The sequence below is a fragment of the Chryseobacterium sp. FH2 genome, from assembly GCF_001045455.1.
Lineage (GTDB): Bacteria > Bacteroidota > Bacteroidia > Flavobacteriales > Weeksellaceae > Chryseobacterium.
On record NZ_LFNE01000015.1, the window covers coordinates 1 to 57,671 of the forward strand.

A 57,671-nucleotide genomic window follows, 5' to 3' on the forward strand; every position below is an offset into this window, starting at 1 on the left:
TGCAAATGATGATGAACACACCCATTCTGAAATATTTTGTTTCCGATAACTACCATCTCCAAAGTCCCAAAACTTTGATAAACGGAGAAGGGGAAATCAAGATTGAAGCGAAGGAAACCAATGTAGCAGGAACTCAAAAACTTTTGATGCACTCAGAAGAAATTGTAACAGTAAATTCCAAAGGGACAGTAAATGCAAAAGGACAGGAAGGGACTAATCACACCAATATTGCAGAGACATTTACTCCGACAGATATTTTACTTGATGCTACCTGCATCGTACAGTTTAGACCCAAAAGTAATTGGAAAGGCGAATTTGGCTTCGATTGGTTTAGAATTGGGGACACTGGTCTTGATGGAGATACAAAGTACGATACGTTAATTGGTCAATATTACACAAAAGCAATTTCCGAGCCCACAACAACCAGGAATAATAATGTCAATTTGTGGACAACATTTTTCCAATTAGACCCACAGCCAACCGCTTTTTCAGCATACAATAAATTAGAAACTTTAAAAAATTTATATGGTAATTATCTGTATTCCTTAGAAAACGATTCTTCTGGAAATCCAGTAAGAAAAAGATATTATAGACCTTTTATTACTTTGTTTCCAAGAACTCCGGACCCGTCAAACTCTAGAAAATTTATAGAAAAAGGAGAAGCAGAACTTGAATTATATTTAGAATTTCAGAAAATAGATGGCAAAGAAATAAAACCAGACCAGGTTATTTTTGAAGTAGATGGGGCAATTGCAAATAATTCTCATCCCATCATTCGTGTTGATAAACATACAATTCCAAAAGGAGATTTAAAAAAGAAAATTGAAATAACACTAACTTGTAATGCAACTTTTAATGCAGATAAAGATATTAATGTCGTATCCATTATGCTGGATGAAAAAGGTAATGAGAAAAGCAGACAATCTGCTGGGGTTCTTAGGATTATCGCACCAACAAAACAATTACAAAAAAATATAGTAATTGTAAGAGTACGTACAAGTGCTGGAAATGGAAGATATTCTGGAATAAGGGAATTTAATAGAAATGTAAAACAAGCATTGATTGTTCCAAATATTGTAGAAAAAGTAACGAATTCAAAAGGTTCGTTAGAGGATATTGTTTTAGATGTGCGAAAATCTGCGGACAATTATAATTCTATTGATTTTAACACAGAATTTGGAGTTACAGGAAAAAATCTTGTAAATGAAGATGGTAATACTATAAATCTACAAAATTATTTAAAAGCTGAACTTGAAAGGAAGTATCCTAATCAATTTACCAATCATTTTAAATTATTTTTTTTAGATAATTTGAATGATTATGTGAAAACTAATCTTCCTGATGGAGGATATTCAGAAGCAAGTACATTAGGTTATTCTAACAGAAACACGGATTTTGGAATTATGTTTGGCAATCACGACGATTCAACTATTGGCCACGAATGTCTCCACGGCTTAGGACTTCCACATTCTTTTTATGGTACTGATTATATCTATAAAGCTCTAAAAACTGATAATGTAATGGATTATTCACATTTAACAATTGATAAAGTTACCGGTCTGCCAAGTACAAAATTAGATAGAGTTTCAACTTGGTATTGGCAGTGGAAAAAAGTAAACTCAAATATTACCTAAATATGAAAACACTTTTAATAAATATTATCGCCATACTACTATTTAATAGTTGTAATGCACAAACAAAACAAAAACAATATTATAAATTAAATGCTATGTTTGAAACTTTTGATTTTGAAAAATTTGAAAATGAAAATAACAAATTCAGAAAAGATGAATATTCTGACCAATATATATTTAGAGACAAAGGAATAGTGACTATTATGAAACCGGAAGATATTTCAATTTTACCACCGAACTCATTTTTTACAACATATAAAGAGTTTTATAGTAATGGGAATATTAAAAGTAAAGGAAAATATTTTGGAGATTGTAAATTTTATCGATTTTCTAATAAAATAGGAAATTGGTACTATTTTGATGAAAAAGGAAAATTATTACAGCAAGTAGATGAAGATAAAAAGTTTGGAAAATTCAGCTACAATGAGGTATTAAAATTTTTAGAAACACAAAAATATATTAATCTTAATACAGGAGAAGGAAGAGATAAGATAGAAGTGAAGTATTATTATTCTGATAAATCAACAAAAAAATTATGGTATATTGTAATTAGTATAGGTGAAGCATATCAAATACCAGGAGAAGGCTATCGTGTAGAGCAAAAAGGTAAATGGTATGCTTTAGATGGAAACACAGGTGAGACAATTAAAGAAAAACAATTATTAAATTATAGAGAAATAATACCAGACTTTGAGCAACAATTCCCTTGGTTAATAGAATCAACAGCAGTGTATAAAACCCACGAAGGCAAAGACTATACCCAATCAGAATGGCAAGCCTATGAAGAAGAGGAATATGAAGCCTACTGCAAAAGAACAGGGAGACCTTATACGCCTAAAAGCCAAGAACCAACAGCAGAGAACCAAGGAGACAAAAGTCCTTTCCTTGCAGAAGACTGGGAAAAAGGCGATGATAAAACACCCAGGAAAAAAGGATTTTGGGATAATCTGTTTGGGTAAATAGAATTACTATGAAACATTTTATAATAATTGCTTTTATAATAATTGGGTATTGGAGTTGCACAGTCCAAAGACAAAAGAGCTATGCGACCAATACTAACCCTATAAAAGATTCTATTATGTTTGAAAAATTTAATTTTGAGTTAGATAAGACAGATTATGTGGGATACGAATATGCAGAAGATTCTTATAATAGTTATGGTGCAAATGGCTTTTATAAGCTAAAAAATGGAGGAGTTTTTAACCCTGATGAGGGAGTTGATTATTACAGCTACTACGTAGTTCCTCCTCTGCCAAGTTATTTTTCTTTTTTTTACAGATATTTTAGATTGATAAGGTAACGATACAACCTCATACAACAATCAGCAGAATAAGTAGTTGGTATTGGCAATGGAAAATTGTAAACCCCAATATAAATTAAAGTTATGTGGAATAGATTTTTAGTAATAATAATATTTAGCCTTTTGCAAAATTGCAGAACAGGTATAATAACAGAAGAATTAAAAAAAGATAAGATTATGTTTGAAACATTTGATTACGGAAAATTTGAAATAGAAAATGGAAAATATAAAGACCCTAACCGTTCATCGGATATTTATGTATTTGGTAGAGGTAGAGAAGTAATGGCATCTTGGACGGATATTTATGAGATTCCTCCGTTTCCTTATTTTTACTGGTCATATAAAGAATTTTATGAACAACCTAATCAACCTAACACAATCAAGGAAAAGGGAAAATATTTTGGTGATGTACGCTTGGGTTCGTTTGGAAGAATTGAAATTGGACATTGGTACTATTTTGACGAAAAAGGAAAATTAATAAAAGAAGTAGATGAGGATAAGAAGTTCGGAAAATTCAGCTATAACGAAGTCTTAAAATTTCTGGACAGTAAAAAAGATATTAATCTCAATACCGGAGAAGGCAGAGATAAGTTTGAGGTTCAATATTACTATTCCGATAAATCAACTAAAAAACTTTGGAAAATTTTTGTAAAAATTGGTGAACCTCAAGATGGTCCTCCGCCTCCTGGATATAAATATGAAAAAGGAGAAACTATAAGTTATTCTTATCAAAAAGGCAAATACTACTATTTAGATGGCGATACAGGAGAACAAATTAAAACTACAGATAAACGTTTATTAGATTATAAAGAAATTATACCCAATTTTGAAGAAAAATTTCCAAAACTAATAGAATCTGCACAAATCTACAAAACCCACGAAGGCAAAGCCTACACCCAAGCAGAATGGCAAGCCTACGAAGAAAAAGAATACGAAGCTTACTGCAAAAGAACAGGGAGACCTTATACGCCTAAAAGCCAAGAACCAACAGCAGAGAACCAAGGAGACAAAAGTCCTTTCCTTGCAGAAGACTGGGAAAAAGGCGATGATAAAACACCCAGGAAAAAAGGATTTTGGGATAATTTGTTTGGGTAAATAGAATTATTATGAAAAAAACAATGTTCATCATATTTTTGTCATTTATAGCATTTGGTTGTAAAGGGCAAGAGCCTAATAAAAAGTCAGATACACTAATCAGAAAATCTAAAGAAATGTACTATATACCTAATATAAATTCCAATTTTGAAACATTTGATTTCAAAAGAACAAGAGAAGAAACCTTAAAGATACCTTCACAAGCTGCTGCTTTGCAGGATTCTGAGGCAAAAGAAAAGGGATATTACTATGAAGGAAAATTAGATGAGAACAGGTCTATCTATAGAAGTTTTTTTGAGATAATGGGGGAAAATAAAAAATTTATAATAAAACCCGGAGAATATGATCCTTTGGAAATTATATATTACAATAATTCCCCTTTCATGATACAAAAAACTTTTTATCCTAATGGCAATATCAAAGAAAAGGGGTTAAAAATCGTCAAAGGTAATGTCTATAAAGGAACTTGGTATTATTTTGATGAAAATGGAAAACTGACACATACCATAGATAATGATAAGCTATTTGGTTTTTCTTGGGAAGATGTAGAAAAATTTATGGAAGAACAGAAAATCCCAATGTTATTAGGAAATGCAAATCATAGTGGAAATTCAATTAACCGATGGTCTCCTTTAATTTATCCCCAATCGTCAGAAAAAGATTCTACACAAAAAGCAGGTAGAAAACTATGGAGAATAACATGGAGAGGAGATTCTTTTAATCAATATTTCGAAATAGTTTTAGATGGTGACACTGGAAAAATGTTAACAAGAAAAAAATATTGGGTAAAAGAAGAGCCGGGGGACAATGTGCCAGAACCAATAATAGAAGATTTTACTGCAGTTTATAAAACTCAAAGGCAAAAATTACACAAAATCAGAATGGCAAGCCTACGAAGAAAAAGAATACGAAGCCTACTGCAAAAGAACAGGGAGACCTTATACGCCTAAAAGCCAAGAACCAACAGCAGAGAACCAAGGAGACAAAAGTCCTTTCCTTGCAGAAGACTGGGAAAAAGGCGATGATAAAACATCTAGAAAGAAAAAAGGATTTTGGGATAATCTGTTTGGGTAATCAATTTACAGCTGTATGAAAAACTTTATTCTTTTTTGCCTTTATAATAAGTTTAGCAAGTTACTGCAATGCCCAGCAACGAAAACGTTTTGAAAAAACAAACAAAACAACGGCTAAAAACTAAAAAAATGAAAAGACCCGGCATTAATAATAAATTTGAAACTTTGAATTTGAGGATTATAAGAACGGAATGAAAATTACGAAAAATCCAGATATTGTAAAAAGGGGAAATAAGAAATGTTTATAAATACAGGAAATAAACAGAAAATGAGATGATTGAAAGTAATTGAAATTGAAGGAACTAAAGAGTATTTACTAAGAATAGAACGTATAAAAATTTTATATATATGCGGGAAAAACGGATATATTCAAGATAAAGGACTATTATCTAAGGCTACTCAAATTGCTTTAGACGAAAAATACCAATTTGAGGAAAGCGGCAAACTCATCAAAAACATAGTCCACAATAAAGGTTGGGATTTCAGCTATGAAGATGTAATAGCATTTGTAAAAGAAAAATATAAGGATAAAACATTCACATCGTTGTGAATTGCTTTCATTTTTAAGTATCTTTGAGATATAACACAACAATTCTTGTAATCATGGCAAATTGGTGTAAGTTGTGAATTGCTTTCATTTTTAAGTATCTTTGAGATATTACACAACTAATCATTTTAATCAGATTGGCGAAACCCTGTTGTGAATTGCTTTCAATTTTAAGTATCTTTGAGATATTATACAACTTGACGAGAAAACAGGGAATGCGGAATTTAGTTGTGAATTGCTTTCAATTTTAAGTATCTTTGAGATATTACACAACTCTTACGGAATAATTATACGGACAAAATTAGTTGTGAATTGCTTTCAATTTTAAGTATCTTTGAGATATTAAAAAAAAGATATTATACAACCGATTTTCAAAAGTGGCTTAAAGAACACTAGTTGTGAATTGCTTTCAATTTTAAGTATCTTTGAGATATTATACAACCAACCAGGGCGGGGGAAACCCCGCTTTTAAGTTGTGAATTGCTTTCAATTTTAAGTATCTTTGAGATATTATACAACCTATCAGTATAATGATAAAGAGGGGGATTAGTTGTGAATTGCTTTCAATTTTAAGTATCTTTGAGATATTATACAACTAATTATTAATTTAAGTAGTACAATCCAAAGTTGTGAATTGCTTTCAATTTTAAGTATCTTTGAGATATTATACAACTACCGGGATGGTAACTGCCTCATGTAATCTGTTGTGAATTGCTTTCAATTTTAAGTATCTTTGAGATATTATACAACAAACTTTGATGATTGAAAATGTAATTCTGGTTGTGAATTGCTTTCAATTTTAAGTATCTTTGAGATATTATACAACAAAGTGATTACTTTTGCATCGGATGCCATAGTTGTGAATTGCTTTCAATTTTAAGTATCTTTGAGATATTATACAACCCTCATCAGTATCCTCCTCATCCTCTGCCTGTTGTGAATTGCTTTCAATTTTAAGTATCTTTGAGATATTATACAACCTCAAAAATTAATCCACTGAAATTCAGTGGATTTTGTATTTATTTAGGATTTAAAATTTAGAATAATTCAAGCTGTTGGAAGGTCGGTGGTGGTTCTTCTTTGTTCCTGGCAAAGAAAATCTCAATATCGCCGAATTGTTTATCGGTAATGCACATTATCGCCACTTTACCTGCTTTTGGAAGCATAAATTTCACTCTTTTGATATGTACCTCGGCATTTTCACGACTAGGGCAATGGCGAACGTACATCGAAAACTGAAACAAGGTAAAGCCATCATCCAGCAGAGCCTTACGAAAGCGATTGGCATCTTTCATATTGGCTTTGGTTTCTGTCGGTAAGTCGTATAATACTAAAACCCACATAATTCGATAAGCGTTTAACCTTTCGGCATTCATTTTTTATTATATTATGTACGCTGTAAAAAGTACAATGACCAATCATTCATTTCAATTCAGGATATGAGATGAGTCGCTTCTCTCCTGTATAACATTTATAAAGCGAAGTTGCAGTCGTTTTTACCGCTACCAACAATGGTCTTGTCTTATCATCTATCATCACATCTTTAGTTGCTATTTGCAGGATGTGGGCTTTAAATTCTTTAGTCAGTTCTTCGGATTCAGGATTTTTGGTCAGCCAATCCATTACCAACAAATCGACGAATGGGCGGTAAGGTTCCATCAAATCATCGGCAAGACAGTAAGGATTGTACTTATTTTTATGGAAAATTCCCAGAACAGGCAACAAACCCGTTTCTACAATCGCCCTTGCAACAATACTTCTGAGTACTGAATATCCAAAGTTGAAAAATTGATTAGGCGAATCTCCAAAACGCTGTCTGAGAAAATCCAAACTAATGAGATACTTCCAGTAATGTTGCGCTGCGATGCCTTCCATATTGGTAATATCACCACTTTTGACGTTATTTTGATAGTCAATCATTGGTTCGTAATAGTTGCCCAATCTTCTCAAAACCTCTTTTTGGTTTTCAATTTTACATTCGATGGTTTGTTTCCAGAGTTGTTTTTTGAGAGGTTCGCTGGCTTCTAATTGGTCTTTTATCCGGTCGGAATGTTCGGTGTGACCGTGAAGCGGCAGCATAATTCCGTGTGGCAAATGATGTGTATCGCAACTAACGACCACCACATTCTTCCCCATCATTTTCTGAATGAGCTGATGCGAAATAGTAATCTGAAAATGGTCCAGCATCAGCAATCCCAAATCTTCCACCGGAACTTTGCCTTTCATCTCGTTGGAAGAAGGTTCCATAATGTACATCTGCTCGTCTTTGAGCTTGAGATAGGCGGGATTGCCGATGTAGATGGAGCGGGTTATCATATGCTTATGCTTTTGAGATATTTCCTAACCTATTCACTTTCAACTTCAAACAAACTGATTTTACTTGAATCCCATCAACTGTGTTTTGATTTTTAGACTGTGGACTACCCAGACCTAGCTCATTTTGAATAGATAATTTAATTTCAGTTTTTTCTTGCTCCTTATTTGACATATTGAAAAGCAAACTTGCAATATTTGCAGGTACAAAATTCATAGTTGTTCCACTCCCATCTGTAAATTTATAGATTCTGCTAAATTGCTCTTTCTTTAAATTATTAAAATCAATTAACTTAGGGTTTTCTTTTTCTTCATCTGTCGGAACATAAACTAAATCACTTGGGTTAAGAACAAAAATCAATTTGAACTCTGAATCTTCAGGATGTGTTGCGGGACAAGGCTCAAATCCTTGTTTTAAACTTTCAACAGATTCTCGTAAAGTAGGGATATAAAATTTCCGTTCTGTATTTTTCTGGTAAAAACCACAAAAAGAGTTACTTCCAGCGGCTGTGACAACAAATTTTGTACTTTTTTGTCCTTCTTCCGATACAGAAAACTTTGTTCCCATTGCATCACTTGTTCTTACTTTATAAATAGGACAATGAACCTTACCATTATTTAACTCTACAATGTTTTTGTTTAATTCTTTAACACCATCGGAAGAGAATGCATTTTCAACATCAAATTTTGTTTTACCATCAACAACTTCTTTGTAATTATTAAGATGGTTTTCTAAAATCTTCTGTATTCCTGTATCTGTAATTGAATGAATGGCTTTAATAATTTTATCTGACGGCACAGAAGCAAAAGTTTCTAAATTATTCCCAAATCTTGTTGCCACAAACTTCTCATAAACAGAAACCTTGGGATGTTTACTCTTCAATAATCCTATGATTTCTTTTAGAGATTTACCATCAATATTTTTTAAACCTTCTATCTCTTTTATCAATTCATCATCGACCAAATCATATTTTTCAATTAATGCTTTTTCCAAACCAATTGTAGTAATCTTATCTTGTAACTTGACTTTACCGTAAAATGTATCTTCGTGGAGCCTCTTCCTTACATTATAATTTACAACTTCTTTTAAACCATCTTGCTTGATAATATTAAGTTTTCCATCTTCAGATTTCAAATATTTATTCCAACGCTGACGAATAACACGATTCTTTTGTTTGAAACTTGCTATTGTGTTTTCTAGCGCATTTTGAGCAATATCTTTGAATACTTTGCTTTTAATATCTTTAAACTGATATTCAAATTCATCAATACCATCTTTTGTTTTTATCTGTGCAGGTGGCAGGAAATACCATTCTTTTTCATCATTAAAACCTCTTCTTGAATTCGTCAATTGAAATTTAATTCCTTTTCTTGTATTTAATTTCTCTTCGCTACTTTCTTGTGATGAAATATTGTTTAGGTAGTTAACGTGATTTTCCGTAGTCAAAGCAATTATTAATGCATCCAAAGCGTGATGACGATGGTCTATTCTTTTAGAATCGAAATTTTTATTCGTTTCCTCGGGAACAGTATTGATAAAGACTTTATGTCCATTAATTTCTCTGTAATCTCCGAATAAATTAGTATTAGTTAATTTATTCAATCGTTTAAATCTCGGAGAAATAATTTCATTCCAAGCATCATTCAGTTGCCAATGTCTTTTTAAGGTTGTAGTAATTGTTCCGTTTGTAGCCAAAACATTTTTTGAACGGAATGTATCTTCACCTTTTTCACGAACAATATTGCTCAACAGTTTCATCGCCATTTTAGAGATATATTGACTGTTGTTTAATTGGCTATTTGTAAATTCTTCCGGTATTTCCTTACTTAATAATATTTCTCTTTTTCTACCTGAGAAATTATTATTGACCAAATCTTCGTAATCTTTTATTCCAATTATTTCAATCTCTGAATCGTGTGCAGAACAAAAAACTTTTTTAGATTTTGCATTAGATATAAATCCATAACCTGTAGAAGCTTTTTTTTCTTTATTGATTTCCGTTTCACATATTACTTTATTGTAAAGCGCATTTAGTGTGATACGTTCCTGTGGAAAAATATGTTCAATCTCATATTTTTTTCGGTCAAATAAGTCAGACAATTTAATGAATCTCCCTGAATAAGGGGATTGATACCGTTGGTCCAACCAAAGTTTATATCGTTCAAAATCACTTCTGCTGACTTTAGAAAGCTCTTTTGTAGTTATTTCTTTGATTTCCTTTTTAGTTATTTTTCCATTGGAAAGCTGATATTCGGTATTGTCTTTATCATATTCGATAGACGACAGAAGACTTTCTTCTAATATTCTAAGTTTTTCTTGTTGAAATGGCGATTTTTCTTGTAATGAAGAATTGTTTTGTTTTAACTCACGCAAAAGTTCCACAATTCGTTCATTAGCTTTTCTATTTTCTTTGTTTTGTTTATCGTCCCTTTCTTTTTGTTTATTATTTTTTTTCATCTCCCGACCTAATTCTATATGAATTCTATCGAATAGCTTATTATAAATAATTTTCTCTTCTTCATCTTTTCCTATTTCCTCACCGTAATATTTCCAAATATCTTTAACAACGTGCAAGGTTTCAACCAATATCTTTTCAACTGTTGGGTTATTCAATGAATGTTGTTTGAATTCATTTTTTAAGTAATTTTCAATATCGTAGGGCGATTGCCAAAACTGCACCTCTCCAACTTCAGAATAGCGACCATAAACCAGATAACACGCACTCGAAACCCAGAGACCTTGAAAGTCTTTTATCTCTCCATTGATTTCTTCTTTATCTAGAACTTTTTGCTTTACTTCGTGATTTGTTTTTGAAAGAATGTTCTCAATATCTTTTGAATTCCAATATTTTCCAAGTCTTAAAAATGGCAACATTTTCTTGATTGCCTTTTCGGAATAGGTACCGTAATCATTAGTATACCCTCCGAAAGAGCTAAAATTCTTTACCAAATCTTCGTGAAACTCTTTTGACAAGCCCGATTTGTCTAATAATCGACTGATGATATTAGTTAAGCCTTTAGTAAATTCATCTTTTTTCTTTACAGAATAAAAGAAATGCCAAAGGCTGTATTCGTTTTCAGGCGTTAAAAACGTTCTGTAATCGAAACCTTTAATTCGTTTTGTTCTTAAAATAAAATTGTATCTCGTTGGATTGCAAGGTTCTTTTTCAGATGCGAAATTCCATTTGTAATTTTCAGTATTTATATCTAAATCCTTGTACTTTTTATTTAGAAATCCGAGAATGTCTTTTTCTGTAACACTTTCTCTCTCATTCAAAAAGGCATATAATTCTTCTTTTAATTCGTTAGTCAATAATTGAGAAGTAATATCAAGATTAATTTTAATTTCTTCATTAATAACCTCCTCTTTCTTAATTATTTTCAGCCTTTTAATAAATTGCCATAACCTGAATTCCTGATAAAGCGGATTAGCTTTATGAATAGCTTTTAATGGATTTTTATATTTTTTACCCGTTTTTTCGTCTGTCCGCTCAAAGTTTTCCTTTTCGTAAATACAATTAGCTATCAAGGATTTTTTTGATTTCAAATCCCTCTGATACAAAAGAATATCTTCTTTTATCAAATGATTAAAATCTAATTCTTTGATTGTCTTTTGATGGTTAGGATTGTTAGGATATAAAAGCTGAATTGCCTGCTCATACAAATCTCTATTTTTTAATTCGGGATGAAATTTTTCTTGGTTTTTATAGATTACATCCAACTCCTCACGATAATAATCTCTTTCTATTACAGTTATTAAATCAGCTTTTATCTTTTGTTTTGGATTTTGTAGAAGATTATAATATACAAAAGAAGCAACTCCTTTTGTATTATTTTTTGTATTGAAAGAAGTTAAAGAAGTCTCTGTTTTTAATTTCATTAAAGTCCAATCCTCTTCTTTTGGAATATTAATATTTCTACCCTTATCTGCACCTTTTGGTATTCTAATTCCGTTTTCATCATATTTAGTTTTAATGATGAAATCTCGATTAGTGTCCTTCCATTTTGGAGTAAATTTACTCTGTTGCTCTTTTATCCAGCCTGTTTCCAGTTCTACTTCAAAAATGAAATTTTCTTTTATTTTTCGTCCAGTGTTTCTAACATCCGTTATTAGAAATTCGCGAACTTCATTAATAATGTATTCTGTTTTCTTTGAATCAATTGTGCCTTCGTCATCATATTTGGAGACAATTTCAACCTCTTTTAAGTCTCCGATTTCTGTAATCGGAATTTTCGTTTCTTCTTTATATTTAAAAAGTTCAATCGCTTCATTATTGTTATCAACTAAAACAATTAGGTAAGCTTCTTCATTCTCAATCTTTGTAATACTTTGTACCTTTCCAACAAAATTATCAGTTAATTCTCCTTCTTTTTGCATTTTTTCATCCTGTCCAATTACTTTTTCATAACCTCTTTTTTGGTTAAAGCTTAAAGTAATCCAAGCCAATTGCTCTTTGGTAAGTTCAAAATCTTTATCTGTTACTGCTTTGTGCCTTAAATAATATAACGTCCAATCATAAGGAATTTTAGTTTCGTTGCCATTTTTTCTTTGATAAAACATTTCAGGATATTTTTTCTTAAAATCATTTTCCATCTGATAATAAGCATCTTTAAAAAGGAATTGAAACTTTCTGTTATCATCTTTATAATACGCTAATTTCTCTTCAGCACCTTTTTTAAACTTTCCGCTACGTTTACCTTTTTCATTTTCAAATTCAATGGAGAGTTTATAGTGTTGCGGGAGAGAATTCAATAAATTTAAGACACAATGAAGTCTATCTCTTCTCAATAAATATCTTTCATTGAGTTTTCTTGGAGAACGTAGTGTGGTTCTTTTAGCTGCTCCACTTTCTATTTTGGCACCACTTTCAAATTTTGCAATTTCAGCAGCATCCATTGTTAGAATTCGTGAGCCTAGCCCTTTTATTTTCACAATTTTATTTTCGTGGTCTATTTCTATCAACGCCCACCCAATCGAATTGGTTCCCAAGTCTAATCCAAGTATATTTTTCGCCATAGCTAAATAGTTTATTTGAAATTCCTAAAATTAAACAGAAAAAAATTCATATAAATACGGAAATCCGTAAACTGATTAAATAATTAATTTCTACATTTGTATCCGAAAGCAATTCACAATAAGGATTATTCCGTTGTGAAAACATTTAGAGCCTCGACTATCTTCGGGGCATTTATTTTAAATTCAATATTATTTTTGTTTAATATTTTACAACAGTATACCAAACCCTTCATTACCAAGCAAATATCACATAGTTACTACAAGGAGCATATTGCAAAAATTTTAAATATCATACTACCTTTAAAGCTTTTAATTTTCACATTATTGAAGCAAAAAAACGGCAGATAACATTAATGTTATCTGCCGTTTTTAAATAAAGGAAAGTTTTAACCTTCCTTTAAATTATGCTACGCGTACGTTAACAGCGTTAACGCCTTTTGTACCGTTTTGTAAATCGAATGTTACCACATCGTTTTCGCGGATATTATCTACTAAACCTGAAGTATGTACGAAAACATCTTGACCACCATTTGAAGGTGTAATAAAACCAAATCCTTTGGCATCGTTAAAGAATTTTACTGTTCCTTGTTGCATTGTAATGTATTAAAAAATTATTGTATTTATAAACTTTTATTAGGCGGTTGCCATTACTGCATTGATATATTATTTATCAAAACATTAATAAACCTTTTTGAGCGCAAGAAATGATGTTGGTATTTTTTAGAGCCTTGAAAATATTCAGGTTAAAGTACTGCATCTGATATTGAGCACAAAAATTAGCGGCTGAAAAAGCGAAGACTGAGAAGAAAGAGTAAAAACTCAAAAGTTTCAGAAGAAGCGTCGGCAGGAGCCTTATTATTTTACAAATATACATATAATTTATTGAAAACAAGCATTTTTTGATTTTTTATTTGTTTTTTTTATCAAAACGCAACATACTTTCATCGAGTTTAATATTTAAATTGGTCTTTATCTGTAAAAATTTGACACCCTTGTATTATTTTATTGGTAAGATTTATTAACAAAAAGTCATCCCCTGCAAAAATGACTTTTTGTATATCTGCTTTAAACCAAAACTTAATATCGTGAAATCACAACCCAAGCTGAGCCGGTACTTTGTACTACAATCGCTCTCCCCCAATCACTATTATTCAAATTATAAGTTGTAAAATTACCGCCATTAATTCTGAAAGTCCCGTTAATAGTGACATTCCCGGCCGTATCATTTACTAAGTTATAAATCTTTCCTTGATTGGTTGCAGCAGCCACAGGAAGTGATACATTCCCGGTAACAAGAATTGTATAATCATCCGCAGTTACAGTTCCTGTATTTAATGTTCTGATTTTTTGATTAATTGAAGAAGCGTCTTTCCATGATAAGGTAGCGGTACCTCCCTGACCATTAGTCACTAAAACCTGATTGGCTGAGCCATTATTTCTAGGGAAAACATATGTACCTTCAAGAGCGTTGGATGAATTAACGAAAGAAAACTGTACTCCTTTCGATTTTTCGATAGTTACTGTAGAAGCTTCTCCACTTGTTTTAAAATGGCCTAAAGCCAATTCACTGGTATTTGCAGAATTGGCACTCCCAAAAATTGAAGAACTCACGGTTTGATCCTGGTTATTGGCAACCATTCCGAAAGATCCACCATTTGTATTGGTAAAAGCAGCAATACTCCCGCTTCCGTTGGCTCCTGTAGTTTGGAAATTCGCCATTCCCTGAGACAGAGATAGAACAGAGCTTTCTGTTGCAGAGGCAAGATCCGTATTGTTCGCTACATACATAATATTAAAAGGGGCTCCAGCATTAAAATTAGTGTCAATACCGTAATAATTTCCTCCGCTTTCATATTGAGTTTTGAAATCGCCCATGACCTCTAATTGTTTTGCACTTGCCAACATTGTCGGATTTGTTCCAATAGCTACTTTTCCTTCCTGATAAATGTTCTCTGTATTCTGTGTAGCAGGATCATTCGTTCCCTGAATTTTCCAAGGTTCCGTAGAATTTCCGGAATTGATTTTCACCCACTTATTCAAATCTCCATTAAAATAATAATATCCTATTTCATTTACATCAGCAGTTTGCCCACTTAAGGTGCCCAAAGCAGTTACATAAACCAAAGCTCCGGTTTGGAAAGCTGTGTAGGTCTTAGCATTTAATTGATCTCCGGTAATTTTCGGTGCGATAATCCCATCAAATTTTGAAGTATCCATAGGGTTTCCTACCACTTCAAAGGTAGCCCTAGGAAGGTCAGTATTTACCCCAACCTGAGCAAAAGTAAAAGAGCCTGCCAATAATAAGGCAGGAAATAGTTTTCTTGTCATGTATATATTTGTTTGTTTTTCAGCAAATATATAGTTTATCTCAAAATTTCATCAATTTTTATAAACTTAAATAAAAAATTACTAAAAAAAGACAGCTTTACAAGCTGTCTCTGCAATGTTATGTAAGTTTATTGATTATTTTAGATCAAATCTGTCTGCGTTCATTACTTTCACCCAAGCGGAAACGAAATCATTTACAAATTTCTTCTGAGCATCAGAACTTGCATACACCTCAGCAATCGCCCTCAATTCAGAATTTGAACCAAAAACAAGATCTGCACGTGTTGCCGTCCATTTTTTCTCACCTGTTTTACGGTCAGTGCCTTCATACAATTCATCATCTCCTGAAGCAGCTTTCCATTGAGTACTCATATCCAAAAGATTTACAAAGAAATCATTGGTAAGAACCCCAGGTCTTTGTGTAAAAATTCCGTGTTCTGAACCATCAAAGTTTGTGTTTAAAGCTCTCATTCCTCCAATCAAAACGGTTAATTCCGGAGCTGTAAGATTTAATAATTGCGCCTTATCAATCAATAAAGACTCAGTAGAAACAGAGAATTTTTTCTTTAAATAATTTCTAAAACCGTCAGCAGCAGGCTCAAGATAGCTCATTGATTCCACATCTGTCTGCTCTTGAGAAGCATCCATCCTTCCCGGAGCAAAAGGAACAATAATATGATGACCTGCATCTTTAGCCGCTTTTTCCACTCCTGCACCTCCCGCAAGAATGATTAAATCTGCCAATGAAACTTTTTTACCTCCGGTTTGAGTTTCATTGAATTCTTTTTGGATATTTTCTAAAATTCCCAGCACTTTTTGAAGCTGTGCAGGATTATTTACCGCCCAATATCTTTGAGGTGCCAATCTAATCCTCGAGCCATTTGCCCCACCGCGCTTGTCGCTTCCTCTAAATGTAGAAGCCGAAGCCCAGGCTGTTGAAACCAATTCAGAAACACTTAATCCTGAATTTAAAATTTGTGATTTAAGAGATTCAATATCAGAATTTGTAATTAATTCATGATCTACTTCAGGAATAGGATCTTGCCAAATCAGCTCTTCCTGAGGAACATCAGGACCTAAATAACGAGCCTTTGGTCCCATATCCCTATGTGTCAGCTTATACCAGGCTCTGGCAAATGCATCAGCAAAAGCTTCCGGATTTTCAAAAAATCTTCTTGAAATTTTTTCATATATAGGATCAAACCTTAGCGACAAATCTGTTGTAAGCATTGTCGGTCTGTGCTTTTTATTAGAATCAAATGCATCAGGAATGATTTCTGCTCCGTTTTTAGCAATCCATTGATGAGCTCCTGCGGGGCTTTTCGTTAGTTCCCATTCGTTTTCGAAAAGGTTTTTAAAGAAATAATTGCTCCATTGTGTTGGTGTTTCCGTCCACGTCACTTCCAATCCGCTTGAAATGGCGTCAGCTCCTTTACCCGATTTATAAGAACTGTTCCAGCCGAACCCCTGAGCTTCAATTCCCGCTGCTTCCGGCTCTTTTCCAACATGATCTGCAGGACCAGCACCGTGAGTTTTACCAAAAGTATGACCTCCGGCAATCAAAGCTACCGTTTCTTCATCATTCATCGCCATTCTTCCAAATGTATCTCTGATATCTTTTGCTGCTGCAATAGGATCCGGATTTCCGTCCGGACCTTCGGGATTTACATAAATAAGCCCCATTTGCACTGCTGCCAAAGGTTTTTCAAGATCTCTTGAATGGATATCTCCGTCTGCATCATCATCCGTAGGAAGTACACCACGTCCTTCAACGACTCCTTCTGAGCCATGAGCATAACGTAAATCTCCTCCTAGCCACGTTTTTTCCGAACCCCAATATACATCCATATCTGGTTCCCAGACATCTTCACGGCCTCCCGCAAAGCCAAATGTTTTGAATCCCATAGATTCCAGGGCAATATTTCCTGTAAGAATAAGTAAATCCGCCCAAGAGATTTTATTACCATATTTTTGTTTGATTGGCCACAATAATCTTCTGGCTTTATCAAGGCTTACATTATCCGGCCAGCTATTTAAAGGTGCAAAACGCTGCTGTCCTGCCCCGGCTCCCCCTCTGCCATCACCTATACGATAGGTCCCCGCACTGTGCCAGGCCATACGAATAAAGAGAGGACCATAATGCCCAAAATCTGCCGGCCACCAGTCTTGAGAATCTGTCATTAAGGCATGAAGATCTTTTTTTACAGCTTCCAAATCCAAGCTTTTAAAAGCTTCTGCATAATCAAAATCTTTATCCATAGGATTTGAAAGTGAAGAATGCTGACGAAGAATATCAACTCTTAGCTGATCGGGCCACCAGTCTAAGTTTTTTGTACCACCGCCGGCAACGCTTTGTTTTTTCATAGTTCCGTTGTGGAACGGACATTTACTTATGTCATTTAAATCATTTTCCATTATCGTTTAATTTTTTATGTTGATTACAGTTAAATTCATTGTTAAGAACAAGGCAAACTTACAACAGTTAAAATATAAATACAATCTATCAAAAATATTTTTACAATAGTTAAAAACTATAACACATTTATATATACTAATTTCCTGACAGCACAACAGCAAAATGCATTATTATGCAATTAAATTAATAAAATTTTATATTATTTTAAACAAATAAGAAGATCTGGAATGCATATTTAGAATAATTCAATTCAATGGTAATACTTCCTTAATTTTTAAAGTTTTTATTTACCAAAAATTTAATTAACTTTATCTGTTTAGAAAACTTGAATTTCAGGATATGAAAAAAGTATTAATTGTGCTCCTGGTAGCCTTTATCATCATACAGTTTTTTCCGATTGATAAAACAAATCCGACTCCGACTCCGGGTATGGATTTTTTGAGAATAAAAAAAACACCACCCGATATTGCAAAAATCATCAACACATCTTGCTATGACTGCCATTCAAACGAGACGAAATATCCTTGGTATTCAAGTATAGCGCCTTCATCATGGTTCCTGAAAAATCATATTGATGAAGGAAGAAAACATTTAAATTTTTCTACCTTTGCCGTGTATGAGCCTAAAAGACAAGCTCATAAACTGGAAGAATGTATTGAAATGATTGAAAAAAAGGAAATGCCTTTAGAATCATATTACTTGGGACATCAGGACGCAAAATTAACTGATGAACAGAGAAAAATTTTAATTCAATATTTTAAAAAAGTAAAAGAGGATACAGAAAGAGCAATGGTATTTTAAATCTAAAAATCATGCAGGAAAACTGGCAAAATAAATATATTGTATTTTTCGACGGAGATTGTGGAGTCTGCAATTTTTGGGTACAATGGATTTTAGAAAGGGATAAACATGATAAATTTATGTTTGCTTCCTTGCAATCTGATTTTGGCCAAAAATTTTTATCGGAAAGAGGTTTGAAAACAACAGAATTCAATACCATGTATCTTTGGAGTCCCAACAGATATTATCTGATAAAATCACGTGCGGTTTTACAAATTGCCAATTTATTAGGTGGAATTTATAAGCTTTCGGGTATTGGTAAAATTCTGCCCGCCGCTCTAAGTGACCAATTTTATGACCTGATTTCCAGAAACAGAATGAAACTGGCAAATCAGAAATGTTATTTGCCGACACCTCATCAGAGGGCGAAGTTTATTGAGGTTTAAGTGTAAATCAATAGATATTTCGGCTTTGCTCAGCATGATATCTACCTTCTTCTTGATATTTAAATACAAAGACTGCTTCAAAATTGAAACAGTCTTTTTTATATCTCTATTACATTTTTATTGATTCAATGACCAAACCGAATAAGAATTTGGAGCACATTGGATTTTAACCCATTTATCACTCTGTGTTGTTGGGTACCAACTTGAACTTCCTGTAAAGTCTTTAATTTGCTGATTTGCCCAGTTTGTCTGAATCCATCTTTCCTGCCAGCTTGAAGAACTATTGATATAAACAACTAATCCGGGATTTCCGTTGTAGCCGTTTCTCCTTGCAATGTATTCGTCATTATCTGTATATAATATTGAGGTGTTTCCCGTAGCTTTGTTATTATGAATCCAAATCAGATTGTTTAGCCTTTCTTTATTCAGCCATTCTTCATAATCACGGTAAAAAATTGTAGGATATCCTTCATGTGTTAAAATATATGCATACGCCAACATTTTATTATAAATAATATCCGTATCATGATTTGCCACAAAAGTTACTGCTTTATAAGGATTTCTTTTCCACATCATGTCATCATTTAAAGCGTTTAAATTTCCATTGTCAAAAGCTTCATCCATTTTATAATATGCCGCAAAATCAAACACAGAGCTGTTTGCATTGTTTGCCCACCATTCCAAAGTATTTACATTCGAATCCCATAATTCTCCGACAGAAAATCCGCCAACGCTGGAATTCCAGGCATTCACTACCCAAGGTCCGAAACCTTTCACATAGTCAAATCTCCAACCGTCAAATTTCATTACATTTTTATAATATTTTGCAACAGAATCATCTCTTCCCCAAAGCCAATCCTGAACGTAAGGATTCGCATGGCACAAATCGGGAAAACCTCCAAAAGCACCCTCATCATTATTTCCGTAAGCATTTTTATAAAAATCATTGTAATTTCTTGGAAATTTTCCTGAGGCCACCCCTGAGAAGTTCGTCCATGTATTTGTTCCTGTGTAAGGATTTGCTTCAGATTGCCCGCCACTATTATGATTAATTACAATATCAGCATAAACCTGCATATTTTCCGTATGAGCCTGCGTAATCAGGGCTTCAAGTTCTGTTCTTGAACCAAAACGTGTTTCTATGCTCCCATTTTGGTTGTAATTTCCAAAATCGTAATAATCTGTCGGATCATATCCCATTGAGTATGCTCCGTTTTGAGCCTTTGAAGCAGGAGGTAGCCAGATTGCTCCGATTCCGGCATTTGACCAGTCAGTGACTTTAGTTTTTACGGTATTCCACCAGTTTCCGCCATCGGGAACATCCCAATAAAAACCCTGCATCAAAACTCCGCCTCCCGGACCTGATACAAATTTTCCTGCTGCAGCTCCGTCTCCTGTACTGAAAGGACGCCCGTCATGTTTTGTAACATTCACAATTTTATCGTGAACTTCATTTTTCTCGAGGGTTTCATTAATCATCTCATCATTATTCTGACAAGAGCTGACAAAGCCTAAAGCCAGAAGAGAAAGTAAGAAATGTGTTTTTTTCATATAGAAAGTTTTAATTATTAAACTATCAACCAAATTACAATTTTATTGATATAAATCACATTTGCCAGGAAAAAAAATTGCTATTCAATAATAACATTTAAAAATCATTATTTAAATTTTCATTAAAAAATCATAAACTTTTAAGATTTTCGGTACAATTTTTCCATTAATCCATATATTTGCAGACTATGGAATACAATACCCAAAAACCCCAGCTTCATATACCGGAATACGGTAGAATTATACAACAGTTGGTTGAACGTTGCAAAGAGACTTCTGACAGAAATGAAAGAAACGAAATGGCAATGGCAATCATCGATTTTATGGGTCAAAGAAACCCCCAGCTTCGTGATGAAGAAAATTACAAACATAAACTTTGGGATCATTTATTCATTTTAGCTAATTATGATTTAGATGTAGATTCTCCATACCCGTTTCCTACCAGAGAACAGCTGGCTGAGAAACCAAAGACTATGGAATATCCTAAACTTCAGGGTGAATTTAAATTTTACGGAAAAAGTATTCTTCAGTTAATCGAAAAAGCAATAGAGCTAGAAACAGGTGACGAAAAAGAAGCCTTAATCGAAGTGATTGCTAACAATATGAAGAAATCTTATAACGTATATAATAAAGAACATGTAACAGATGATGTAATTTTCCGCCATCTGAAAGAGCTTTCCGAAAACAGACTGGATCTTACCGGAATAGATACTCTTGAAAAGAGTAAAATCTATTACACCAGCAATAACAGCCGGAATAATAACAATAACAACAGGGGTAATAATAATAAAAACCAGTCTAACAGCAATAATAATAACAATAATAAAAGAAGGCACACCAATAATAATTATAAGAACAGAAAATAATGAGCGGAACATTTCAAATAAGAGGAGGAAAAAGATTGCATGGTGAAATCACTCCACAAGGAGCAAAGAATGAAGCTCTACAGATTCTTTGTGCTGTTTTATTAACAGATGATGAGGTAAAAATTAAAAATATTCCGGATATTCACGATGTAAACAGGCTGATTGAAATTTTAGGCGACTTCGGTGTGAAGGTTACAAAAAACGGGCAGGGAGATTATACGTTTAAATCTGATAAAGTTAATTTTGATTATATAAAGTCTAACGAATTCAAAAAAGACGGAGCAAAACTCAGAGGTTCCATCATGCTGATGGGTCCTATGTTAGCAAGATATGGCGAAGCTTATATGCCTACTCCGGGAGGTGACAAAATCGGAAGAAGAAGATTAGACACTCATTTTCAGGGACTTGTAGAACTTGGTGCAGAATTTCATTATGATGAAGAAGAGTTTTTTTATTCATTAAAAGCTAAAGAACTTAATGGTAAATTTATTTTACTTGAAGAAGCTTCTGTAACAGGAACTGCAAACATTGTAATGGCTGCTGCCTTAGCTAAAGGAAAAACCAGAATTTATAATGCTGCTTGCGAACCATATCTACAGCAACTTTGTAAGATGCTGAACAGAATGGGAGCAAACATTTCGGGGATAGGATCGAATCTTTTAACCATAGAGGGTGTAGATTACCTTCACGGAACTGAGCACACGATGCTTCCGGACATGGTAGAAATCGGCTCTTGGATTGGTCTGGCGGCGATGACAAAATCTGAAATCACCATCAAAAATGTAAACTGGAGCCAACTGGGAGTAATTCCCAATACATTTCGAAAATTAGGAATTCAGCTTGAACAAAGCAACGATGATATTTTCATTCCGGCTCAGGAAAATTATAAAATTCAGAAATTCATTGACGGATCTATTCTTACCATTTCAGATGCACCCTGGCCAGGATTCACACCTGATTTATTATCAATTATTTTAGTGGTGGCAACCCAGGCGAAGGGAAGTTTATTAATTCACCAGAAAATGTTTGAATCAAGATTATTCTTCGTTGATAAATTAATCGACATGGGCGCTCAGATCATTTTATGCGATCCGCACAGAGCAACGGTAATCGGATTGAATCAGGAAACTCCATTGAGAGGAACCACAATGACCTCTCCGGATATCAGAGCAGGAAATGCACTTCTTATTGCAGCACTTTCCGCAGAAGGAAAATCAATCATCCACAATATTGAGCAAATCGACAGAGGTTATGAAAATATTGACGGAAGACTGAAAGCAATCGGAGCAGATATTGAAAGAATTTAATAAAAAATTGAAAGTTAGGAGCTAAATACTAAAAATTAGTTTTTAAATCTTACTATAGAACAAAAGCGTTCAGTTTTCACTGAACGCTTTTTTGGAAATTAAAACTATATGAATCTATCTCAAGAATATTTTCTGCAGACGTACTCCACAGTTGTACTCAAAAGTTTATTATTAATCAGATAATATTCAAGCTGCTGAAAATCATCTGAATTTACATTAATATATAATTGTACCGAACCAAAACTATTTCCATTCACATATTCCACGTTAGCTGACAACACTCTATGACATATCCCGAATCTGTTATAAATAGTATTCATCAAATGTTCGAACTTCATCTTCCCATTCAATTCTATTTCCAATATTAATTCTTTCTTTGGCAGGTTTAATTTGTTTTGTAAAACCTGCAGATTTGGATTAGGTGTAGTCATACTAAACATTTTTTGGTTAACATTATTGATTCAAGCTTTATTGAGCCTCAAATCTTTAGCAAAAATATAAAAAAATATTAGTCTACCAAATTAGTAGACTAATATTTTTTTATTTTAACATTTAAATTTTTACTTTCCTGCAGATTTTAATAAAATTGTACTCAATCCCAATAAAAAAGCAGACCTTAGTCCGCTTCTGCCAATATAGATATATCTTTTTATTTTAATTCTTTTGTTCTTTCCAGTTTATCAGAACCAGCCAATCCGTTTGGATTACAACCCAGCTCCCCTTCCGGAACTTTGAGGTTTCTTTTTTGATAAAATTCTTCCCAGAAAGCATTCGTTTTTCCTGTTTTAGGATCTTTAAATGTCATAGGCTCCAATTTAAAAATATGATCTTTTCTAAAAGCCCTTTCGATAAAATCTGAGCAGTAATAAGAATTTTCATCTAAAATATAATTGAAATTATAAGGCTTACCCAACATCAACTTTGCTTCTTCAATAGCAGAAGGAATTGTTTTCTGATATTCAGGTCTTAAACGATAAACTACAACATTTTGCCCATCTTCGGCTTGATCTTTCAAAAAATCGTTTAAGGTTTGCCTTTGAGAACCACCTTTCGGAGCCGCATGAAGAACAAAAAACGCCCTTCCGTCTTTTTCTAAAATTCCGATATGATCAAATGAAGCATTTCCTTGTTTTTGAGTAACATTATTAATCGCTCCTGACAATCCGGTTTCTTTTGCAGTGACAAAAAGCAGATCTCCATTTCTTAAATCTGAACCAATATTAGATTTACATCCGGAAAGAAAAAAATAAATACCAATTAATATAAATACCTTAAAATTATTTTTTAAAATTCGACTCATAACATTCAATCCAATTTTCAACAGTCATTTTTTTGCTCAACTCGGCGATTAATTCAAAAGGGATATCATCCAGTTTTCTGAAACGGATACAGGACTTTCCCATATCCAGTTTTCTTTTAGAATACTTTGGAAATTGGGATACAAACCAATCTAGCAAATCAGGCTTAGCATACATTCCCATATGATAAAATGCAATAAAGTTTTTCTGAGAAGCCAATGCCATAAAAGGAAGCGGTGACCCCGGCGTACAATGATACCCGGCAGGATAAGCCTCTAACGGAAACGCCCATCCAACCATTCCGTAGCTGTTGGTTTCCTGAAAACCTTTCGGCAAATGGTCATTAATAAGATCAAAAAGCTTTTTAAAAACAGTCTGTCTGTCTTCAGGAATCTTTGAAATATAATCTTCTATTGAGGTCGCTTGAATCTGCATTTTCTATCAAATTTAAAATGTTTAAAATAACAAAATTTATCAATACTTTGATTTAAAAAATTTAATTCAAAAATAAAAAAGCAGCTGCGTATTACACACAACTGCCTGGGTAGAATTATATAAATCCGAAAATTACTTTTTAATAGCCTTCAGGGTAGTTGCAGAACCATCCTTAAACTGAACGGTTACTAAATACAATCCGGCATTAAGATTACTTAAATCAAGCTCTTTTGTAGGATTACTAATAGTTTTTACAACTCTTCCTGAAATATCATTTACGACAACAGATTTTGCGTCTTTTACATCAGAAAGATATAATACATCTTTAAACGGATTCGGGTTGACAGATATATTTTTCTTGTTTGCCATCACTTCCGAAGTGCTTAGCGAAACAGGTTCTACAACAAAATTATCAACAAAGAACTCATAATCCGGAACATCATCAACTGTTCCGTCAGTTGCATATAAAGCAAAAACAGTATTCGCGGCATTATACCCCGTCAGATCATAAGAAAAACTATTAGCTGAGTTCGAAGGTAAAGCTGTTGTTGCATCCCAAGTCTGCAGGATTGTCCATGTTGAGCCTCCGTCATTAGAAACCAAGAACTGAACTCTGTCATCTGATCCCATAGATGATGCCGGCCCAGTAGAATTATACGCAGTAACACCATAATCAAATTTCACTCTATATCCGCCAGCCGAAAGATCAAAAACATTCGTTTTCAGCCATCCTGTTCTATTTGTTGTATAAAGGTTAATCTTCATAGCTCCCGAAGTGCCACTATTTAAGAACCCGTCTGACACCCAATATGCTGTAGTTCCTGTAGGACCTGTTGCTGGTGTACCTCCGGAAAGAGCATTTGCCCAGCAGTTCCCCGGAACAGTGGCAAAATCATTTAAATAAGGAGGAACCACCGAAGCGCACAATGTTTTAAACGTACCTGAGAATGACCATGCACTTTGTCCTGTAGTGGTTGCACATTTTGTTCTTACCCAATAATAATAGGTGGTAGAAGGAGACAAATTAGGAATCGTAGTAGAAGTTCCCGTAATATTTGTAAGTATAGCAGCTGTACTGCCTGTAGGAGCTGTATTTGTGGTACTGTAATAAATTTCATAGCCCGAAGACTGAGTATACGCAGGAACCGTCCATGAAACCTGGGCTGAGCTGGAAGTAAGCGCTCCAACAGGCTGCAAGGTAGGCGCAGAGCAATCAGTATAAATATCCGCAGAAAAAGCAAAAATATTTGAAATACCTACACTTGTTCCTACTTTAGTTATGGTGATACTTTGAATTGGCTTTGCCTGATTCGCGGTATCAATACTTAATAAAGCCTGATAAAATCTAGGGTTCGTTGTATTGGGTTCCAAAACATCATTTGTTCTATTGATTCTACCAATTCCCTGAATAGCGTAATTTGAACCTCCGTACCAATCTGAAAGCCCTTGATTTGAAAATGTTTGAGTAGTTCCATCAGTAAAATTTACAGTAATATCTACATTAGAAGTTCCACTTCCACTTGTAGAAAGCATGTATAATTTAGTTACAGGCGTAGGCGTTACCAAAACAAGAGTTCCGGACTGCCCGTTTGCCGCCAATCTTAAAGAGTTATCCGAACTAAGATTGGCTAATTTAAAGCTCAATCCCGGGGTACTCGTCACCACTGTATTGATGATTCCATCTGCGGGGACACCGTAAGTAAGAGGTGTACTTGAAGGCGTCAACTGAAAATCTTTAGCCACGAAAGCAAAGGAAACCCCATCTACATCAATATTTGTACTTAACGCTGATGAGCCAATACCATTCGCTATAACATCGGCATTATAGCCAGACTGAATTGCTAATTGTTGATAATTTTGCGCTGAAAAAAGAGCAGCTGTAAAAAGAGCTGTAAAATTAACAACTCCAAAAAATTGATTTATTTTCATATTACTTATTATTGTTGCTGTAAATTTATAAAAAAAGTAATACAAATCAATTTATTTTAATTATTTAATACTAATATTTATTTAAATTTAAATTATAAATTAAGCAAATAGACAAAACCAAATAACAATTTAAGTATAAATAAACATAAATTAATAAAATATAAACCAACAAACCCTCATAAAACAATCATATCAATAAATCAAAACTAAAGTTTTTACATTTTATTATTGAGAAATTAAATCCTATTTTTGCCATACAAATTTTTGAACAATGCCGAATATTTCAAACAGAGCACAACACATGCCGCCTTCGCCGGTAAGAAAACTGGTTCCTTTCGCTATCAAAGCAAAACAAAAAGGGACAAAAGTATATCACCTGAATATCGGGCAACCAGATATTGAAACTCCGGAAACGGCACTAAATGCTTTAAAAAACATTGATTTAAAAGTATTAGAATATGCACTTTCTGAAGGAAACATAGATTACAGAAAAGCGCTTACAGATTATTACCATTCATTAGATTTCACAGATCTTACGCCTGATAATTTCATTGTAACAAATGGTGGTTCAGAGGCCTTAAATTTTGCCATTTCTACCTTATGTGACGATGGTGACGAGGTTATTATTCCAGAACCCTATTATGCAAATTACAACGGATTTACAAGTACCTTTAATGTAAATGTCGTGGCGGTCCCATCAACAATTGAGACCGGGTTTGCACTTCCTCCTATTGAAGATTTTGAGAAAAAAATCACAGCTAAAACAAGAGCAATTATTATTTGTAATCCGGGAAATCCTACAGGATACCTTTATACTCGCGAAGAACTTCAGAAATTAGCGGAAATTGCTTTAAAATATGATATCGTTGTTATTTCAGACGAGGTTTACAGAGAATATGTGTATGACGGAAAACAGCAGATTTCAATGTTGGCTTTTCCTGAATTGGCGGAAAACTGTATCATTATTGATTCAGAATCAAAGCGTTATTCAATGTGTGGGGTAAGAATCGGATGTATGATTACACGCTCTAAAAAGATTCACGATGCCGCAATGCTTTTTGCACAGGCAAGATTAAGTCCTGTACTTTTAGGACAGATTGCAGCAACAGCAGCTCACCAGAATGACGGACCATACATCAGAGCTGTAAGAGAAGAATATACTCACAGAAGAAATATTTTGGTAGATTTACTAAATGGAATCCCTGGAGTGATTTGTCCAAAACCTAAAGGAGCTTTTTATTGTGTAGCTGAACTTCCCGTAGATGATACTGAGAAATTTGCACAATGGCTCTTGGAAGAGTATACCGATAAAAATGAAACCATCATGGTTGCACCCGCAGGAGGTTTCTACAGCGATCCGGAATTGGGTAAAAAACAGGTAAGAATTGCTTATGTTCTTAAAGAAGAAGATTTAAAAAGAAGCGTTGAGATCCTGAAAAACGCTTTAAAGCAATATAAATTACAATTCAATCTTTAATTTAAAATATAAAATGCCAGCAATAAAAAATACAGGTTTGAAAATACTTTTTCTGACAGTTTTATTGCCGGCATTTTTTTCTTGTGACAAAAAACAGGAAAAACCAATTGTAAACTCTAATGAAATTACACTTATCAAGTTATCAAATGTAGGCGGGCAGCTTGGAAGCTACAGAAATATAAAAGTCTCGAAAGACTCTATCAGTATCGAGCAGGGAATTCTGTCCCGCAACACTCATAAAAAATGGAGTTCTGCGATTACTCATGAAACCTGGAACCAGCTGAGTTCTTCAATTGACGTTAAAACTTTAGATAAAATCAAAAGTTCGGAAAGCAAACAGGCCGAAGACGGAATAGATGAAACTTTCCAGATTAAAACGCCCAAACAATCCCATGTTTTTGTAAATTCTTATAATGACACGATTCATTACAAGCAATTTGAAAAATTTAAATCTCAACTAGAGAAAATTCTCCCAAAAGAATACAGATAAAACCAATGCAAGAAAATTTTTCACTAAAACCTTACAACACTTTTGGTGTAGAAGCTAAAGCTAAATATTTCGTAGAAGTAAACAATATTGACGAATTAAAAGAGGCTCTCAACTTCTCAAAAGCTCAATCACTTCCACTACTTTTTCTAGGTGGCGGAAGCAATATCTTATTGGCAAAAGATTTTGACGGACTTGCCATTAAGTTAAGCTTGAAAGGTATTTCTGAGAAAATTGTTGGTGAAAATGAAGTTTTAGTAACTGCAAAAGCGGGTGAAAACTGGCATCAGTTTGTTTTATATTGTTTGGAGAAAAATTATGGTGGGCTGGAAAACCTGTCTTTAATTCCCGGAAATGTTGGAACCTCGCCGATGCAGAATATAGGAGCTTACGGAACGGAAATAAAAGACATTTTTGTAGACTGCAACGTTTTAAATCTTGAAACTTTAGAAATTGAAATTTTTGATTTAGAGAAATGCAAGTTTGGATACAGAGATTCTATTTTTAAAAAGGAAGGAAAAGGGAGATATGTGATTTTAGAAGTCACTTTTAAGCTTACAAAAGAAAATCATCACATTAAAACAGAATATGGAGCTATCAAATCTGAACTGGCAAATTCAGGTATTGAAAACCCCACCATTCAGGATATTTCTAAAGCTGTAATCAATATCAGACAAAGCAAGCTTCCTGATCCAAAAGAAATCGGAAATGCAGGAAGTTTCTTTAAAAACCCTACCATTCCTCTACAACAATATGAGGATTTAAAACAGAAATTTGAAAACATTCAGGGCTATCCCAATGGGGATTTTGTGAAAGTTCCCGCTGGCTGGCTTATTGAGCAATCCGGCTGGAAAGGTAAACAAATCGGAAATGTGGCATCACACAAATTTCAGGCTTTAGTAATCATCAATGCAACCGGAAATGCAACCGGAAAAGAAATTTTCGATTTCTCCACCGAGATTATCAATTCTGTAAAAGAAAAATACGGTATAGAGCTGGAAAGAGAAGTGAATATTATATAATTTTTAAGAATTATTATGTAAAATTTTCACAAATTATTTCCTGACTTTTATCAATTATTTTGATTTATTCTAAATAAAGTTATATTTTTACCGTGCTTTATTTAGAACAAAGAAGAATGATCAAATATTTATCAATTGCTATTCTATTACTGGGCGGAACACAGCTTGCTTACGCTCAGGAAGACCAATCGCAATTGAACATTACTATTCAGGACGAAAACAACAAGGCACTGAAAGGTGCAGCCATCATTGTAGATAATTCTACTTTAACTACTGATAATAATGGTAATGTTACCATTTCTTTACCTCCGGGAACCGGTAAACATCATATAAGAATCGCTCACCCGAATTATCAGGAAAAAGAAATCAATCTTTCTTCATCTCAAAAAAACATCACATTTCAGCTTCAACCCATTGATAAGCTTGAAGAAGTCATAATATTCTCTAAAGAAAGCAAAGGTCTAACAACCAAATCTGTAATCGACAGACAGGCAATGCAACATTTACAGCCGTCTAGTTTTTCAGATTTAATGGAACTAATTCCCGGTGGATTAGCAAAAGCACCTGTTTTAAATTCTACTAACAGAGCTTTTCTTCGTGAAAATCCAAACGATTTTACAGAAAATAAATATAAAACCTCATCATTGGGAGTTCAGTTTATGATTGATGACAATATCATTAACTCAAATGCTGATATGCAAATTTCTGTAGATAGAGACCAATTTTTAGGTGCTGTTAAAAATAGAGAAACAGCTTATTCAGGAGTTGATATGCGAACAATTTCTACAAACGATATTGAAAAAGTAGAAATTATCCGAGGAATTCCTTCTGCTTCTTATGGAGATTTGACTTCAGGTTTGATCAAAATTGAGCGTAAAATCGGGCAAACTCCTTTACAGGCAAGATTTAAAGCTGATGGTTTCAGCAAACAATACTATGTAGGAAAAGGTTTTAAAATAAATGACAAATGGCAATTAAGTGCCAGCATAGATTTCCTGGATTCAAAAGCTACACCGACCGATGATTTTGAAAATTATCAGCGTGTCACTGCTTCACTTCGTTCAAAGAAAATTTCAACACTTTGGTCAAAAACCTTAGAATGGAAATCAAATATTGACTTTTCTACCAATATCGACAAGAAAAAAAACGATCCTGATAATGGAAATCCTGATACAGACAGATATGAGTCTAATAACAAAAAAATAAGTTTTGCCAACAACTTTATTTATCATTTAGATAAAAACTCTTTCTTTAATCAGGTTACTTTAAATACATCAGTCCGTGCAGGATTCGAAAAGATCGAACAGACAAAATTAATTCAGTTGTCAGGCCCGCGTTCTTTCTCTTTGGCTTATGAACAAGGAGAAAATGTAGGATTTTTTCCACAGCTTCGTTATGTAACCGATTTTTCAACACAAGGAAAGCCTTTAGACATTACTGCACTTTTCCAATTGAACGGGACGAAAAAGACAGCCGGAATTATTCACGCTTACGAAGCCGGACTTGACTGGAGATATTCTAAAAATAATGGTGCAGGGTTGGTTTATGATATGACAAGACCTCCTGCTGCAAGCAATACCATGACAAGACCAAGAGCTTTTAACGATATTCCTGCCTCGAATTTATTGGCTGCTTTTGCAGGCGATCAGATGAGCTATGCCATCAATCAGCATAAATTTACTTTATATGCAGGTTTAAGGCTTTCTCAAAATTTAGGAATTGACAATTCTTACGCTATCAGCAAAAAAGTTTTCACAGAACCAAGATTGAATTTCCAATACAGTCTGCCACATCTAATGATTAATAATTATCCTTTGAAAACGGATGTCACATTGGGCTACGGTTTGTTTTACAAACAACCGACCTTATTGATGCTGTATCCCAATAAAGATTATTGGGATTATACTCAGCTAAATTACTATCACAATGATGCACAATATCGTTATGTAAATTTCATGACATACGTACAATCGCGAGAGAATAAAAATATTGAGGCTGCTAAAAGTGTTAAAAAAGAAATTCGTTTAGATGTAAGTTATAGAAACAATGATTTTTTCATCACTTATTTCAAAGAAGATATGACGAATGGTTTCAGAACTATGGCAAATTCTGTTGTTCATACTTATAAGCAATATGATGCTTCGCAGGTTGACATTAATCAATGGACACCAAACGGACCGGATCTTACGAATGTTCCGTATGTCATAAAAAATAATTTTGCAAATTACGAAACCACTGAAAATGGAAGTGCAACCTTAAAACAAGGTATCGAATTTGGATATAGTTCACCAAGAATTAAAGCTATCAATACAAGATTTACTCTTACCGGAGCTTATTTCAAAACGCAATACAGAAATACAATCCCGGTAATTCAAATGCCGACCGTATCTGTAGCAACAGGTCCTTTCCCATACTACGGAATATATCAGAATGATTATGGATATGTTTATTCTAATATGAATTACAATCTTCTTATCGATACCTATATTCCAAGTCTGGATTTAATTGTTTCTGCATCGGTACAGGGAAGTTTGTTTGATCATAGAAAAAATGATCAAAGAATCGCAGAACCAATTTCTTATTACGGAATTGACGGAGTTGTACATCCGTTCACAGATGCAGACAGAACAGATCTTTATAAGCAATGGCTTGTAAGAAACGTATCTGTTACGGATAATCTTCCATGGCTCTATACGTTTACAATGACCGGAAATATCAAGGTTACAAAAAGTATTTACAAAGCTTTAAAAACATCCATGTTTGTCAACAGGCTTTTCAATTACAGCGCACCCTATACTTTCAATAATGTGGTTGTATACAGAAAAGGAACAAACACACCTTATTTCGGAATGGAATTAAACTACAATTTTTAATATATATTAAGGAAAACAACATGAAAAAAAGAATTTTACTATTAAGTTTGGCAGCAATGATGGCAACAACCTTTACGGTGACATCATGCTCCAGTGATGATTTCGGAGTGCAGACAGCTCAAAACGGAGTTTTAACTTTATCTTTTTCCGGAGAGAATATTTCTTCATACCAAACTTTAAATATTGAAATCAGGGAAATCAATACAGGTGCCATTATTACCAGAGAAATCCAAAACACAAACTCAACATCTATAGAAGTTCCGTACGGTTCATATAAAATTATTGTCAACGGTCATGTGGTAACTAACCAAATGGAGGTTGCAGGAGCAGGAGGTTCTGCCAACGCAGATATTACAACCCTGGCTACAAATGTAAATGTACCATTGTTCTTCAAGTCATTTCACGATGATTTTATCATTGAAGAAGTATTCTTCACAGGAATAAAAACTGCAGATAATAAAAACTATAATTCAGGACGTTATTTCAAGCTTACCAACAACACCGATAAGGTATTATATGCAGACGGCCTGATTCTTGGACAGTCAGAATTCCTTACGACAGACGACAAAAACCCTACTCCGTATGATGTGAATCAATATTTTGCCGTAAAAGGGGTAATGGTTTTACCCGGTACAGGAACTCAATACCCTGTACAGCCGGGAGATTTTATCGTAATTGCTGATAATGCTATTAACCATAAAGAAAATACAAGTACAGCTTATGATTTACATAATGCTGATTTCGAATTCCCTTCAACAAACCCGGCGTTAGGACAAGTAGACAACCCTGCTGTACCGAATGTAAAAGTTATTTATACTCAGATGACTTACAACATGTTCTTCTTACACAACAGAGGTTTTGAAAGCTATGTAATTGCCCGTTTTCCGGCCGGAGAAGATGAAACTACATTCTTACAAAACCACAAATATGATTATACATACCAAAACAGTGCGGGAGGTGTAACTTCAAAAAGTGCTTATGCCATTCCAAATTCATGGATTGTGGATGGTGAAAATAACAGTATTCCTACAAAATTTATCCAAACAGTAACTTCTGCAGGTATTGATGCAGGGTGGACTTCTGCAGGAACGGTTGATAACGATGCTACACGTTACGGAAAATCTGTAAGACGTAAGGTAATCGGAAAATTAGCGAATGGTAAAACAGCTTATTCTGATACAAACAATTCTTCAACTGACTTTGTAAAGGATTCACAGCCAAGTTTAAAAGACGGTATTGTACACTAAGATACTGTTTGTCATTCATTAAAATAAATTATGCTAAATACAAAAACGTCTTTCTATTTTTTATTGATAAGCCTCGGCTCGCTTTCTGTAAAAGCACAGGACAGCCTTAGCCTTTTTAAGACAATCAACAATCAATATAATGTAGAAAGAAATTTTAAAGCTCAATATTACTATAATCCGGCTTCAATGTCGGGTTATAGTTCTTCTTCATTTTCAGAGTTCGGAGTTGGATATCAAGGCAGTAACGAAAATATGTACCGTCAGCAATTAGGAAACGGGGATAAAGGTTTAACGATAAAAGCGACATCTTTTAAAAAATTAAAACCAAACCGTTTTGTTTGGGGGAATGCAAGCTATCAAAATATAAAAACCGGGGTTATCAGATGGAACGAAAACCTGGATTATGATCGTATAGCACCTTATGCAGCAGCAGATTCTGTTGGAGGAAAATTAAATGTAGAACGCTATCAATTTGCAGGAGGCTATTTACAAAAAATGAATCGTTGGACGGTTGCCGGCCAGGTAAGCTATTTGGCTCAGCTAGGATATCGATCAAGAGATCCGAGATTGAGAAGCACTACCTCTGATCTGCGGATAAATGCAGGGGTAAACTATAAAGTTTTCAGAGAATATGAAGTCGGAATTTTTGGTGAATTCAGTAAATACACCCAAAATAATTCTTTAACATTCCAAAGCGCATTAGGCCGTCCTTATGTCTACCAGATGGTGGGATTGGGATATTCTAACAACCTGTTTAACGGGGGAACAACTCCATCTTCAACCTTTGAAGAATTCGGAGTAAAAGGAGGCTTACAAATATCCGGTAAAGGAGGTAACGATTTTTATCTTCAGGCAAGTATCGGAAGAGCAAACAATATCAAGAGCTATAAAAATACAGGAAATACATTTTATGATACTTCCGATTTAGCAGATGAAAATTTCCAGTTTGAAGGTGCTAAATTTTTCGATTTCAATGAAAAACACCGCATTGGTCTTTTGGCAAATTTTACTTCTTCTGTAAAGACCGGTTCAGAATATGGATATTCAGTAAATTCTGTTGCTAGTATGACACAGATTTTCAAGCGAAAAGCATTCCGCAGAGAAAATTATATAACTGCCGTAAAAGGCTTTTATCAATATCAGCAAGATCATTTTTCCATCACTGCGACTCCGTTTTACGGATATGAGGAGATTAAAGAAAGAAGATTATATCCAAACGCAGGACAGAAGTTTGTTTACTCATATTTCGGGTTAAATGTAGATTACAAACAGCAAATTAATGAAAATCAGGTTCTGACATTTCAGCCTTATTTTTCAAAAAGAGCTGTTAATAAATCCATTAATGCTTTGACAGCTACAGGAAATGTGTCCGTAGACGAATGGATTCTCCAGGATAATAATTTCCAGGCAAGTGATATAACGACTTTCGGGACTTCATTGCGATATGATTTTAAACTTGAAAAATTACCCGCATTCTTTGTAAGCGCACAATATCAATCTCAGAAAATTCAGAAAAAAAACAATAATTTTGCAGGTGCAAGCATAGGGATAACGTTTTAAGGCATGAAAAGAGGAATATATTGGGTTTCAGGGATAGTTTTATTGATTTTATTAAGCTTTACACCAAAAGTAAACCGTGATTTGCTGGAAGTTCAGGATCCAACGATTGAGGATATTGTAAAGAGCTATAAAAAAGCTATTTCAGAATGGCCAAAGCCTAATATTGACTACGGCGTACAATGGAAAGAATTCGCGCCTATTAAAACGGATTCCGCATTCTTTACCGATCAGGATAAACCTAATGTTATTTTAGGTAAAATGCTTTTCTTTGATCCAAAATTATCTAAATCAAGCCAGATTTCGTGCAGCTCTTGCCATGATCCGGAAATGGGATGGTCAGACCGCAGACGTGTTGCTTTGGGAAATGATCATCTTTTGGGAAGCAGAAACACAATGTCTCTATACAATATCTCTGAAAGACAGACATTTTTCTGGGACGGAAGAGCAAAAACCCTTGAAGAGCAGGCTGCTGGACCTCTCGGAGCTCATCACGAAATGGCAATGGACGTAAAAACTTTACCTGCCAAAATTCAGGCGGTAAAAGGTTACGGGCAGCTTTTCAAAAATGCTTACGGTGATGATAAAGTAACCTATGACAGGATTGTAAAAGCCATAGTGGATTTTCAAAAGACTATAAAAAGCCAGCCAAGCCGTTTCGATAAATTCCTTGAAGGTAAATACAATGCGATGTCTGACGAAGAAATCTACGGAATGCATATTTTCAGGACAAAAGCACGTTGTATGAATTGCCACAACGGTCAATATCTTACCGACGAATCTTTCCATAATATCGGACTGACCTACTACAAAAGAAAATATGAAGATTTAGGTTTATATACGGTTACTAAAAAAGCGGAAGATGTCGGAAAATTCAGAACTCCGCAGTTGAGAGATTTGATGCTGACACAGCCTTGGATGCACAATGGTTTATTCAGCGAGCTGGAAGGTGTTGTCAATATATACGACAGCGGAATGCACATGATTGATCCCTCGGAAGAAAAGAAAAAACTGGATCCGCTTTATCCTTCTACCGATCCCTTATTGAAACCTTTAAAATTGACTGCCGAAGAAAAGAAAGCCCTGGTTTCATTCCTAGAAGCACTTTCCGGAACAAAATTCAAAATGAGAAGGCCGGAATTTCCTGTAGAATAGATTAGTCTGACTATCTGTAAGATAAAACTTTATTGATTTAGCCTTAATAAAAAATAAAATGTAGAATTTCTACATTCTACATTAATAAATACTGAGTTCAACAGGGTTAAATTGTTTGGCTCTTTCAGCAGATTTTTTCCTGAGAAAATTCAACGTTTCCTTATCTTCGATAAAATCATTGAATTGATTTTGGTCACCTAATTCTTTGCGCTGATAATCAAATATCCTGGATTTTTCAACAAGTGTAGCGTTCGTATTGATATTTGCAGACTTACATATATATTTTCTTTTACCAAATTTATATAATGTATAATGATAGTCATTTTTCTCATCATATACCTCAAGAATAAGTCCTGGCAATTTATTGAATTTATATGGCCCGAACGGAAAAGGAATATCTTTAGTAAAATAAGCGATCCAAGTTCTGCCATATTTTTTTGTTACCGCTTTCTGACAATTGTAATTCCCTATTTTCTTATGTTCATTCACTAATTTCCAATCTATACCATTAGTTTCTTCATATTTGAAATTTTTATTAGAAATTGGAGCAGTAACATAAATTTTTCCGTCCGTTGTTCCAATGTTTTCACGAAAAAAAGTAGAGTATTTGAAATGTTCATGTATACTACTATTATCATCCAGCTTTTTTTCATAACGTAAAGAATCTCCGACATACTTGTTCATATTTTTGAAATAAGATTCTTTTTCATTTATTAATAATGCAAATGTAGTTTCCTGAATTATTGCATTTGGAATATTTAGCATTTTATACTGTAATTTGTAATCTGCTTCATAAATAACATTAAAGCTAGTTTGTGAAATTAACTTTACAGATAACAGAATAAAAAGTATTAAAATCTTTTTCATTAAAATGTTTAGTTATTAAAAATAAAGAGACCGGAATTTCCTGTGGAGTAGATTATTTTGATTATCTGTACAGTAAAGCCTAGCTGGATAATCGAAACACTATCAATCTAAAAATAAATTATGTTTCTTGAATCTGTCGTTAATTATCCTGGGATCAGCTAATATTACGTTATTTCCCATATAAAGTTTTGCCTTTCCCACAGGATCATTGTAAAACTCTCCTCTTTCCTTTATAAAGTTTTCATGAGTCGTGTTAATTACATTTTTAGGAATTTCTGTAGTGATATTTTGCTTCTTTATCCCCTCCAAAGTAAATACAAAATATTTCTTTTCATCATATACCTGAACAATTAATCCTGGAAGACCTTTAAATCTGTACGGGCCATCATTCAAAGGAATTTCATTTGTAAACCAAGCTTCAAATTTTCTGTTATTAATAACACAGAAAGCTCTTTGACAATTAAATTCTCCAATTTTCTTTTTCTCATTATCTATTTTCCAACTTATTTTATCCGCAGGAAAAGAAAAATATTTATTAACAACTTTATCAAAAATCTGAATGTCTTCATTTTTATTATAATAAACTTGGTGAAAGACATTTGATTTTGGCATATTTTTAAAACTTATCGTATAATTACCTCTTGCAAAATCAGCTGTAACAATTGAATCTCTTTTCATACCCGGATAGCTTTTATATATTGATTCCTTTCCATTAGAAATCAAAACCATCATCTCTTGTAATTTCTTTTCTTGATTAGTTGAATCTCTTTGAAATTCAAACTTGTAAAAAAAAACATTATTAGAGGTTATTTCTTGTGCTTTTAGATTTTGGATAAAAATAATTATTAATAATATCCCAATAAATTTCTTTCTCATTTTTTAAAATTAATAAAATTAAAAAAATGGCCAATTACTTGACCACTTTTTTCTACTCTCCACAATTGTTATGCTCAACAGCCTCCGCATCACTCCATAAACACGCTAATCCCCATTCAGGGCACCAAGTTGTATGAGAGTTTAATCCACATGACGTTTCAACAAATACTTGCATACAACCTCCTTTTCTTTTTGAATCTTTTTCTTCACTAGATTCAGTTTTATCTTTTGAGATGGTTTTGTTTTCCGCAGCACTTTTTGCACTTACTAATCCTGCAAACACAAAAGCTGCTGCTAATAAAAATTTTTTCATCATTCTGAAAATTTTAAAGTTAATAAATATTTTTTTTTTACTCTGCTAAGATATTTTTACGTTAACTTCCAAACAACAACCGCCAGTTATAAAATCAACAACCGTTGGTTGTCATTTTAAAAAGTATTACTTTAGCATTAAAATCCAGGATTTATGAGCTTAGACACAAAACTCCGCAAATTAAGAGAACAAAAAGGATGGTCACAAATGGACGTAGCCCATCAATTGGATATTTCCCAATCTGCTTATAATAAATGGGAAGCGGGACAGGCAAAGCCAACTCTTCAAAACTTACAGAGATTAGCTGAAATTTTTGAAGCTGATTTTTACGAATTAATTCAAGAGCAAATTCCAAATTTGGATCTATCCAATGCAAAATTTGAAAACTCTCCATTTTTTGTCACAGAATCTACAAATAACACAATAAGCTATGATTCTCCAGAATTGATTTCTAAAATATTAGAAAATCAACAGCAAATGGCGAAACTAATGGAAAGCCAAAACAAACTCATAGAACATTTATTAAAAAAATAAATCATTTCTTCAATAAAAACACAATATGAAAATAGCAATTTTAGGAGCCGGAAATATGGGCCTATCATTTTCAAAATCATTTTTGAAATACGAACTGATAAAACCCGAAAACCTGCACCTCATTACAAGAAACGAATCTAAAATTCCTAAAATCTCACAGGAATTTCCACATTCTACCATCTCAATTTTTGATGAAGTAAGAGAGCTTGTAGCGGACCTGATTATCATTGCTGTTAAACCTCAGAACTTTCAAAATGTTGCAGAAAATTTTCAGTTTTCGTTAAAAGAAAATCAGATGGTTTTATCCATTATGGCAGGAATTAAAATTGAAAAAATTCAAACATTATTAAACCATCCTTTGGTTGTAAGAGCAATGCCAAACTCTCCTACTCTTCTGGGAATGGGGATTACAGGCTACACTTCTGCTGACGGAATTTCTTTCAGCCAGTTGATCAATATCGAAAGATTATTAAACTCAACAGGAAGATCCGTTTACCTCGAAAATGAGGCGTTATTAGACGGTGTAACAGCACTTTCAGGAAGTGGCCCGGCTTATTTCTACTACATCGTTGACGCTATGATAAAAGCAGGAATGGAAATGGGAATTGATGAAAATCTGTCTAAACTTTTTGTGAAACAGACTATGCTTGGAGCGTATCATCTAATCAACAATTCGGATAAAAACCTTGAGGAATTAATTAAAGATGTTGCCTCAAAAGGTGGAACAACCGAAGCTGCTTTGAAAACATTTAACGAAAATAATCTCAAAGAAATTTTAAAAGACGGGATTTTAAGCGCAGAAAAACGGGCTAAAGAACTAAACGGCTAAATGTATTGTCTAATAATTTACGGATATTCCAGCCAATAAAAACCCCAAAAGTATTCAGGATAATATCATCCACTTCGAAAATTCCCATTCTGGTAAAATACTGAAGTGCCTCAGCTATGGTAATTACTGAAATAAAAGTGAAAAGTAAGCTTTTCAAATCTTTAAGTTTAGGAAAAATCCAACCTAAAAATCCAAAAGGAATAAACATAATGATGTTTCCTAAAACAATCATAACAATGGTTTTCAGAAGAATGGTATTTTCAATAAACATCAGGGTTGAAACAATCGGTTTTATTCTGATAACGTTTTCATCAAACTGCGATCTGCCAAATCCCAAAAACATAAGATACAGCAGATATAAAGTATAAGGAAGGATAAAAACTTTATAAATTTTCTTAAGCATCAATTGCAAATGTATTTAATTTCACCATCTGAATAACAAAAAGAGAATCAAATTGACTCTCTTTTTGTTATTTTTTTCTTATCAATGGGATTTGCAGGTTAGCCGGTCGGTTTTCTTCCGTGTCAAAACCTCTTCCGTCAATATTTCTTGCACCCCAGAACATCATGTCCTTATAAAGATAAATCAAATCATACTCCTTAAAAATTTGTCCTTCAGCCAAACCAAAAGGAACGAATTTTTTCTTTAAAATATTTTGAGGTTTCCCGACTTCCCAAGTTTTAAAACCATCTTTAGCTGAATTATTCAGAATATCTGCGAAATTTTGATGTAAAGGTGTGACTTCGTATGCTTCATCAGCCGTAAAATCTACTTTTTGCGCTCCTTCAGCAACCGGATGATCGCCCTGCCATTCTGTATTTCCTTTTATAAGCATTTTAGCCAAAGGAATTTTACCGTAAGCGTCTGCGAAATTGATAATTTCAAGCTCAAACCTGTCTTCAGGTAAAAATTTAAATTGCCTTTTTAAATAAAACGGCTTTAAACTTCCGTCTTCATTTTTCAGTGAACTGGGACGTATTTCAACAGCGATGCTTTCCCAATTTCCTACTATTTCCTTTTTTATTTCTTCTGAGAACAATCCTTTATGATCCATCTTTACGTTGTTTTTATTTGTAACAAAACTAATATATTTGTCTGATTATTTACACTAAAATACAATTTTGTATTTAGTACATTTTTTTAGACCAATGGGTAATAAAAGAAAAAATAAAGATTTCAATCCTCATAATTGTCCCGTCATTCATTTCTACAATAAAGTTGGCGGAAAGTGGAAAACCGTTATCTTATACGGAATCAGCAGAAAAGTAAACCGGTTCAGCTTACTTCAAAAAGCAATTCCTATGATAAGTAAGCAGATGCTTGTCAACCAGTTAAGAGAATTAGAGGAAGATAACATTCTGGAAAGAATTATTTACGCAGAAATTCCGCCAAGGGTGGAATATAAACTTACCGAATATGGTGAATCTTTTATGCCGGTCATCATGACCATTCAGGATTGGGGATTAAAAGATATGGAACTAAAAAATTAACTGTTTTATCATTCCTTTTGGTTTTGAGTTTCCTTTTACAAATCATACTTTTGCATTATATTTTATTTCAATGAAATACGTTTTACTTACGCTCATTTCGGCAATGCTGTTGTCTATATCATGGCCAACATACGGAGTTCCGTTTTTTATATTTTTTGCGCTCGTCCCTCTTTTAATGATGGAGCATGGCGTTTCAAAATTTTCAGATTACAATAGAAAAAGCTGGGTAGTTTTCGGGCTTTCCTACCTATGTTTTGTCATTTGGAATGTAGTCACGACAGGCTGGCTGTACGGCTCTAAAAATCCTGACGGAAGCCATTCTTTAATGGCCGTTGTATTTCCGGTTTTGGTAAATTCCTTTTTATATTCTCTGGTTTTTCAATGTTATCATTGGTACAAAAATGCTCAGGGAACATATTGGGGATTAGGATTTTTCATCGCTATCTGGATGAGTTTTGAAAAATTTCATCTGAATTGGGAACTTACATGGCCCTGGCTGAATTTAGGAAACGTTTTTTCAGAATACCCAAAACTGGTTCAATGGTATGATACATTGGGTGCAACAGGAGGGAGTTTCTGGATTTTAGTGATTAATGTCTTATTATTTTACACAGTAAGAACCTGGGAAGCGGGAAGAAAAAGAAAAGATTTAATAAGAAATTCTTCAATTGTAGCCGGTTTAATTGCTCTTCCGATGATTATTTCAATTATTAAATATAGCAGCTTTAATGAAAAACCAGTCGGACAGGTCAATGTTTTAATGCTCCAGCCTGATCTTGATCCTTATGCAGAAAAATATTCAAAAGACAGCTTAACGATTTTAAATGATTTATTAACTCTTGCAGACCAAAATGCAAAAGGAAAAATAGATTACTTCATTGCTCCGGAAACGGCACTTCCGGGAAGAGGCTCTATTTCAGAGACAGCTTTTGAGAAAAGTTTTCTTTTAAATAATGTAAAAAATTTCCTCGCTAAACATCCAAATTCTGTTTTTGAAACAGGAATTTCTTCACACAGATTTTATTTGAACAGCAATAATTTGCCCAAAGAAGCTTACCAACTGAATCAGGGACTTTGGGTTGAAAGTTTTAACTCTGCTATTCAGGTTATCCCTAATCAGAAAGTGGAAGTTTACCATAAAGGAAAGCTGGTTCCCGGTGTTGAAATTTTCCCTTATATGAATTATTTAAAGCCAATTTTAGGCGATGCCATGCTTAATTTGGGAGGTACGGTTGCTTCTTTAGGAACAGACAAAGAAAGAGTCGCTTTTTCGAATCCTTACAACAAAGGAAAATATGCTCCCATCATCTGTTATGAAAGTATTTATGGGGAATTTACCACAGATTATGTAAAAAAGGGAGCCAATTTCCTGGGAATTATGACGAATGACTCCTGGTGGGGCGTTACAGAAGGCCATAAACAGCTTTTATCATATGCAAAATTAAGAGCCATCGAAACAAGAAGAGAAATCGCCCGTGCCGCAAACAGTGGAATTTCTGCACATATCAATGCAAAAGGAGAAGTCGTGGAAGATACTTTTTATGGAGATAAAACCACTCTATTTGCCAAAATAAATCTTTATGATAAAATGACTTTCTATACAAGAGCGGGAGATTTGCTTTCGAGATTTTCAATCTTTGCTTTAGGCTTTTTGTTATTTTATTTCCTGATTAAAAGATTTCAGAATAGAAAACAAGTTAAAGTTTAGAAATTTATTTTCAACTTCTTTATCAATAAAAAGGAGACTTTTGAAAAGCCTCCAAAAAATCAAATGTAAAAAAGAAAAGCCAGCTGGACGTCTGGCTTTTCCTGTTGATAAGAATGTTTCAATTATTTAATGATGAGTTTTTTGGTGATTAATTGTTCTTTTATTTTTAATTGTAACAAATATGTTCCTTTTGGCAAGTGAGATACATTGATTGACTGATCGTTATTTAACGTCACATTCAGTTTTTTACCATCCATTGAATACATTTCAACAGCAGAAACTTTTTCTCCTTTTATAAATACTTTTTCCATCGCAGGATTTGGGTAAATGAAGAGTTGCTTATCAATAGAATTGATATTTTGTACTGCTAAAACATTTTCAGCGGAAGCATCTGAATATGTTTTTGAGGCATCAATAGATTTTACACTCCAGTACACATTTTGAACGGAAGGATCAAGGTCTAAAAACCATGACGGTGTTGTTACCACGTATTTCGCGATATCCTGAGCCCCGGGAGCTGAGCCTACTTTTATTTCGTATCGTAAAGCATTTACAGGAGTTTTATCATCAGAAGCGCCGTTCCAAGAGAAGTTGACTCTGTTTCCGTTTCTGGTAAAGTTCAGGTTTGCAGGAGGCGAAGGTTTTTGGTTGGTTTCTGGTGAAACGTTTTTGAAAAGTTTAGTTAATGAAGGCATTCCCGAATCTGCCCAATCAAATCCGGATAATAATACATCAAGATGATGATCATTATTAAAGTCAAGTAAGTGTACAAAACCCGGGCCTCCTAAAGTATGCAAACCTGTAGGTGTATCTTCTGTAAAAAATTGATTAGCTGCATTATAAGTGAATATTTTTACGACAGCATCATTGTTTTCATCATTTCCTGAAACGATAAAATCATAATGCCCGTCATTATTTAAATCTCCTGTTATCACGGAAGTTTCAGACATTTCTCCTGTAGGAATTTCCTGAAGCGTCAATTGCCCCGTTCCGTCATTCATCAAAACGCCAAGATATCCTGTATAGTTTTGATCCTGCGCCGAAATGACAATATCCTGAAAACCATCTCCATTAAAATCAGCAAAATCCATTTTTCCGCTGGCCATAGCCGGAAGAGCCTGAGATTCCAGTAGAGTTCCGTTGCTGTTAATATATGTTTTAAATAAAGGTTCTCCATTTACGTCATATCCTAAAATAATCATATCCAGAAGATTATCATTATTAAGGTCAATCATTTTGAAGCTGGAATTCTGGGTTCCTTCCAACCAGCCGATATTTTCCTGAAAACCTGTTCCTGTATTTTCATACAAATCAATAGTATTCACAAAACCTGTTCCGTCTATGTATTGAGTCCCATTGATTGCGTAATCTGGCTTTCCATCATGATTAAAATCAAAAACTTCCATAGAACCGTATACCTTTCCCGGAACTTCCGCTTCTTTTACAAAACCCGATCCTGTATTTTTGAATCTGTAATGTTTGTAATTAACAATATCATTATAGCTTAATCCTGTTGAAATAATATCAAGAAGCCCGTCATTATTAAAATCAATAAATTTTATATCTCCCAAATGCGTTGCATCTATTCCTAAATCGGCATAAGATATAAGTGTAGAGCCGTTGTTTTTATAAACACTGTTGAAGGTTGTGTCTACATTCCCATCTCCGTCAGAATCCACCGCTCCATTGATGACAACATCAGGAAAACCATCTCCATCCATATCTCCGGAATCTCCTGCAGAATAATAAAAATTATTCATATCTGTCTGCACTTCAGTAAAAGTCTGCGCCATAAGTCCCAACGGAATCATTCCTAAAAGAATAAAAATCCTCTTCATATTATTTTTATTTAGATTAATTAAAAACAAAGATATAGGATTAATTTACTTGGTATCAAGAAAGTTTATATGAATTTTATCAGGGCCAATGGCCATGATATGTTGAGGATATTCTTATATTTAAATCAATATTATAAATCAGCCAGTTATTTATAAATATTTTACAAAAGATTTGCCTATCTAAAAAATTCTTCGTTATTTTGCAACCTCAAATATTATACAAATAAGAACATCGAGATATGTCAAGAATTTGCCAAATAACAGGAAAGCGTGCAATGGTTGGTAACAACGTTTCTCACGCTAATAACAAAACGAAGCGTCGTTTTGAAATTAACTTATTGGAGAAGAAGTTTTACCTTCCGGAGCAAGATAAGCACGTAACACTGAAAGTATCAGCTCATGGATTGAGAGTGATTAACAAGATTGGAATCGAAGAAGCTATTGAAAGAGCGACTAGAAACGGATTGATTAAAAAGAATTAATAAATCATGGCAAAAAAAGGAAACAGAGTTCAAGTAATCCTTGAATGTACAGAGCACAAAGAGAGCGGTATGCCAGGAATGTCTAGATACATTTCTACTAAAAATAAAAAGAACACTACAGAGAGATTAGAGCTTAAGAAGTATAATCCTGTTCTTAAAAGATCTACCCTTCACAAAGAAATCAAGTAATTTATAAAATATAATTTACCATGGCAAAGAAAGTAGTAGCAACCCTACAAAGCGGACAGTCAAAAAAAATGACTAAAGTTGTGAAAATGGTTAAGTCATCTAAATCAGGTGCTTACGTTTTTGACGAAAAAGTAATGAATGCAGACGAAGTAGATGGTTATTTAAAGAAATAATCCCCACTTTATTTACAATATAAAAAACTACTCAGCTTTTGGGTAGTTTTTTTGTTATCTTTGTTATAAAGAGAGCAACACAACATCTTATATTATAAAATTCTATGAGTTGGTTTAAGAATATTTTCAAAAAGGAAGAGAAAGAAACCTTAGATAAAGGATTGGAAAAATCCAGTCAGGGTTTTTTTGAAAAAATGACAAAAGCCGTAGTAGGCAAAAGCAAAGTAGATGATGAAGTACTTGATGATTTGGAAGAAGTGCTGATTGCATCCGACGTAGGCGCGTCTACAACCATCAAAATCATAGAAAGAATTGAAGAGCGTGTTGCCAAAGATAAATATGTCAGTGTAAATGAATTAGATAATATTCTTCGTGAAGAGATTTCCGGGCTTTTGCTTGAAAATCCGCATGCGGGAACAGGAAATATTGACAGTTCCAAGAAGCCTTATGTAATCATGGTAGTTGGAGTAAATGGTGTTGGAAAAACCACTACTATCGGAAAACTTGCCTACCAATTTAAATCTGAAGGAAGAAAAGTGGTTTTAGGCGCCGCAGACACCTTTAGAGCAGCAGCCGTTGACCAATTAACAATCTGGAGTGAAAGAGTCGGTGTCCCTATTGTAAAGCAGGATATGGGCTCTGACCCGGCTTCCGTAGCTTTTGATACGGTACAAAGCGCAGTAGCTCAGAATGCTGATGTTGTTATCATTGATACGGCAGGAAGGCTTCACAATAAGATTAATCTGATGAACGAGCTCTCAAAAATCAAAAGAGTTATGCAAAAAGTAATTCCTGATGCCCCTCATGAGATTTTATTGGTTCTTGATGGCTCTACCGGACAGAATGCTTTTGAGCAGGCAAAACAATTTACCGCAGCTACCGAAGTAAATGCTTTGGCAGTAACGAAACTGGACGGGACAGCTAAAGGAGGTGTTGTAATTGGTATTTCAGACCAGTTTCAGATTCCCGTGAAATATATTGGGGTTGGTGAGAAGATGCAGGATTTACAATTGTTTAATGGTACAGAATTTGTTGATTCTTTTTTCAAAAAAAGATGATTTTAATCATGTTTTTCTTTAAATTAGTAAAAACAAATTGATTTAAATATTAACAATTAAAAATTTGCAACTATGGGATTTATAACATGGATCATATTCGGCCTTATTGCCGGAGCAATCGCAAAAATGATTATGCCTGGTAACCAGGGAGGCGGATGGCTGATTACCATTATTCTGGGAATTTTAGGAGCCTTTATAGGAGGTGCAATCGGAGTGTATGTACTTCATTGGGGAGATGTTACTTCTTTCTGGAACTTCAGAAGCTGGATTCTGGCAATCGGTGGGGCTTTAATTCTCCTTTGGATATACGGAATGGCTACCAGAAAAAGCTAAAATTTAAACAAAATAAAACGCCGGATTTGAAAATTTCAAATCCGGCGTTTCTTTGTATAATATAATTTAGTTAGTCAATTTTTATTTGATAAGGCATTTCCATTTTTACCTCAGACTTTAGCTTCTCATCTGTAATCTGTTCCAAGATCTCATAATTAGCTTTTCCAATTTTATTTTTAATAAGTTTTGCAGAAATATCGTCTTGATCCAAATCTTTGAATATTTGTTCAAACTTAGACATTCTCTTAGGATAAGAAGATACGTTATAAGATTTCAGACCAGCTTTTTGTGCTGCATACTTCACAGCATCGTTTAAGGTTCCCAATTCATCTACCAAACCTATTTCTTTAGCTCTTACTCCACTCCATACTCTACCACCGCCAATGTTATCAATCTGTTCAAAAGTTTGCTTTCTGTTTTGAGTTACAAAATGTACAAACCTTTTATAAGTACCTTCAACACTTCTTGTAATCTGGGTAACTCCATAAGGAGTAAGACCGTTTAAGCTTGAGTAATATGCTGAGTTTGCGTTGGTAGCAACAATGTCCGAACGAACACCATTTTTGTTAGCAATATCTTTAAAATAAGGCATCACTCCAAAAACTCCGATAGAACCTGTAAGTGTGTTTGGCTCGGAATAAATTTTGTCAGCAGCCATTGCAATATAATACCCTCCCGAAGCGGCATAATCCCCAAAAGAAACGATAAGTGGTTTTTTCTTTTTTAATTTTTGAAGCTCAAATAAAATTTCATCCGATGCATTTGCGCTTCCACCAGGAGAATTAATTCTGAAGACAACCGCTTTCACTTTATCATTTTCCTGCAAGTCTTTAATGTATTTCACATATTTATCAGAGAATATATCATTATACTTATCTCCATTATATATAGATCCGGATGCATATAGAATAGCCACTTTATCTCCTGATTTATCATCACCGGAGAAAGATTTAATATAATTTGACAAAGAAATCTTATTTAATTTGTCTTTTTCTTTCAGCGCTAATTTTGTTTTAAGAAGATCATCATATTCGCTTTTCTGCGCTAATTTATCCACAAGCTTGTATTGTAAGCTCTGTTCAGGAATCATTCCGTATAAACTATCAACTACAGTTCTGAATTGAGCACTGTCAATTTTTCTGGATGCAGCCATTTTCATGGACGTATTTTTCCAGATATCATTTAATAATGTACTTAGCTGCTCTTTATTCTCAGGGGAAATTTCGTTTCGCAAGAAAGGTTCAACAGCAGACTTGAATTTTCCATGACGGATAACTTCAATCCCAATACCATATTTATCGGCAAAATCTTTAAAGAAAGTAACCTCGGTAGCCAGCCCCTTCAGCTCAATCATTCCTGCGGGATGAAGAAAATATTTTTCAGCAACGGAGCCCAGATAGTAAGAACTTTGCGAAACACCATTTCCATAGGCATAAACAAACTTTCCGCTTTTCTTAAAATCTTCTAAAGCATTTCTAATATCATCGATTTGCGTAAGTCCTGCATTAATGTTATCAGCTTCGATACTTATACCTTTAATATTGTCATCCGTTTTTGCTTTATTGATAGCTTCAAGAACTTCATAAATCAAGACATTTTTATTTTGATTGCCAATATTAAAAATATCATTTTCTTCCTGTGTCGGGCTATCAATAATATTTGTATTTAAATTAATCGTCAACACCGAATTCTTTTTTACCGAAACAGATTTGTCATTACCCATCGTACTAAAGACAAGCATCATAATGAAAAAGACAAAAAACACAGCGCACAATATCACAATTGCAACTATATTTGCCAGTACATTTTTAAAGAAACTTTTCATAAAATCAATCATTTTTACAATATGTCGCAACATAAGGTCATTTTGTTACTAGGAAGTAATCTTGGAGACAAAAAAAAAAATATCGAAACTGCCCTCAAAAAAGTCAATGAAAAGGGAATTGATATATTAAAGATTAGTGAATTTTTAATATCAGAGCCTGTAGAATTTGCCAGTTCCAATATTTTTTGTAATATTGCATCATTAATATCCACAAGTCTTTCACCTATTCAACTGCTTGATTTTGTTAAAAGTATTGAATTTGAAATGGGGAGAATTAATGATTCAAAAGCTACTGGAGGATACACTGACAGAGTAATAGATATTGATATCATTACATATGATGAATTAAATTTCGTCTCAGAAAGGCTGGAAATACCTCATAAAAAACATTTGTTTGAAAGAGAATTTTCCAAAATGTTATTAAAAGATTTAAATAAAACATAAAACATATTGTATGAAATTAGGTTTATTATTATTGGCCGCTTTGCCTATTGCTACTTATGCTCAGGACAGTATTGCAGTTAGTTCTACGAACGAATATCCTAATACTTTTTCCTCAGGTTCTGCCAATGTTCAACCTTTCAACAACAAGACGAGAAGATTCAATGACTGGTCTGTCTCTATTGGTGGTGGAGGAGCGTTTATGGTTCACTCTGACCTTAGATCTATCTATGATAAAAAGGTAAATTGGGGCTATAATGCTTACGTAAGTATTGACAAGCAAATTTCCCACACTTTTGGATTAAGCCTTATCTATCAAAGAGGTGAGACTACTCAAAAGGGTCAACTTGATGGTGCTGACGGACAAGTAGCTGGTGTAGCAACAGCAAAAACTAAGTATAATCAGATTGCTTTATTAGGAGATGTTAACTTTTCTAATATTTTAAGAAGAGTTGATAATCATTCTCCTTACAGATGGGCGCTTCATGGTTATGCAGGTATTGGTGTACAAGGGTATGATACATCTTTGTATGACAACAATGAGTATAGATACAGTGACTCTCCTAAAAGAGTTCCTTTATTTATTAAACAAGATATTGATATTAATTCTCTTTACTATCAGTTTGGGTTAGGACTAAAATATAACGTCTCCAAACTTATTGACATTGAAGCCAGAACAATGTACATTATCAGTGGTGATGATGAGTTTGATGGTGGCGGATGGGGAAGTCCTGGTGACTATAACACAGCTTCTGCAACATCTAAATATAATATGCTCAATAAGAGACGTTCTGATAATATGTGGACAGTCAATCTTGGATTATCATTCAAAATTGGAAAACATATGTCTCACCTGGCTTGGCATGATCCATTGCAAGAGGCTTATTATAGAGCCAGCGTACTAGAAAATGCCAGTACAGATCTTGTAGTGTGTGAGAAAGGAGATAATGATAACGACGGGGTTTGTGACGATTGGGACAGACAGCTTGACACTCCTGCTGGTGCAAGAGTAGATGGCGCTGGTGTTGCTTTAGATATGGACCTTGATGGTGTTATCGATTTATATGACAAATGCGTTACTGTTCCCGGACCGGTTGAAAATAACGGTTGCCCAACGAACAAGTAAAAAGGATTTTAAAATAAATAGAGGTTTATTTTAACTTAAAACAAAATCATTTAATTAACTAAATAAAAAATACACTATGAAATTAAGTTTAGCAATTGTAGCATTTGCATTGGCTGTACCTACAGCTAGCTTTGCACAAGACTCAACGGCAGTTTCTTCAAATGGAGAATATCCAAATACATTTTCTTCAGGCTCTGCCAATGTCTCCCCGTTTACAAATAAATCGAAAAGATTTAATGACTGGTCTATTTCTGCCGGTGCAGGTGTACCGTTAATGCAGTCTTCAGATTTAACATCTATAAAGAATGGTAACGGAAAAAACCTTTTCGGTTATTCTGCATATATAAGTATTGATAAAGCAATAACACATGCTTTCGGTTTGAAACTACAATATGACAGAGGTGAAACAAGACAAGGATGGTTTAATACAAAAGATCCGGTTCCTGCAAATTTACCTTATCAACAAGTTGCTGCGAGAACACAATATGATGCGATTTCTATTTTAGGAGATATCAATTTTTCAAATCTATTGAGAAGAGTTGATAATCATTCTCCTTTCAGATGGGCGTTACATGGTTATGCAGGTGTTGGTACCATAGCTTATAGAGCCTATCAAAAAGATGCTTCAGGTCAAAAAATGGTAACAGAAGTAAAACCATTTAAATTAGGTTCAATGTTTGCTCAGGCTGGTGCAGGTCTTAAATATAAAGTAAACAGAAGAATTGACATCGAAGGTAGATTAATGTATGTCATGACAGGAGATGATGAGTTTGATGGAGGTGGAAACAAATATAGCGCTATCAATCAGCGTGAAGAGCAGGTTTCTGACAACTTCTTCAATGCTACTTTAGGTATCTCTTTAAAACTAGGAAAGCACGAATCTCACTTAATGTGGCATGATCCACTTCAGGAAATTTATTATAAATTAGATGTTTTGGCTGACAAAAACCAAGATATTGAAGTTTGTAAGAAAGGAGATGCTGATAATGACGGGGTTTGTGATGATTGGGACAGACAGCTTGATACTCCTGCTGGTGCAAGAGTAGATGGTGCTGGTGTTGCTCTTGATACGGATTTAGACGGAGTAATCGATCTTTACGATAAGTGTGTAACTGTTCCTGGACCGGTTGAAAACCAAGGTTGTCCTACAACAGCTCCTGCAACAGGAGGTCCTGTAGATGATCAAACAAGAACGCTTGAAGGAATTGAATTTGATTTGAATTCTGACAGAATTTTACCTTCTAACACCCCTATCTTGAATAACGCTGTTAATTATATTAATTCTTCAGATGGTTCTTATACTGTAATCGGAGCTACCGACACAAGAGCTTCTGATGCTTATAACCAAAAGCTATCTGAAAGAAGAGCTAACAACGTGAAAAATTATTTGATCAAAAACGGTGTACAATCAGGAAAGCTTAATGCAATCGGTAGAGGTGAAAAAGACCTTAAATACCCAGAGTGTGACCCAGCTACTAAATGTCCTGAATGGAAAAACAGAGCAAACAGAAGAGTTTACTTTGAAGCTAAATAAATAATAAATTATTTTAAATTATATAAAAGTCACGCCTTGCGTGGCTTTTTTTGTTGTAATACTTTCCTTACTTTTACTCCATGATTTCCTCACACGATTTTCAAAAACTCAAGTATGAAACCCTAAAACATTTTTGGGGGTATGATAATTTCAGAGACTCTCAGGAAGAAATTATTGATTCCATAATTTATGGAAAAGATACTCTTGCTCTTTTGCCAACCGGAGCGGGAAAATCTCTTTGCTATCAGCTTCCGGCTTTATTGAAAGAGGGAGTTTGTCTTGTCATTTCTCCTCTTCTTGCTTTAATGAAAGACCAGGTTAATCAACTTAAATTTCATCAAATTGAAGCTGAATATTTATCTTCAGAACTGGATGATTATGATGCTGAAGTTATTTATAGCAGATGTAAAGAAGGCCTTACTAAACTTCTATATGTTTCCCCAGAAAGATTGACTAACACACAATTCTTACAAAATATAGAAGAAATTCAATTGTCTTTTATTGCTGTAGATGAAGCTCACTGTATTTCAGAATGGGGACAGGACTTTAGACCTAGTTATCAGAATATTAAGCAATTCAGAAAAAATAACCCGGAAATTGCCTGTCTTGCCTTGACTGCTACGGCTACAACAAAAGTTTTAGAGGAAATTAAAACTAAATTAGAACTTAAAAGCCCTACCGTTTTTCAAAAAAGTTTCAAAAGGGGTAATATTAAAATTTTCACAGAAGAAGTTTCGGATAAGTATCAAAGAGTTTTCGATATTTTAAAATATACTACAAAATCGGGGATTATCTATGTAAGAACCAGAAAAGATGCGGAACAGCTCACTGAATTTTTACATCAAAAGCACCTGAAAAATGTTGATTTTTTTCATGCCGGATTAACAACAAAAGAAAAAAATACCCGCCAAAATGCTTGGAATAACAGTAATCAAAATGTTCTAATTTCTACAAATGCCTTTGGAATGGGGATAGATAAAGATAATGTGCGCTTTGTTATTCACTTCTCCCCTTCTCCTTCCATCGAAAACTATTATCAGGAAATCGGGAGAACTGGACGGGACGGCAAAAAAAGTTTCGCATTTCTTCTTTGGAATAAACAGGAAATATTAAATTTTGACCAAATTTTAAAAAATCAAATTCCTAATAAAACAGAATTTTTAAAAATTATCACTTATCTCTATTCTATTTTTCAGGTTGCAGAATATGAATTGCCAGAGAAGGTATTTCAATTGAATATGGCCGGGATACAAAATTTCACAAAATATTCAAAGGCTAAGATTAATAATGTCTTGACATTCCTTCATAATCAGGAAATCATTTATTTTAATGACAATAAAACGCTGTCATCTTTGGAGCTTTTAATGAAAAGTGATGAAATTGATCAGCTGCCACAGAAAGATGCATATTTTATTGAGCTTTTGCTTCGCTCAATTTCCGGAATTGCAACTCACAAAGTAATGTTCAGCGAACAGCAGCTAAGTAAAAAAATCGAAGTAAGTGCTCATATAATTAAAGAAAGACTTAAAGAGCTCCAACAGAAAAATTATATTGAATATATAGACGGTGCTTTATCCAGTATAAAATTTTTAAAACCTAGGGACGAAAGAGTTATCAATAATGCTTACTGGAAGCTTTTTGAGCACATTCAAAAAAATAAAATTCAAAAATGGGAGGAAATGAAGTTTTATATTGAAGACAATCAATATTGTAAAATGAAACTTATTCTTTCTTATTTTGGAGAAAAAAATACGAAGAATTGCGAGAACTGCTCAGTTTGCGAAAAAAATAAACAGTCTGTTTTCGGAAAAAATATTTCATTAGAAATTATCAATGTTTTGTCTAAAAAACCCGCAACTGTAGAAGAGCTTTCAATTCAATTGACTTATCACCCTAAAGATAATATTCTTGAAAATTTAATTTATCTTCTCGACTCAGGAAAAGTAAAAATGTTGAATTTCAGAACTTATGCGCTGGCATAAAATATTCTGATATCATTTCAAAGAGAAATCTATTTAATCAATCAGTGATATACAAAATAATATTTCAGATCTCTCACTCCACCGTGTTTCGTCCTGATGACACATATATTTTAATTTTTCAATCTTTAAATATTTAAATCAACAAAGATTATCTTTGTACCATGAAATCATTGAAAGTCGTTTTTTTAGGAACTCCGGAGTTTGCGAAAACTTCTTTGGAGGCTATTTATCAATCACATCATGAAGTGGTAGGCGTTGTAACGGTTGCTGATAAAGCAAGCGGGCGCGGACAAAAAATTAATCAATCGCCGGTAAAAATATTTGCGGTAGAAAATAATCTTCCTGTCTTTCAACCTGAAAAATTGAGGAATCCTGAATTTCTGGAAGAACTAAGAAAATTAAATGCCGATGTTTTTGTGGTAGTTGCTTTCAGAATGATGCCTAAAGTTCTTTTTGAAATGCCAAAAATGGGAACTTTCAATCTACACGCTTCACTTTTACCTGATTACAGAGGGGCAGCTCCGATTAATTTTGCAGTGATAAACGGCGAAGAAAAATCTGGTGCGACCACCTTCTTTATCAATGAAAAAATTGATGAAGGTAATATTTTACTTCAGGAAGAACTTGCTATTTTACCTGATGAAAACGCAGGAAGCCTTCATGACAGATTAATGGAAATGGGTGCTAAACTGGTTGTAAAAACCCTTGACGGTTTGGCGGAAGGTTCTATCTCAGAAAAACCTCAGCCCAACGTGGAACATCCCAAAAATGCTTTTAAAATTTTCAAAGAGGACACAAAAATTGACTGGACAAAAAATTCAAAAGAAGTTCATCAGTTTATTTTGGGAATGTCGCCCTACCCGGCTGCTTTCACAATGTTAAAAATCGGAGAAGAGGAAAAAGGATTAAAAATATTTGGTGGAAAATTTGAAGTCTCAAATCATAAAAAACCTGCCGGAAGTTTAGAGATTTCAAAAAATGATTTTAAAATATTCACGAAAGATGGTATATATTTTCCTCTGGAACTTCAGTTGGAAGGAAAAAAACGAATGAATACCAAAGATTTCCTGAATGGTTTCAGAAATTTCGACGAAATAAAAATGGCTTGATAAATCAAGCCATTTTTATTTTAATCAGTCAATTTATTATAATTGAACCAACTCCGTCACCTCAACATCATATCCCCCAACCTGAGGCTTGATATTTGGATTTTGAGTGATTACTTTAAATTTATTAATTCCAAGATTCTTCAAAATCTGTGTCCCGATTCCGTAATCTCTATAATTGTATGCCAGAGTCGGATGTTGCTCCTGACCGTCCTGATAATTCAAAAACTGCTGTAATTTTCTTAATGTATTCTCAGAATTTGAAACATTATTAATAAAAATAATAGCTCCTTTTCCCGCTTCATTTACCATGTTTGTCACCTTCTCCAATAATGGCTTTTCACCATTATTTAATCTTGTTAGAACATCAAAATAAGAATCAGAAGACTGAACTCTTACCAGAACAGGCTCATCAACCGTCCACGCTCCTTTTGTCAATGCAAAGTGGATTTGGTCGTTAGAAGTCTCCCTGAAAGCAAAGAAATCATATTCTCCATAAGCAGTTTTTACTTTTCTTTCTTCCAGTCTTTCGATAAGATTCCCTTTTTTAAGCTGATAATGAATCAAATCTTCAATAGAAACGATCTTCATGTCATGTTTCTGAGCAAAAACCTGTAAATCCGGTAAACGAGACATTGTGCCGTCTTCATTCATGATTTCACAGATAACTCCACCTTCTTTTAAGCCTGCTAAATGAGTCAGATCAATTGCTGCTTCAGTATGTCCTGCTCTTTTTAGAACTCCTCCTTTTCTTGCACGAAGCGGAAAAATATGACCGGGTCTCATAAAATCTGTCGGTTTAGATTTTTCATCCATCAAAGCTAAAATAGTTTTAGCTCTGTCACCTGCAGAAATACCTGTAGATGTCCCGTTTCCAAGAAGGTCAACCGAAACCGTAAAAGCTGTTTCTTTAGGATCGCTGCTTCTGCTTACCATGACATCAAGTCCCAGCTCATCACATCTTTTTTCAGGAAGTGGCATACAAATCAATCCCCTTCCGTGAAGCGCCATAAAATTGATGATTTCAGGTGTTGTCAATTCTGCAGCACAAAGAAAATCACCTTCGTTTTCTCTGTCCTCATCATCCACTACTATGATTATTTTACCATTTTTAAGGTCTTCAATAGCCTCTGGAATAGTATTTAATTTAATATCAGACATTTTTACTTTTTAAATTTTTGCAAAGATACTCATAAAAATAAGCATCTGCCAATTAATATAAATGGTTTGTTAAGCTTTGAATAATGAGTCTTTAGCTTTTCTGATGATCTCGTAAGATTCCAGTCTTTTCTGATGATCATAAATATGAGAATTGATCATCAGCTCATCTACATTGAATTTTTCCTGAAAACTTTTCAGCTTTTGTTCAATTTCCGCTTGATCTCCGATAAAAGTATATCTCAATTTCTGCAAAACCATTGATTTCTCCATCGGCGACCAAATGTCATCCATATCATCAACCGGAGGTGCGAAGGGCTTTCTGTCATTTCTTACAATATTGATAAATGCCTGAAATAATGTTGTGGAAATTTTATGTGCTTCCTGTGTAGTTTCTGCAGCTACCCCATTTACACAGGCAATAATATAAGGTTTATCTGAATATTTCGAAGGTTGAAAATGTTCTCTGTAAATTTTAAATGCTATTTCCATTTGTTCAGGAGCAAAATGTCCCGCAAAAGCGTAAGGAAGTCCCAATTCTGCTGCTAACCAAGCGCTGTCTGTACTTGAACCCAAAATATACAGCGGAATATCCAATCCTTCACCAGGAATGGCACGAACCAATGCATCAGCATTTTCTTTGGAAAAATATTTTTGCAATTCCAAAATCTGTCTGGGAAACTGTTCGTTAATAACGGCCGGATTTCTTCCTAAAGCCTGAGCCGTTAACCCATCAGTTCCGGGAGCCCTGCCTAATCCAAGATCAATCCTTCCCGGAAAAAGTGATTCTAAAGTACCAAATTGTTCGGCAATAACTAATGAACTGTGATTTGGGAGCATAATGCCTCCGGAACCGACTCTTATTTTTTTCGTTCCGTTGGCGATAAAGCCAATCAGAACCGAAGTCGCAGAGCTTGCAATACTTGCCATATTATGATGCTCTGCAAGCCAGAATCTTTTATAATCTAAATTTTCAGTATGGCTTGCTAAAGATAAACTGTCCTGAAAAGTATCGTGAATGCTTTTCTCCTGCTTTACTGGCGCAAGGTCAAGAACCGATATTTCAAAATTTTTCATATCGAGATGTTTATTTTTCTGAAGGTGAATAGAATCTCCTTCCTTAATTTCATATAATTTTAAATTTTGGTCTAAAAACCAAACAAATTTAAAGCTAATAAATTACATTAGTTACTTTTTGTAATTGATAGGATTGATTAGGCAGTTCAGGAAAAAACTATTGGAAATTTTTTAAATACATCCATTTTTTTCTTAGTTGAAAATTTAATTATGAAAGGAAACAATGCAAAAAGCGAATATATTTTTGCACAGCAATTTTTATTTTATAATAAGGATGATAAAGGTGATATAAAAATTGTGATATATCGTGTTAACCAAGATTTAATAATGCATTATTAAATCCTTTTCTTTTATGATTTCGCTTTCTCTTTTAAATAATTAAAGTGATTAATCAAGATCCTGATTTCATTAAATTCAAAATTACTTGGCAAAGCGTTTTTCCATTCTGTTAAAGTCTCGTAAGGATTTTTGTAGAATATATCTTCAAAAGCTTTGATCTTATCTGAAGTAATTACTCTAGAAATATCCAACAAACCTTGTTCTGCAAATTTTGCGAGATGCCCGATTACCGTTTCCTT

49 protein-coding genes, 2 pseudogenes and 1 CRISPR repeat array (1 of these 52 running past the window's edge) are annotated in these 57,671 nt (G+C 33.9%); of the genes and pseudogenes, 30 read left to right on the forward strand and 21 right to left on the reverse strand.

The features are described from left to right. The 5 genes and pseudogenes from ACM39_RS19310 to ACM39_RS17725 all read left to right on the forward strand — a co-directional run. Positions 1-1,634, forward strand: a pseudogene (locus tag ACM39_RS19310) (hypothetical protein); the annotation flags it as partial. A gap of 2 nt (positions 1,635-1,636) precedes the next feature. Continuing rightward, the gene (locus ACM39_RS17710; RefSeq protein WP_131701486.1) at positions 1,637-2,593 is read left to right on the forward strand and encodes a hypothetical protein; all 957 of its coding nucleotides are present in this window, start codon (positions 1,637-1,639) and stop codon (positions 2,591-2,593) included. A gap of 119 nt (positions 2,594-2,712) precedes the next feature. Further along, a complete protein-coding gene (locus ACM39_RS17715; protein WP_131701487.1) occupies positions 2,713-2,934 on the forward strand; it encodes a hypothetical protein in 222 nt (73 codons plus the stop codon). A gap of 177 nt (positions 2,935-3,111) precedes the next feature. Further along, positions 3,112-4,029 carry a hypothetical protein gene (locus ACM39_RS17720; protein WP_131701488.1) on the forward strand — a complete coding sequence of 306 codons (918 nt, stop codon included), beginning with the start codon at positions 3,112-3,114 and terminating at the stop codon, positions 4,027-4,029. 11 nt (positions 4,030-4,040) lie between these two features. Next, positions 4,041-4,979: a hypothetical protein gene (locus ACM39_RS17725; protein ID WP_048512385.1), complete on the forward strand. Its 939-nt coding sequence runs from the start codon at positions 4,041-4,043 to the stop codon at positions 4,977-4,979. Between the two features lie 666 nt (positions 4,980-5,645). Then, a CRISPR array of direct repeats spans positions 5,646-6,629; the repeat unit is 47 nt; unit sequence GTTGTGAATTGCTTTCAATTTTAAGTATCTTTGAGATATTATACAAC. A 57-nt stretch (positions 6,630-6,686) separates the two neighbouring features. On the opposite strand, the gene cas2 is transcribed toward ACM39_RS17725, so the two are convergent. The 6 genes from cas2 to katG form a co-directional block, all read right to left on the reverse strand. After that, a complete protein-coding gene (gene cas2 / locus ACM39_RS17735) occupies positions 6,687-7,025 on the reverse strand; it encodes a CRISPR-associated endonuclease Cas2 (protein ID WP_048512387.1) in 339 nt (112 codons plus the stop codon). Positions 7,026-7,071: 46 nt separating this feature from the next. After that, entirely contained in the window at positions 7,072-7,965 is an 894-nt protein-coding gene (cas1, locus tag ACM39_RS17740; RefSeq protein WP_048512388.1) for a type II CRISPR-associated endonuclease Cas1, read from the reverse strand. Positions 7,966-7,969: 4 nt separating this feature from the next. Next, complete coding sequence (gene cas9, locus ACM39_RS17745) at positions 7,970-12,979, reverse strand: type II CRISPR RNA-guided endonuclease Cas9 (protein WP_048512389.1); 5,010 nt, start codon at positions 12,977-12,979, stop codon at positions 7,970-7,972. Positions 12,980-13,381: 402 nt separating this feature from the next. Next, a complete protein-coding gene (locus ACM39_RS17750; RefSeq protein ID WP_048512390.1) occupies positions 13,382-13,573 on the reverse strand; it encodes a cold-shock protein in 192 nt (63 codons plus the stop codon). A gap of 483 nt (positions 13,574-14,056) precedes the next feature. Beyond that, positions 14,057-15,307, reverse strand: coding sequence for a hypothetical protein (locus ACM39_RS17755; RefSeq protein ID WP_048512391.1), 1,251 nt, complete (start codon positions 15,305-15,307; stop codon positions 14,057-14,059). Between the two features lie 135 nt (positions 15,308-15,442). Further along, the gene (gene katG, locus ACM39_RS17760; protein ID WP_048512392.1) at positions 15,443-17,722 is read right to left on the reverse strand and encodes a catalase/peroxidase HPI; all 2,280 of its coding nucleotides are present in this window, start codon (positions 17,720-17,722) and stop codon (positions 15,443-15,445) included. A 340-nt stretch (positions 17,723-18,062) separates the two neighbouring features. On the opposite strand from katG, the gene ACM39_RS17765 reads away from it, so the two are divergent. Then, a complete protein-coding gene (locus ACM39_RS17765; RefSeq protein WP_048512393.1) occupies positions 18,063-18,524 on the forward strand; it encodes a heme-binding domain-containing protein in 462 nt (153 codons plus the stop codon). Between the two features lie 11 nt (positions 18,525-18,535). After that, on the forward strand, positions 18,536-18,949 hold the full coding sequence (locus tag ACM39_RS17770) for a thiol-disulfide oxidoreductase DCC family protein (RefSeq protein WP_048512394.1): 414 nt from the start codon (positions 18,536-18,538) through the stop codon (positions 18,947-18,949). Positions 18,950-19,066: 117 nt separating this feature from the next. Here ACM39_RS17770 and ACM39_RS17775 read toward each other — a convergent pair whose 3' ends face one another. After that, the gene (locus tag ACM39_RS17775) at positions 19,067-20,500 is read right to left on the reverse strand and encodes an alpha-amylase (protein ID WP_048512395.1); all 1,434 of its coding nucleotides are present in this window, start codon (positions 20,498-20,500) and stop codon (positions 19,067-19,069) included. A gap of 188 nt (positions 20,501-20,688) precedes the next feature. Here ACM39_RS17775 and ACM39_RS17780 point away from each other — a divergent pair, with 188 nt between their 5' ends. After that, positions 20,689-21,366, forward strand: coding sequence for a DUF4290 domain-containing protein (locus tag ACM39_RS17780; protein ID WP_048512396.1), 678 nt, complete (start codon positions 20,689-20,691; stop codon positions 21,364-21,366). Beyond that, on the forward strand, positions 21,366-22,673 hold the full coding sequence (gene murA / locus ACM39_RS17785) for a UDP-N-acetylglucosamine 1-carboxyvinyltransferase (protein ID WP_048512397.1): 1,308 nt from the start codon (positions 21,366-21,368) through the stop codon (positions 22,671-22,673). Before ACM39_RS17780 ends, murA begins: the two co-directional genes overlap by 1 nt. Before the next feature lie 119 nt (positions 22,674-22,792). Here murA and ACM39_RS17790 read toward each other — a convergent pair whose 3' ends face one another. The 4 genes from ACM39_RS17790 to ACM39_RS17805 all read right to left on the reverse strand — a co-directional run bounded on the left by ACM39_RS17790 (position 22,793) and on the right by ACM39_RS17805 (position 26,335). Continuing rightward, on the reverse strand, positions 22,793-23,104 hold the full coding sequence (locus ACM39_RS17790; RefSeq protein ID WP_048512398.1) for an NIL domain-containing protein: 312 nt from the start codon (positions 23,102-23,104) through the stop codon (positions 22,793-22,795). Positions 23,105-23,322: 218 nt separating this feature from the next. Then, positions 23,323-23,973, reverse strand: coding sequence for a YiiX/YebB-like N1pC/P60 family cysteine hydrolase (locus tag ACM39_RS17795; RefSeq protein ID WP_048512451.1), 651 nt, complete (start codon positions 23,971-23,973; stop codon positions 23,323-23,325). Further along, the gene (locus ACM39_RS17800) at positions 23,951-24,406 is read right to left on the reverse strand and encodes a DUF1801 domain-containing protein (protein ID WP_048512399.1); all 456 of its coding nucleotides are present in this window, start codon (positions 24,404-24,406) and stop codon (positions 23,951-23,953) included. The genes ACM39_RS17795 and ACM39_RS17800 overlap by 23 nt, the downstream gene beginning before the upstream one ends. Positions 24,407-24,538: 132 nt before the next feature. Beyond that, positions 24,539-26,335 carry a T9SS type A sorting domain-containing protein gene (locus tag ACM39_RS17805; RefSeq protein WP_048512400.1) on the reverse strand — a complete coding sequence of 599 codons (1,797 nt, stop codon included), beginning with the start codon at positions 26,333-26,335 and terminating at the stop codon, positions 24,539-24,541. A 271-nt stretch (positions 26,336-26,606) separates the two neighbouring features. On the opposite strand from ACM39_RS17805, the gene ACM39_RS17810 reads away from it, so the two are divergent. The 7 genes from ACM39_RS17810 to ACM39_RS17840 all read left to right on the forward strand — a co-directional run bounded on the left by ACM39_RS17810 (position 26,607) and on the right by ACM39_RS17840 (position 36,153). After that, positions 26,607-27,812, forward strand: a complete 1,206-nt coding sequence (locus ACM39_RS17810) for a pyridoxal phosphate-dependent aminotransferase (RefSeq protein WP_048512401.1) — start codon at positions 26,607-26,609, stop codon at positions 27,810-27,812. A 13-nt stretch (positions 27,813-27,825) separates the two neighbouring features. Beyond that, positions 27,826-28,302, forward strand: coding sequence for a hypothetical protein (locus ACM39_RS17815; protein ID WP_048512402.1), 477 nt, complete (start codon positions 27,826-27,828; stop codon positions 28,300-28,302). Between the two features lie 5 nt (positions 28,303-28,307). Next, positions 28,308-29,321, forward strand: a complete 1,014-nt coding sequence (murB, locus tag ACM39_RS17820; protein WP_048512403.1) for a UDP-N-acetylmuramate dehydrogenase — start codon at positions 28,308-28,310, stop codon at positions 29,319-29,321. A 116-nt stretch (positions 29,322-29,437) separates the two neighbouring features. Next, positions 29,438-32,194 carry a TonB-dependent receptor plug domain-containing protein gene (locus ACM39_RS17825; protein ID WP_053073348.1) on the forward strand — a complete coding sequence of 919 codons (2,757 nt, stop codon included), beginning with the start codon at positions 29,438-29,440 and terminating at the stop codon, positions 32,192-32,194. A gap of 20 nt (positions 32,195-32,214) precedes the next feature. Beyond that, a complete protein-coding gene (locus ACM39_RS17830; RefSeq protein ID WP_048512404.1) occupies positions 32,215-33,441 on the forward strand; it encodes a DUF4876 domain-containing protein in 1,227 nt (408 codons plus the stop codon). A 30-nt stretch (positions 33,442-33,471) separates the two neighbouring features. Beyond that, positions 33,472-35,001 carry a DUF6850 family outer membrane beta-barrel protein gene (locus ACM39_RS17835; RefSeq protein WP_048512405.1) on the forward strand — a complete coding sequence of 510 codons (1,530 nt, stop codon included), beginning with the start codon at positions 33,472-33,474 and terminating at the stop codon, positions 34,999-35,001. Positions 35,002-35,004: 3 nt separating this feature from the next. Further along, positions 35,005-36,153, forward strand: coding sequence for a cytochrome-c peroxidase (locus ACM39_RS17840; protein WP_048512406.1), 1,149 nt, complete (start codon positions 35,005-35,007; stop codon positions 36,151-36,153). Between the two features lie 81 nt (positions 36,154-36,234). Here ACM39_RS17840 and ACM39_RS17845 read toward each other — a convergent pair whose 3' ends face one another. From ACM39_RS17845 to ACM39_RS17855, 3 genes are all read right to left on the reverse strand, one after another. Next, positions 36,235-37,020, reverse strand: a complete 786-nt coding sequence (locus ACM39_RS17845) for a GLPGLI family protein (RefSeq protein WP_048512407.1) — start codon at positions 37,018-37,020, stop codon at positions 36,235-36,237. 102 nt (positions 37,021-37,122) lie between these two features. Continuing rightward, positions 37,123-37,896, reverse strand: a complete 774-nt coding sequence (locus ACM39_RS17850; RefSeq protein ID WP_048512408.1) for a GLPGLI family protein — start codon at positions 37,894-37,896, stop codon at positions 37,123-37,125. A 52-nt stretch (positions 37,897-37,948) separates the two neighbouring features. Beyond that, on the reverse strand, positions 37,949-38,212 hold the full coding sequence (locus ACM39_RS17855; protein ID WP_048512409.1) for a hypothetical protein: 264 nt from the start codon (positions 38,210-38,212) through the stop codon (positions 37,949-37,951). Between the two features lie 150 nt (positions 38,213-38,362). On the opposite strand from ACM39_RS17855, the gene ACM39_RS18770 reads away from it, so the two are divergent. After that, positions 38,363-38,743: a helix-turn-helix domain-containing protein gene (locus ACM39_RS18770; protein WP_053073349.1), complete on the forward strand. Its 381-nt coding sequence runs from the start codon at positions 38,363-38,365 to the stop codon at positions 38,741-38,743. Positions 38,744-38,768: 25 nt separating this feature from the next. Further along, positions 38,769-39,572 carry a pyrroline-5-carboxylate reductase gene (gene proC / locus ACM39_RS17865; RefSeq protein ID WP_048512410.1) on the forward strand — a complete coding sequence of 268 codons (804 nt, stop codon included), beginning with the start codon at positions 38,769-38,771 and terminating at the stop codon, positions 39,570-39,572. Here proC and ACM39_RS17870 read toward each other — a convergent pair. Continuing rightward, positions 39,553-39,975 carry a VanZ family protein gene (locus ACM39_RS17870; protein WP_048512411.1) on the reverse strand — a complete coding sequence of 141 codons (423 nt, stop codon included), beginning with the start codon at positions 39,973-39,975 and terminating at the stop codon, positions 39,553-39,555. The genes proC and ACM39_RS17870 overlap by 20 nt on opposite strands. A 67-nt stretch (positions 39,976-40,042) precedes the next feature. Beyond that, positions 40,043-40,627, reverse strand: coding sequence for a hypothetical protein (locus ACM39_RS17875; RefSeq protein ID WP_053073350.1), 585 nt, complete (start codon positions 40,625-40,627; stop codon positions 40,043-40,045). A gap of 94 nt (positions 40,628-40,721) precedes the next feature. Here ACM39_RS17875 and ACM39_RS17880 point away from each other — a divergent pair, with 94 nt between their 5' ends. Then, positions 40,722-41,063 (forward strand): winged helix-turn-helix transcriptional regulator, encoded by a 342-nt coding sequence (locus tag ACM39_RS17880; RefSeq protein ID WP_048512413.1) that lies wholly within the window; start codon positions 40,722-40,724, stop codon positions 41,061-41,063. 70 nt (positions 41,064-41,133) lie between these two features. Next, positions 41,134-42,771, forward strand: a complete 1,638-nt coding sequence (lnt, locus tag ACM39_RS17885; RefSeq protein WP_048512414.1) for an apolipoprotein N-acyltransferase — start codon at positions 41,134-41,136, stop codon at positions 42,769-42,771. 122 nt (positions 42,772-42,893) lie between these two features. Here the strand turns inward: lnt and ACM39_RS17890 are convergent, their stop codons facing one another. Continuing rightward, positions 42,894-44,609: a T9SS type A sorting domain-containing protein gene (locus ACM39_RS17890; protein WP_048512415.1), complete on the reverse strand. Its 1,716-nt coding sequence runs from the start codon at positions 44,607-44,609 to the stop codon at positions 42,894-42,896. 239 nt (positions 44,610-44,848) lie between these two features. Here ACM39_RS17890 and rpmB point away from each other — a divergent pair, with 239 nt between their 5' ends. The 5 genes from rpmB to ACM39_RS17910 all read left to right on the forward strand — a co-directional run bounded on the left by rpmB (position 44,849) and on the right by ACM39_RS17910 (position 46,844). Then, entirely contained in the window at positions 44,849-45,091 is a 243-nt protein-coding gene (rpmB, locus tag ACM39_RS17895; RefSeq protein WP_002976757.1) for a 50S ribosomal protein L28, read from the forward strand. Between the two features lie 6 nt (positions 45,092-45,097). Further along, positions 45,098-45,280: a 50S ribosomal protein L33 gene (gene rpmG / locus ACM39_RS17900; RefSeq protein WP_027373683.1), complete on the forward strand. Its 183-nt coding sequence runs from the start codon at positions 45,098-45,100 to the stop codon at positions 45,278-45,280. A 20-nt stretch (positions 45,281-45,300) separates the two neighbouring features. Further along, positions 45,301-45,453, forward strand: a complete 153-nt coding sequence (locus ACM39_RS18955) for a DUF4295 domain-containing protein (protein WP_082140648.1) — start codon at positions 45,301-45,303, stop codon at positions 45,451-45,453. Between the two features lie 104 nt (positions 45,454-45,557). Next, complete coding sequence (gene ftsY / locus ACM39_RS17905; RefSeq protein WP_048512416.1) at positions 45,558-46,511, forward strand: signal recognition particle-docking protein FtsY; 954 nt, start codon at positions 45,558-45,560, stop codon at positions 46,509-46,511. Between the two features lie 72 nt (positions 46,512-46,583). Beyond that, entirely contained in the window at positions 46,584-46,844 is a 261-nt protein-coding gene (locus tag ACM39_RS17910) for a GlsB/YeaQ/YmgE family stress response membrane protein (protein WP_048512417.1), read from the forward strand. 70 nt (positions 46,845-46,914) lie between these two features. Here ACM39_RS17910 and sppA read toward each other — a convergent pair whose 3' ends face one another. Beyond that, positions 46,915-48,669, reverse strand: a complete 1,755-nt coding sequence (sppA, locus tag ACM39_RS17915) for a signal peptide peptidase SppA (protein ID WP_048512454.1) — start codon at positions 48,667-48,669, stop codon at positions 46,915-46,917. Between the two features lie 21 nt (positions 48,670-48,690). Here sppA and folK point away from each other — a divergent pair, with 21 nt between their 5' ends. From folK to fmt, 5 genes and pseudogenes are all read left to right on the forward strand, one after another. Continuing rightward, positions 48,691-49,113: a 2-amino-4-hydroxy-6-hydroxymethyldihydropteridine diphosphokinase gene (gene folK, locus ACM39_RS17920; protein ID WP_048512418.1), complete on the forward strand. Its 423-nt coding sequence runs from the start codon at positions 48,691-48,693 to the stop codon at positions 49,111-49,113. Between the two features lie 10 nt (positions 49,114-49,123). Next, positions 49,124-50,230 (forward strand): annotated as a pseudogene (locus ACM39_RS17925) (OmpA family protein); the annotation flags it as partial. Positions 50,231-50,312: 82 nt separating this feature from the next. Then, a complete protein-coding gene (locus ACM39_RS17930; protein ID WP_048512420.1) occupies positions 50,313-51,770 on the forward strand; it encodes an OmpA family protein in 1,458 nt (485 codons plus the stop codon). An 80-nt stretch (positions 51,771-51,850) separates the two neighbouring features. Then, the gene (locus ACM39_RS17935) at positions 51,851-53,752 is read left to right on the forward strand and encodes an ATP-dependent DNA helicase RecQ (RefSeq protein ID WP_048512421.1); all 1,902 of its coding nucleotides are present in this window, start codon (positions 51,851-51,853) and stop codon (positions 53,750-53,752) included. Between the two features lie 161 nt (positions 53,753-53,913). Then, on the forward strand, positions 53,914-54,861 hold the full coding sequence (fmt, locus tag ACM39_RS17940; RefSeq protein ID WP_048512422.1) for a methionyl-tRNA formyltransferase: 948 nt from the start codon (positions 53,914-53,916) through the stop codon (positions 54,859-54,861). A gap of 36 nt (positions 54,862-54,897) precedes the next feature. Here the strand turns inward: fmt and ribB are convergent, their stop codons facing one another. The 3 genes from ribB to ACM39_RS17955 all read right to left on the reverse strand — a co-directional run. Beyond that, positions 54,898-56,019 carry a 3,4-dihydroxy-2-butanone-4-phosphate synthase gene (gene ribB / locus ACM39_RS17945; protein ID WP_048512423.1) on the reverse strand — a complete coding sequence of 374 codons (1,122 nt, stop codon included), beginning with the start codon at positions 56,017-56,019 and terminating at the stop codon, positions 54,898-54,900. A 69-nt stretch (positions 56,020-56,088) separates the two neighbouring features. Continuing rightward, positions 56,089-57,093 carry an LLM class flavin-dependent oxidoreductase gene (locus ACM39_RS17950; RefSeq protein ID WP_048512424.1) on the reverse strand — a complete coding sequence of 335 codons (1,005 nt, stop codon included), beginning with the start codon at positions 57,091-57,093 and terminating at the stop codon, positions 56,089-56,091. Between the two features lie 350 nt (positions 57,094-57,443). Further along, positions 57,444-57,671, reverse strand: partial view of a helix-turn-helix domain-containing protein gene (locus tag ACM39_RS17955; RefSeq protein ID WP_048512425.1) — the 3' portion only. It continues 1,902 nt past the right edge of the window; only the last 228 of its 2,130 coding nucleotides appear in the window; the start codon falls outside the window, past its right edge; the stop codon is at positions 57,444-57,446.

Excerpts from the sequence above, each read along its gene's own strand:
- ACM39_RS17755 (WP_048512391.1), bottom strand. The coding sequence starts at position 15,307 with ATGACAAGAAAACTATTTCCTGCCTTATTATTGGCAGGCTCTTTTACT.
- ACM39_RS18770 (WP_053073349.1), top strand. The coding sequence starts at position 38,363 with ATGAGCTTAGACACAAAACTCCGCAAATTAAGAGAACAAAAAGGATGG.
- katG (WP_048512392.1), bottom strand. The coding sequence starts at position 17,722 with ATGGAAAATGATTTAAATGACATAAGTAAATGTCCGTTCCACAACGGA.
- ACM39_RS17830 (WP_048512404.1), top strand. The coding sequence starts at position 32,215 with ATGAAAAAAAGAATTTTACTATTAAGTTTGGCAGCAATGATGGCAACA.
- cas9 (WP_048512389.1), bottom strand. The coding sequence starts at position 12,979 with ATGGCGAAAAATATACTTGGATTAGACTTGGGAACCAATTCGATTGGG.
- ACM39_RS17780 (WP_048512396.1), top strand. The coding sequence starts at position 20,689 with ATGGAATACAATACCCAAAAACCCCAGCTTCATATACCGGAATACGGT.
- ACM39_RS17725 (WP_048512385.1), top strand. The coding sequence starts at position 4,041 with ATGAAAAAAACAATGTTCATCATATTTTTGTCATTTATAGCATTTGGT.
- ACM39_RS17720 (WP_131701488.1), top strand. The coding sequence starts at position 3,112 with ATGTTTGAAACATTTGATTACGGAAAATTTGAAATAGAAAATGGAAAA.
- rpmG (WP_027373683.1), top strand. The coding sequence starts at position 45,098 with ATGGCAAAAAAAGGAAACAGAGTTCAAGTAATCCTTGAATGTACAGAG.
- fmt (WP_048512422.1), top strand. The coding sequence starts at position 53,914 with ATGAAATCATTGAAAGTCGTTTTTTTAGGAACTCCGGAGTTTGCGAAA.
- ACM39_RS17810 (WP_048512401.1), top strand. The coding sequence starts at position 26,607 with ATGCCGAATATTTCAAACAGAGCACAACACATGCCGCCTTCGCCGGTA.
- ACM39_RS17875 (WP_053073350.1), bottom strand. The coding sequence starts at position 40,627 with ATGGATCATAAAGGATTGTTCTCAGAAGAAATAAAAAAGGAAATAGTA.
- murA (WP_048512397.1), top strand. The coding sequence starts at position 21,366 with ATGAGCGGAACATTTCAAATAAGAGGAGGAAAAAGATTGCATGGTGAA.
- ACM39_RS17770 (WP_048512394.1), top strand. The coding sequence starts at position 18,536 with ATGCAGGAAAACTGGCAAAATAAATATATTGTATTTTTCGACGGAGAT.
- ACM39_RS17790 (WP_048512398.1), bottom strand. The coding sequence starts at position 23,104 with ATGACTACACCTAATCCAAATCTGCAGGTTTTACAAAACAAATTAAAC.
- ACM39_RS17710 (WP_131701486.1), top strand. The coding sequence starts at position 1,637 with ATGAAAACACTTTTAATAAATATTATCGCCATACTACTATTTAATAGT.
- ACM39_RS17870 (WP_048512411.1), bottom strand. The coding sequence starts at position 39,975 with ATGCTTAAGAAAATTTATAAAGTTTTTATCCTTCCTTATACTTTATAT.
- ACM39_RS17840 (WP_048512406.1), top strand. The coding sequence starts at position 35,005 with ATGAAAAGAGGAATATATTGGGTTTCAGGGATAGTTTTATTGATTTTA.
- sppA (WP_048512454.1), bottom strand. The coding sequence starts at position 48,669 with ATGAAAAGTTTCTTTAAAAATGTACTGGCAAATATAGTTGCAATTGTG.
- ACM39_RS17835 (WP_048512405.1), top strand. The coding sequence starts at position 33,472 with ATGCTAAATACAAAAACGTCTTTCTATTTTTTATTGATAAGCCTCGGC.
- lnt (WP_048512414.1), top strand. The coding sequence starts at position 41,134 with ATGAAATACGTTTTACTTACGCTCATTTCGGCAATGCTGTTGTCTATA.
- ACM39_RS17890 (WP_048512415.1), bottom strand. The coding sequence starts at position 44,609 with ATGAAGAGGATTTTTATTCTTTTAGGAATGATTCCGTTGGGACTTATG.
- ACM39_RS17795 (WP_048512451.1), bottom strand. The coding sequence starts at position 23,973 with ATGAGTCGAATTTTAAAAAATAATTTTAAGGTATTTATATTAATTGGT.
- folK (WP_048512418.1), top strand. The coding sequence starts at position 48,691 with ATGTCGCAACATAAGGTCATTTTGTTACTAGGAAGTAATCTTGGAGAC.
- ACM39_RS17815 (WP_048512402.1), top strand. The coding sequence starts at position 27,826 with ATGCCAGCAATAAAAAATACAGGTTTGAAAATACTTTTTCTGACAGTT.
- ACM39_RS17880 (WP_048512413.1), top strand. The coding sequence starts at position 40,722 with ATGGGTAATAAAAGAAAAAATAAAGATTTCAATCCTCATAATTGTCCC.
- proC (WP_048512410.1), top strand. The coding sequence starts at position 38,769 with ATGAAAATAGCAATTTTAGGAGCCGGAAATATGGGCCTATCATTTTCA.
- ACM39_RS17850 (WP_048512408.1), bottom strand. The coding sequence starts at position 37,896 with ATGAGAAAGAAATTTATTGGGATATTATTAATAATTATTTTTATCCAA.
- ACM39_RS18955 (WP_082140648.1), top strand. The coding sequence starts at position 45,301 with ATGGCAAAGAAAGTAGTAGCAACCCTACAAAGCGGACAGTCAAAAAAA.
- ribB (WP_048512423.1), bottom strand. The coding sequence starts at position 56,019 with ATGTCTGATATTAAATTAAATACTATTCCAGAGGCTATTGAAGACCTT.
- ACM39_RS17765 (WP_048512393.1), top strand. The coding sequence starts at position 18,063 with ATGAAAAAAGTATTAATTGTGCTCCTGGTAGCCTTTATCATCATACAG.
- ACM39_RS17950 (WP_048512424.1), bottom strand. The coding sequence starts at position 57,093 with ATGAAAAATTTTGAAATATCGGTTCTTGACCTTGCGCCAGTAAAGCAG.
- rpmB (WP_002976757.1), top strand. The coding sequence starts at position 44,849 with ATGTCAAGAATTTGCCAAATAACAGGAAAGCGTGCAATGGTTGGTAAC.
- ACM39_RS17800 (WP_048512399.1), bottom strand. The coding sequence starts at position 24,406 with ATGCAGATTCAAGCGACCTCAATAGAAGATTATATTTCAAAGATTCCT.
- ftsY (WP_048512416.1), top strand. The coding sequence starts at position 45,558 with ATGAGTTGGTTTAAGAATATTTTCAAAAAGGAAGAGAAAGAAACCTTA.
- ACM39_RS17935 (WP_048512421.1), top strand. The coding sequence starts at position 51,851 with ATGATTTCCTCACACGATTTTCAAAAACTCAAGTATGAAACCCTAAAA.
- ACM39_RS17715 (WP_131701487.1), top strand. The coding sequence starts at position 2,713 with ATGTTTGAAAAATTTAATTTTGAGTTAGATAAGACAGATTATGTGGGA.
- ACM39_RS17930 (WP_048512420.1), top strand. The coding sequence starts at position 50,313 with ATGAAATTAAGTTTAGCAATTGTAGCATTTGCATTGGCTGTACCTACA.
- murB (WP_048512403.1), top strand. The coding sequence starts at position 28,308 with ATGCAAGAAAATTTTTCACTAAAACCTTACAACACTTTTGGTGTAGAA.
- ACM39_RS17750 (WP_048512390.1), bottom strand. The coding sequence starts at position 13,573 with ATGCAACAAGGAACAGTAAAATTCTTTAACGATGCCAAAGGATTTGGT.
- ACM39_RS17825 (WP_053073348.1), top strand. The coding sequence starts at position 29,438 with ATGATCAAATATTTATCAATTGCTATTCTATTACTGGGCGGAACACAG.
- ACM39_RS17775 (WP_048512395.1), bottom strand. The coding sequence starts at position 20,500 with ATGAAAAAAACACATTTCTTACTTTCTCTTCTGGCTTTAGGCTTTGTC.
- ACM39_RS17805 (WP_048512400.1), bottom strand. The coding sequence starts at position 26,335 with ATGAAAATAAATCAATTTTTTGGAGTTGTTAATTTTACAGCTCTTTTT.
- ACM39_RS17855 (WP_048512409.1), bottom strand. The coding sequence starts at position 38,212 with ATGATGAAAAAATTTTTATTAGCAGCAGCTTTTGTGTTTGCAGGATTA.
- cas1 (WP_048512388.1), bottom strand. The coding sequence starts at position 7,965 with ATGATAACCCGCTCCATCTACATCGGCAATCCCGCCTATCTCAAGCTC.
- ACM39_RS17845 (WP_048512407.1), bottom strand. The coding sequence starts at position 37,020 with ATGAAAAAGATTTTAATACTTTTTATTCTGTTATCTGTAAAGTTAATT.
- ACM39_RS17910 (WP_048512417.1), top strand. The coding sequence starts at position 46,584 with ATGGGATTTATAACATGGATCATATTCGGCCTTATTGCCGGAGCAATC.
- cas2 (WP_048512387.1), bottom strand. The coding sequence starts at position 7,025 with ATGAATGCCGAAAGGTTAAACGCTTATCGAATTATGTGGGTTTTAGTA.